Below are 46,328 nucleotides of genomic sequence, written 5' to 3'. Positions count from 1 at the left end.
GGATAGTTGGGAGGCTTAGATACAAGTACGCCAGTATTTGTGGAGCCATTGGTGGGATACCAACCTTGTTTTATTGGAATTCTAACGAGAAGCGTAACGAGCTTGCGGACAGTCTCAGGCGGGCAGTTTGACTGGGGCGGTCGCCTCCGAAAGAGTAACGGAGGCGCCCAAAGGTTCCCTCAGCGCGGACGGAAACCGCGCGAAGAGTGCAAAGGCAGAAGGGAGCTTGACTGCGAGACGGACAGGTCGAGCAGGGACGAAAGTCGGGCTTAGTGATCCGGTGGTAGAGAGTGGAATTGCCATCGCTCAACGGATAAAAGCTACCCTGGGGATAACAGGCTTATCTCTCCCAAGAGTCCATATCGACGGGGAGGTTTGGCACCTCGATGTCGGCTCATCACATCCTGGGGCTGAAGTAGGTCCCAAGGGTTGGGCTGTTCGCCCATTAAAGTGGTACGCGAGCTGGGTTCAGAACGTCGTGAGACAGTTCGGTCCCTATCCATCGCGGGCGTAAGAAACTTGAAAGGGGCTGCTCCTAGTACGAGAGGACCAGAGTGGACCGACCAATGGTGTACCAGTCATGGCGCCAGCCGTGTAGCTGGGTAGCTACGTCGGGGACGGATAAACGCTGAAAGCATCTAAGCGTGAAACCAGCCTAGAGATGAGGTTTCTCATTGTTTTAACAAGTAAGGTCCCACAAAGACGATGTGGTTGATAGGCCGGGAGTGGAAGTACAGCGATGTACGGAGCGGACCGGTACTAATAGACCGAGGACTTGACTTAAGCAGAGAACCAGTTTTGAAGGAGTCGGAGACGACGCGCAAAACTGAGTGAATCGCTTACTCCGAATCTCAGAAAACTGTGAAACTGGAAACAGATACACAGAGAGAACGACGATTCGGAGACGAGCAGAGAGTTTGTTAAGAAAAACATTTTTATGCAGTTGTCAGGATACGAATCCTGAATCACATGACAATTCAGTGGCGATAGCTGCGGGGATCCACCTGTTCCCATGCCGAACACAGCAGTTAAGCCCGCAAACGCCGAAAGTACTTGGGGGGAGGCCCCCTGGGAGGATAGGAAGCCGCTGATTCTTGTAAAAAAGCACTGGAAAATTCCAGTGCTTTTTTGTTGTTCGTTGTTAGTGGTTCGTGGTTCGTGGTTCGTAGGGAATGAGCGGCTTTCTATCCGACCAGGGTTCCCTGGGATAAGCAGGGAACCGGTTTTGAAGGAGCTTTGCGACGCGCAAAACCGTGTGAGTCGCTTATGCCGAATCTCGTGACCTGATGGTGTGAAAGTATACAGCCAGACAGAGATACCCTGGATTCGGCTGGATAGGTGGGACGACGGCTAGTGCTTTTTTGTTGTTAGTTGTTCGTGGTTCGTAGGGGCCGACCCGGCTAGGGCGGCCCACCTGAAATGTGATGTACACGACATACATGACGGGTGATGCTTGAAAAAAAGCCCCATATACCAGAAGGGTCCTACACACGATTCACAGCGGGACGCCTTGATCAGGACGTCTCCTACGTATCGCATACAGGCGATGGAAATGAATGCCTGTCTTTTGCTGTATAGTTTGTCAAAAAGGGGCTGTTGCATGAAGGTTTCTACCATCATGAGAGGCCCCGTTTACTTTATAGTTTGTAGTTTGCAGAGAAAACCTTCAAATTTAAAGCCATCCGCTAACAACTAACTGCTAGCCACTAACAACTTTAAAGGGCTTGTCGTCGTGCGACAAGCCCTTTTATAAATGATGGACTGAATATGTCCAATTATAATAACAGTGATTCTCGTAAAGTATTATGCGAAAGAATACTTATATTGTATAATATAGTTGTAAAGATACTGAACAAATGGTATTCGTCATACCTTATTCATGGATAGAGGAGGTTTTATTATGAAAGATATTCGCATTGAAAAAGTCATCGGCCGGGAAATTCTTGATTCGCGCGGCAATCCTACGGTGCAGGCCGATGTGTTGTTATCCGACGGGACCTTGGGCCGAAGTGCCGCTCCCAGCGGCGCTTCGACGGGGCAGTTTGAAGCCTTGGAACTGCGTGACGGCGATGTCCAGCGCTTTGGCGGCAAAGGTGTCACCCAGGCCGTCAGCCATGTCAATACAGTTTTACAGGACGTCCTGAGAGGTCAGGATCCTTTTGATACGTATGGTGTCGACAGCTTGATGATCCACGCCGATGGCACGCCGGACAAATCCCGGCTCGGTGCCAATGCCATCTTAGCCGTATCGCTGGCCTGCGCCCGTGCGGCTGCTGCGTCCCTGGGGATTCCCCTCTACCGTTTCCTCGGCGGCGTCAATGGCAACTACCTGCCTGTCCCCATGATGAATATCCTGAATGGCGGTGCCCATGCGGCCAATACCGTCGATGTCCAGGAATTCATGATCATGTCGGCAGGCGCTCCTTCTTTCCGGGAAGGTCTACGCTGGTGCTCCGAAGTCTATCATGCGCTGGCAGGTCTCTTGAAGGCCAAAGGATTAGCTACTTCCGTCGGTGATGAAGGCGGTTTTGCTCCCAATTTGGCCAGCGATGAAGAAGCTATCCAGTACATCCTCCAGGCTATCGAAAAAGCCGGTTATGAACCGGGGAAAGATTTTGTCCTGGCCCTCGATGCCGCTGCCAGCGAATGGAAGGGACCGAAACAGGGCGTCTACGTCCTGCCCAAGAGCGGCCAGTCTTTCACGACGGACGAACTCATCGCCCACTGGCAGAAACTGTCCCAAGCTTATCCCATTTACTCCATCGAAGATGGCTTGGATGAAGAAGACTGGGATGGCTGGGCAGCTTTGACTAAGGCTTTGGGACAGCGCGTACAGCTCGTCGGTGACGACTTATTCGTAACCAATACGAAACGCCTGGCCAAGGGGATTGCCCAAGGCTGCGGCAATGCCATCCTCATCAAACTCAATCAGATCGGTTCCGTATCGGAAACGTTGGAAGCTATCAAAATGGCCCATCGCGCCGGTTATCGGGCCATCGTTTCCCACCGTTCCGGCGAAACAGAAGACACATCCATCGCCGATCTGGCGGTCGCCCTGAATACGGCACAAATCAAGAGCGGCGCGCCGAACCGCAGCGAACGCGTAGCAAAATACAACCGCCTCTTGCAGATTGAAGATGAATTGCACGGCCAGGGTATCTATCCCGGTTTCCAGGCCTTCGGGATTAAGAGATAAGAAAAAAGGGGCTGTCGCATTAAGCGACTAGCCCCTTTTGTGGTTCGTTTGGCGTGGTTCGTTTGACGAAGTTTCCCATAAATTTTAAACCTTCACGGCAAACGAATCACGACCCACGGCAAACGACGTGAAAAAGGGATTGTGCATGATGGCAAAAACCTTCGTGCGACAATCCCTTTAATTCACTTTACTGCTCTTTACTGCTCATGCTGTGCTTGCTGCTGTAGGCGAAGTAGATGATGAGGCCCAGGACCATCCAGCCTAAGAAGAGGAGATGGGTCAGGGTGGAGAGGGCGTAAATCAGGTAGCCGCAGACGATGACGCCGACGACGGCGACGACAGGGAGACAGGGGCAGTGGAATTTGCGCGGTGCTTCCGGGTGTTTGCGGCGCATGTGCCAGAGACTGATGAAGTTCAGGAGGAAGACGGCGAGGACACCTGTATTCGACAGTTCGACGATGTGCATCAGCGGTACGAAGCCGGCGATGATGGCAATCGTTACGGAGCCGATGATCGTGACCAGGTATGGCGTATGGTATTTCGGATGGATCTTGCCGATGCTTGCCGGCAGGAGACCGTCGCGGGAGACGGCGAAGAAGATGCGCGCCTGACCGAAGAGATAGACGATGAGCGTCGTGATGATGCCGGCAATGGCGCCGACGGCGACGAGATTGGCCACGCCCGGCCAGTGGAGGATACGCAGGGCATGGGCGACCGGTTCCGGCGTATTCAGGTCCGTATAGTTGATGGCACCGGTCAGGGAGAGGGCCATGGCGACGTAGAGGCACATACAGATGAAGACAGAAAGAATGATGCCAATCGGCAGGTCGCGTTCCGGTTTCTTACATTCTTCAGCCGATGTGGCGACGGCGTCGAAGCCCATGTACGAGAAGAAGACAATGGCCGTACCGCTCAGGATACCCTGGACGCCGAAGGGTGCGAAGGGGTTGAAGTTGGCCATTTCCACATGAGGTGTGGCGATGCAGATGAAGGAGATGATGGCGGCCAGGGTGATGAAGACCAGGGCCGTATTCAGTTTAGCACTCTGTTCTGTCCCGCGGATCAGGACCAAGGCCAGCAGGAGGATAATGATGACTGCCGGAAGATTGATGATGCCTCCTTCAGCCGGGGTCTTTAAGAGAACTTCCGGGATGATATAGCCGTACGATTTGAGGATGCCCGCCAGGTAGCCGGAAAAGCCGACGGCAACGGCACTGCCTGTGACCGTGTAGCCGAGGAGCAGGGACCAGCCGGTGAGAAAGGCCATGCCTTCGCCAAGGGAGGCAAAAGTATAGGAATAGACACTGCCTGATGAAGGAATCATGGAGGCGAATTCACTGTAAGCGAGACCGACGAGGATACAGAGGAGACCTGCCAGGGCAAAAGAAATAGAAATAGCCGGACCGGCGTATTTGGCAGCTGCAATACCTGTCAAGACGAAAATGCCGGCACCGATGATGCCGCCAACGCCAAGAAATGTCAGGTCCATGACGCCTAAATCTTTGTTGAGGTTTGAATTTTCAGAATCGGCATGGAGCTGGGCAACGGATTTGGTGTGGAAAAACGACATATAATCACTTCCTTAATTTTAATAAAATTAACAAAAGAGTTTAATTTAATAAACTTTTCGTCAACTATAGTGTACTATGATGCATACATCATAGTCAATATAATTCATAAATATGGAATCATGTATACAGTATCCCACTTGAAATCCATTTTAAGAGACCTTATAATAATGATGATGAGAATTACTATTTTTATTTTAATGAAATAGAGAGGGGAGATATGACTTATGGGGTTTTTCAGCAATCTTTTCCATCATGATGATGTTTCGGGGACAAAAAAATACGTTTCTATTTCCGGTATGGTTTGTCAGAACTGTGTCAACCATGCGACGCAGGCATTGGAAGCTGTGCCAGGGGTCAAGAAAGCGAAAGTCAATCTGATGAGAGGTGAAGCCGAAGTCATCGTCGACGATTCCGTCAAAGACGAAGACCTTTTGAAAGCGGTCGTCAATGCGGGCTATGCCGCAACGGATATTTCGCTTCATCCGAAAAAATAATTAAAAAATAAAATAAACGATTGATAATAATGAAATATTGTAGTATAATCAGCACATAAATTAAATTTTATATTTCCGACAGGGCTGTCGCAAGAGGGATTTCTTTCTCTCTGCACAGCCTTGTTTTCGTATCAGACAAGGAGTGGTGTCATCGTGTCTTTTCAGATGTTTGTCCCTACGAAAGCGTTATTTGGTGCTGGTCAGCTCAACCATTTACATGAACAGGATTTTCCCGGCAAGAAAGCTTTGCTGGTCATTTCCAATGGGAAATCGACTAAGGTCAACGGCTACCTGGACCGGACAGAAAAAGAACTGCATACAGCCGGCGTCGAAACGGTCCTTTTTGACCAGGTCGAAGCCAATCCCTTAAAGTCGACGGTCATGCGCGGCGGTGCTATGGCTCGGGAACATCAGTGTGACTTCATCGTGGCCTTAGGCGGCGGCAGCTGTATCGATGCGGCCAAAGGGATTGCCGTCGTAGCGACCAATGACGGTGATTTGTGGGATTACATCACGCAGGGCACGGGCAAGGGCAAGCCCATTGCCATAAAACCTCTGCCTATCGTAGCCATTACGACGACGGCCGGGACTGGTTCGGAAACCGATGCCGGCGGCGTCATCACCAATGAAGATACGAATGAAAAGACACCTGTCAAAGGCCCGTCCCTGTTTCCGGTCCTGGCTATCATCGACCCGGAACTGATGGCGACGGTGCCGCCGAAATTCACGGCTTATCAGGGGTTCGACGCCCTGTTCCACAACATCGAGGGCTATCTGGCCAATAAAGCCAATCTGATGAGTGAAATGGTCGCCTTGGAAGCCATCTCCCAGATCAGCGCCTATTTGCCGACGGCTGTCCAGAACGGCATCGACATGAAGGCCCGGGAGCGCGTCGCTTTCGGTAACTATCTCGGCGGTCTGGAAATGTGCCTCAGCTCCAATATGAGTGAGCACTCACTGGAACACGCCCTCAGCGCCTATCACCAGGCCCTGCCCCACGGTGCCGGCCTCATCATGATCAGCCTGGCTTATTTCTCGCACATGATCGACATCCACGTCTGTGACGACCGCTTCATTATCCTGGCCCGCCATATGGGCCGTCCTGATGCGGCAAAACCGGAAGACTTCCTCGATGCCCTGAAGGAATTACAGGAAAAATGCGGCGTCGCCAATCTCAAGATGTCCGATTACGGCATCAGTCCCGACGAATTCCATAAAATGGCCCATAATGCCAAGACGGCTATGGCGGGATTATTCATGGCCGACCGCATGCCTATGAGCGAAGACGACTGTGTCGCTATTTATCAGGCATCTTATCGCTAAAGTGTTGTAAATACAACAGCCATTTGGCCGAAACCGAGGTATACTATAGGCACAGTAAGGAATGACTTACTGGACTAAGTTTTCCGGATAGAAGGTCCGGTCAAAGGAGTGACTCATTATGAAATATAAAGTAAACGATACGTGCATTGCTTGTGGTCTGTGTGTTAATACGTGTCCAGAAGTATTCCGCATGAACGATGATACGGGTATGGCAGAAGCCTACGCTGAATCGACGGAAGCTAACAATGACGCTGCTCAGGAAGCCATGAACTCCTGCCCGGCTGGCGCTATCGAAGAAGCATAAGCCGTAATCAATCTAAATAAAACATAAAGTTACGGAATAAATATTGACAAGTACAGGTACATGCACTATGATATAGGTAAATTCATAGTACGTACGGCAAAGGCGCTGTTGAAGCAATTTCAACAGCGCCTTTTCTGTATGTACCGGCGTGGGGACGCCGGAGGGGTATGAATTTAATTGCAACAGAAACGTTGTAATTATTACTTGAATACTGTATACAAAATATTTAATGCATCAATGGGTTATTGGGGAGGATATTATGAGAACAGAACATGACTTTTTAGGTGAAATGAATGTATCGGATAATGTTTATTATGGCGTACAGACCATGCGAGCTATGGAAAACTTCCATATTACAGGGGAACATCTGGATCCGGACTTCATCCAGGCCATGGCCATTGTCAAAAAAGCAGCTGCTCTCGCCAACATGGAAACGGGACGGCTCGACAAGAAAATCGGCAATGCCCTGGTACAGGCAGCCAGTGAAATCATCGACGGTCAGTGGCTGGACCAGTTCCCTGTTGATCCGATCCAAGGGGGTGCCGGTACTTCGGTAAATATGAACATGAACGAAGTATTGTGCAACCGGGCTTTGGAAATCATGGGCAAAGAAAAAGGCCGTTACGACCTTATCTCGCCGAACAACCACGCCAACATGGCCCAGTCGACGAACGACGTCTTCCCGACGAGCATCAAAGTCTGCCTGAGCATGAAAGGCAAGAAATTGACGGCTGCGCTGAAAGAACTGGAAACAGAACTGGACGTCAAAGCCGACGAATTTAAAGACGTCATCAAGATGGGCCGTACCCACTTGCAGGATGCCGTTCCCATCACGCTTGGCCAGGAAATGGGCGCTTATGCTTCGGCTGTCGCCCGCGGCCGCAAACGTATTTCCCGGTCCCTCGAAGGCGTCCATGTCATCAACATGGGCGGCACGGCTGTCGGCACGGGCCTCAATGCCGAACCGGCCTATATCAAAGCCGTTGCTGCGAAACTTTCCATGCTGACCGGTGATATCTATGTCACAGCCCGCAACCTCATCGACATGACCAATAATACGGACATCTTTGCTGAAGTATCGGGCAACATGAAAGCTACGGCCCTTATGCTCATCAAGATGGCCAACGATTTCCGCCTCATGGCTTCCGGTCCACGCTGCGGCCTCAACGAATTGAAACTGCCGGCTCGTCAGCCTGGTTCTTCCATCATGCCGGGCAAAGTCAATCCGGTCATGGCAGAAGTCCTCGACCAGACGTGTTACCAGATCATCGGCAACGACATGGCTATCAGCCTGGGCGTCGAAAACGGCCAGTTCGAGCTGAATGTCATGGAACCGGTCATGGCTTTCAATCTCTTCCACTCCATGCAGTATTTGACCAATGCTGTCCATGCCTTTGTCAAATACCTGCTTAAAGGCGTTAAGGCCAATAAAGAAGCCTGCCAGTCCTGGGTCGACCACAGCGTCGGCATCGTCACGGCCCTCTTGCCGCACATCGGCTATGAACGGTCGTCTATGCTGGCCAAGGAAGCCTATGCCACAGGCCGTCCCATCCGGGAAATCATCCTCGAACACGGCTATCTGACAAAAGAACAGATAGACATCATCTTGTCGCCGCAGGAAATGACCCAACCGGGCATTGCCGGTAAGGAGGTCCTGGAAGAAACCTATCTGGCACAACAGAAAATCTCTGGCTAAATTCCCAAGCCATTTATCGCGGAAGCGGCCCTGTCTCCTCCTGACAGCAGGGCCGCTTCTTTTTTTGCCGGAAATCCATTATAATAGGTTTGATGTTTGATGTTTGATGTTTGATGTTTGATGTTTGATGTTTGATGTTTGATGTTTGATGTTTGATGTTTGGGAGGTATTTATGGATTGGCAGCGTGATTTTCAGGAACATATACAGCTTTTGCAGCAGGCAGAAGAGGCGGATTTGACGAATCCCTTCATTTGTCACGGCATCGTCCACCTCTTTCAGGAGGCCTTCGATCTGGGCCTGATGGCCTTTCGCGAAGCCTTGAAGCGGGATGGACGCCTGGCCGCCATGGGGTCTGCCAAAGAGCTCATCGCCGCCGCATACGAGCAGTACCTCTTCGTCGATGAAGATATCTGGCTGGCCATGCTCCGTGACCGCCACGGCAGCCAGGACGCCATAGAAGCACAGGTAGGACGCATCTTGGGGCCATACCAGGACGCCCTGGCGGCGTTGTACGATTCAGATGCGGCTGCGCCGCGATAGACGCAGGCCACAAGTCACAAAAAAATACACGGCCAGCGGCCTTGTGCGTAGGGGCCGTCCCGGCGGGCGGCCCGCTATGGAATTATGGAAACTCTCTTGACAGAACAGTCGTCACATGTTAGAATAGCTGAAGTTAGGCGTTTACCAACGCCTGGCTTTTTTAAGTTACAGAAAAAATTCCTTGACTTAGAGGGGACTGTTGTGATACATTATAAAGGCAGTCTTACGTAACACTAGGCTTGTGACTATTTTTAAGAGAGGTGTAAGGAATGCGTACAGCTATCACTTTGGCATGCACAGAATGCAAACAGCGTAACTACCGGACGAACAAAAACAAGAAAAATAACCCGGATCGTTTGGAACTGAAAAAATACTGCCCGTTCTGCAAAAAAGAAACATTACACAAAGAAACGAAATAATTGAGTGAATAAGATTGTGCTAATCTTATTTGGATGTGAGAGGTTATATGGCACTTTCAGCTAAAAAAGCAGCACAAAAGAATAAGAACAAGAAGAAGAACGCGGGCAAATCATTTTTATCTGGCGTAAAGGTAGAAATGAAAAAAGTCATCTGGCCGACGAAGAAGGAATTGATCAACTACACGGTTATGGTCATCGTCGCTACAATCGTCGTAATGGTAATCATTGGCGTAGCTGACGGCGTATTTTCACAGCTGTTCAAGTTACTCCAGCTTGTTGTCGGATAGGGGGCTTGCGCTTAAATGGAAGCAGATATGAAATGGTATGTCATCCATACGTATTCTGGTTATGAAAATAAAGTAATGCAGACGCTGGAACAGAAAGTCAAATCCATGGGTTTGGAAAACGTCATTAACCGTATCCTCATTCCAATGGAAGATGAAATTGACGTCAAGGACGGTAAGAAACGGACAGTCAAACGGAAAGTATTCCCTGGCTACGTTCTCATCGAAATGGAAGTCAATGACCGTTCCTGGTATGTCGTCCGCAATACGCCGGGTGTCACCGGGTTTGTTGGCTCGGCTACTAAACCGATTCCGCTGGAACCGAAAGAAGTCGAAAAGATTCTGAAGACCCAGGGAATTGAAAGCGAACCGAAAACGCATATCTCTGTCGAAGTTGGCGAAGAAGTGCGCATTACCGAAGGTCCTTTTGAAAATTGCATGGCCGTCGTAACGGAAATCAATGAAGAAAAAGGGACTGTCAAAGGCCTTGTTAATATGTTTGGCCGAGAAACTCCAGTAGAAGTCGACTATTCTCAAATCGAGAAGGGTCTGGAATAAATACTTCTAAATGCGGCGACTTGCCGCGAGTGGGAGAATCGCAAGATTCGTTTGACCACATCTTGTAATGTAAGGAGGTGTAACTCACCATGGCAAAAAAAGTAGCAAGAATGGTAAAACTCCAGTGTGAAGCTGGTAAAGCAACTCCGGCGCCTCCGATTGGCCCTGCATTAGGCCAGGCTGGTGTCAACATCATGGCTTTCGTCAAGGAATTTAACGAACGTACAGCTAAACAGGCTGGCTTCATCATCCCTGTCGAAATCACAGTCTATGAAGACCGTTCCTTCACTTTCATTACGAAAACACCGCCGGCTGCCGTTCTCTTGAAGAAAGCAGCAGGTTTGGACAAAGCTTCGGGCGAACCGAACAAGAAAAAAGTAGCTAAATTGGGCCGCGACAAAGTCCGCGAAATCGCAACGACTAAGATGCCGGACCTCAACGCTAACGACGTTGAAGCTGCTATGAAGATGATTGAAGGTACAGCTCGCAGCATGGGTATCGAAATCGTCGACTAATTCGATGGTTCTCTGCCCGTGGAAGGGGTAACCCGCTAAACCACATAAGGAGGAAGAAACATGGCAAAAGTAGGCAAGAAATATGCTGAAGCTGCAAAACTGTTCGATAAACAGAAACAGTATGATGTTGCAGAAGCAATCGACATCTTGAAAAAGATGGATACTGCTAAATTCGACGAAACTGTTGAATTGGCCGTAAACCTTAACGTAGATCCGAAATACGCCGACCAGCAGGTCCGCGGCGCCTTGGTACTGCCCCACGGCACTGGTAAATCCAAGACCGTCCTCGTATTTGCTCAGGGCGATAAAGAAAAAGAAGCTTTAGCTGCTGGCGCTGACTATGTCGGTGCTGATGATCTCGTAGAAAAGATCAAAGGTGGCTGGCTCGAATTCGACGTAGCAATCGCTACTCCGAACATGATGGGTAAAGTTGGTCGTCTCGGTAAAATCCTCGGTCCTAAAGGCCTCATGCCTAACCCGAAGGTTGGTACTGTCACGATGGACGTTACAAAAGCTGTTAGCGAAAGTAAAGCTGGTAAAGTTGAATACCGTACGGATAAAGCCGGCAACATTCATTCTTCTATCGGTAAAAAATCTTTCGAAGCAGATAAATTGATTGATAACCTGACTGCTTTGGTTGATACACTCATCAAAGTTAAACCGTCGGGTGCAAAAGGCCAGTACATTAAATCCATCACGGTTAGCTCCACGATGGGCCCTGGCATCCACATCAATCAGTACAGCATCAAAGGTGCTGCAAAGAAAGAAGAAAATTAATATCTCTCTTAGCTGTAGACTGAAGGTATGTATAATGGACGTATGTCCGCCATCTGAGGCTATGAAACTAGCAGATATCTGACTTTGACTAGTTCGGCCTCGTGGTTTCCATGAGGCCGTTTTTGATTGCTAAGACGATATAAATCCCAGTTCAAGGAGGTGTATCGAACTCATGTCCACATATGCAAATCATCCGGTTTCTCCGGCAAAAGCCGCTGTCGTTGAAGAAATGAAAGAAAAACTGCAGTCCGCTCAGGGCGCTGTTTTCGTTGGTTTCTCCGGCCTCACCGTAGCTGATGTCACGAAACTTCGCCGTAAGTTCCGCGAAGGCGGTGTTGAATACAAAGTCATCAAAAACACGTTGACCCGTATCGCCGCTGACGAACTCGGCTATAACGCATTAGATGCAATTCTCGAAGGCCCGACAGCTCTCGCATTTTCCGCAGAAGACGCTGTAGCTCCGGCTAAGATCCTCAAAGAATTCATCAAAGAAACAAAGACCGAAGCTTTGACTGTAAAAGCAGGCTTAGTTGATGGTCAGGTCATTGATGTTGCAGCTGTTGACGCTCTGGCAAGCTTGCCGAGCCGCGAAGAACTCCTCGCAAAATTGGTTGGCAGCATGCAGGCTCCTATCTCTGGCCTTGTCAACGTACTCCAGGGCAATATCCGCAACATGGTTTATGTGCTTGACGCTGTACGCGCTAAAAAAGCAGAACAGGAAACTGCTTAATTAGCTTACATAACTAAAAAATTAAACTCAAAAATTGATACTATGGAGGTATTTCAAAATGACTAAAGAAGAAATCATGGAAGCCATTGAAAATATGACTGTTCTCGAACTTTCCGAACTCGTAAAAGCTATGGAAGACAAATTCGGCGTTTCCGCTGCTGCTCCGGTTGCTGTTGCTGCTGCTCCGGCTGCTGGCGCTGCTGCTGCTGAAGAAAAATCCGAATTTGACGTCATTCTCCAGTCTGCTGGCGACAAAAAAATCGGCGTTATCAAAGTTGTCCGTGAAGTTACCGGCCTCGGCTTGAAAGACGCTAAAGCTCTCGTTGACGGCGCTCCGAAAGCTGTTAAAGAAGGCGTTGCTAAAGCTGACGCTGAAGCTCTCAAAGCTAAACTCGAAGAAGCTGGCGCTACTGTCGAACTCAAATAATTTCCTTTGTGAAATTACAAAAGCTGCTGCACAATCGTGCGGCAGCTTTTTTTATAAATTTGAATTCAGATGCGACTGTGCCGCGTAAGCCTCCCCTAATAAGGGCGACTATCAAAATAATTCACGGCCGGTGTAGGGGACGCCGATAGTGTCAAGATTCTTTCGCAAATTCATTTCATCCGCCAGTAAATATCGTAATCAGATATATGGATTTTCCTCGTCATTTGGCTGCTCAATTTCCCTCTTGAATAGATGCTCCATGTTCATAATACGGATATTCCCCCGTTAAAGGACGCTGACGCCATTCCTCGATGTGCTTGTATGCCTTCTGGTTGAGATTGCTGATGATGCCAGAGGAGACCTTTATGCCCCAAAGCAATTCGGTGATATCTTCGACACGGCGCACGGATACGCCGGCCAGGTACATCTCAATAAGGGCTTCCTCGACAGAGCATTCACGGCGTTTATAGCGCTCGATGATGGCCGTTTCAAACTGGATGCCCTTGAGCTTCGGTACGCGTAATCTGACTTCGCCGGAAGTCGTGCCAAAATTCCGCTCGTAATGACCGGAACGGTAGCCCTTACGGTCTCCCGTTCGCTCATACTTGCCAGTGCGGACGAGTTCATCCGCCTCGTGGTCGAGCAGGGCGTTCAGTGTTTCCTCTACACTGTTGCGTACAAGATCCTTTAAATTATTCTTTATAAGATCCTCATTAAGTTGTATAATATTACCAAACATGGTCTATTGCCTCCTTACGAATTTTGTGTGGTAACTTAATTGTACTAGCGGCAATAGACTATGTCTATTTTTTATGAAATTGAATTTGCGAAATATATTTTACCTTATTCCGATTAGGGACGCCCCTACGAACGGGCTGCGCCACGTGAATTGTTAAAAATCTCATATAGGTAATATCAAATAATTCACGGCCGAAGGTCTTGTGCTGTAGGGGACGCCGTGTGGGCGTCCCGCGCGAATTCTGTGCATAGCCTGATTTTTGAAATTTTTAGCATAGTTTTTAAAAAGTATTTTGTCTATCAATTCATAGAATGATTTGTCCCTCCACTGTTTTATCGGCTTATGCAAAAGCCTCAGAAAATTCGAATCCTTGGCAAGAGGCTTTCAATCCTTAATGTTTGATTACCCAATTATGTGGGATAAATTGGATTTGTGCAATAACCGATTTAAACAAACTATTTTACCTCCCTAATGAGGCAAATATCAAGTTCTGATGGAACCCCTGTTGGTGATAAGCAATGCCCTGCAAGAGATAGTTGTTATGAATATAGAGTTTGAAAAAATATGCCCAGGGCGAAAAATTTATCGTAGAAGCAGAGGCACACGATTGCATCACACCAGAGAACAAACTTGATTGGACTTGGTGGGACAATGTAACGAATAAAACAGAATACATCGGTGCATCACTTTGTATGGATTGTTTTCAAAAAGTCTTTAAAGACGCCTTGCCGGAAGCAACAAAGGAACGAATTATGAAAGAAGCTTCAAGAACCAGTGAAGATAATCCGGGTACTAGTTATCTTTGGTAAAAATAATATGAGTGTCTATGTGACAAGCCCCCTGCACTAGCGGTACGGGGGCCTTGCTTTATTGTCGGAAATTTTATAATCTGCTACAATGAGTCTGAGAGGAGGCGGCAATAGGGATGGAAAAAGATTCATTGCTTCAAGGGGAGTCTAAAAACATAGAATATAAGGAAATGGTTCCGGAAGACAGCCAGAAATATATGAAATCTGTTGTTGCCTTTGCTAATGGAGATGGCGGGCGGATTGTATTTGGTATTGAAGACGGAACGATGCAGGTTGTTGGTATTCCCCAGAGCGACCTTTTTCGACTGATGGATGCTATTACTAGTGCGGTTACGGATAGCTGTGCGCCGATGATTATTCCGGATCTTTTTATTCAGGAAGTAAAGGGAAAATCGCTTATCATTTTGGAGATTGCGCCAGGAATGCAGCGCCCGTATTATATCAAAAAGAAGGGGCTTGTGAAAGGAACCTATATCCGGACGGCTGGAACAACGCGTCCTGCGGATCAGGCAATGCTGCAGGAATTGCTTTTAGAAGGGAAAAATAAATTTTTCGATCAACAACCGATTCCGAATCTGAAAGTGAAGCAAGCTGATGTGGCAGCATTATGCCATTCGATGAGAGAAACGGCTAAAAAAAATGCAGCATCAGATTTCCAGCGTCAAGAAATCAAAGAGTTGACGGTCAATCAGCTCATTTCGTGGGGCGTTTTGCTTGAACATAAAGGCCAGCTTATACCAACCTATGCATATGCGATGCTGACACATCAGGCTGGGTATCCTCCAGTTGTTCAATGTGCTGTGTTTAAAACGGAAGATAGAGCCGTTTTTATCGATAAACGGGAAATTAATGCACCGATTCAGGAACAAGTGGAAAAAGCATATCAGTACGTGCTTGAAAAAATCAACATGGGTGCTAGATTTCAGGGAGTCTATCGACAGGATATTTATGAACTGCCTCCGGATAGTATCCGTGAATTAATTGCCAATGCACTTGTACATCGTAATTATTTGGAGCCGGGATCCATTCAGATTGCTCTTTTTTCAGATCGATTGGAAGTTACTTCTCCAGGCGGCCTGATGCGCGGTGTAACGCCTGAAAAAATGAAAGAAGGATTTTCAAAGATTCGCAACCGGGCCTTGGCCAATGCTTTTGCTTACATGAATCTGATTGAAAAGTGGGGCAGTGGCTTTCCGCGTATTTTGCGGGATTGCCGTGATTATGGGCTGAGGGAACCGGAAATTCTTGATTTTGATGGCGATTTGCGGGTAAACTTGTATCGAAAAACTGACCAAACACCAAAAACTGACCAAACTACTGACCAAACCGCTAACCAAACTAAAAACACTGACCAAACTGGAACGAATCTGCCTGTAACATTAAATGATAAGGAAGAAGCTATTTTAGCATATATCCAAAAGAAACCAGACAGCACGCAATCGGAAATTGCGATGGCCACGTCGCTGTCCCTTGGTACTATAAAATATCATACGAAGAAGCTGCAGGAAAAAGGCTATCTAAAACGCATGGGAACGCACCGTAAAGGATACTGGTCAGTGATACTCAAATGATACTATTTTTTTTTAAAACTGCGAAAATGAGGCTGATTTTGAAAAAATGATGCTTTAAAAATGGCTTAGTGAAGCCATTCTCATTTTGGGGAAAAGCCGAGGGAGTAGAACTCAAATAATTTCCTTTGTGAAATTAGCAGACCTGTGTACGATTCCGTACACAGGTCTTTTTTTTATGTCAAAAACGGACTAAACAATTCACCTAAGTACTAAAAACTTAAATGGGCTTATGCTATAATTAATTTATAATTTGTAAACGATAATTATAGTATTTGTAATGACGATAGAGGACGTGATTTGTTATGGGAATAGGGGAGATGCGAGCAGAGCTACATCGCTATTACGACCGGTTGACGTCAGGTATCTGCCTGATCGGGATGGAACCGGGAGAGCCTATTTTATTTGTCAATAAAGGGATGCTGAAGATTTACCATTGTACTGATGAAGCGGATTTTTACCGCTTTACCGGGAAGCGGCTGCAGGGCATGGTCGATGCCGAGGACTATTATCCTATCGCCCATATGGCCGGCTCGGACCAGACTGGTTTTGTGACTTTCCGCTTCCGCACGCGGGATGACCACTTTCGCCGGGCCGAAGGTTCGGCCAGTGTTATTTCCTTCGAGGATGGGACGAAGGCCTGGCTGCTGCAGATCATCAGCAGTGAACTAAAAGGCAGCAGCGCCCAGAACGATCCACTGACGGGGCTGCTCGGTATGCGCCTGTTCTTTAGGAAAGCCTTGATGGTGGCTCGGCAGGAAAGTCCTAAAGGCCGTCTGTCATTATATTGCCCGACTTATTTCAACCTTACGAACTTCCGCCTTTATAATTCACTCCATGGCTTGGCTGCTGGCGACCATTGCCTCAAATACATCGCCTCTGTGCTGCAGCAGTCTTTTCCGGATGCCTTGATTTCGCATCTCTCTGCCGACGGGTTCGCGGTATTGGCGATGAAGAAAGATTTATTCCAGACTATAGAAGTCGTTTGCAGCCGCGTCAATGCCTATATCAATAATTCCAACATCGTCTTGAAGGCTGGCGTCTGCCTGTTGGAAAAAGACGACATTTATATCGTGCGCCATACTTTTGATATGGCTAAAATCGCCTGTGATACAATCAAAACCGATGCTACGCGCTGTTGGGCCGTCTATACGCGGGATATGGGCGAAGCCTTGGAAAAGCGGGCTTTCGTCCTGGAAAATTTCAATGCCGCTTTGGAAAAGGGGCATATCAAGGTCTATTATCAGCCCGTCGTCCGGACCATGACTGGGAAAATCTGCGGTGTTGAAGCCCTAGCCCGTTGGGAAGATCCTGTCTACGGCCGGCTCACGCCGAATGTCTTCATTCCCGTCCTGGAACAGGCTCGGCTCATTCATAAATTGGATTGCTATGTTCTCAATCAGGTAGCCAAACAGCTTCATTACCGGCTGGCCAATAAACAGCCTGTCCTGCCGGTGTCAATCAATTTATCGCGCCATGATTTCAACCTTATGGACCCTTTTAGGATGGTTGAAAATGTCATATCCCGCTATGACCTGCAGCGGGACTATATCCGCATCGAAGTGACGGAAACGGCGCTGGTCAAAGAGAAGCATAACTTGATTCAGACCTTGCGGCAGTTTCAGCGGTCTGGCTATCAGGTCTGGCTCGATGACTTCGGCAGTGCCTATTCGTCGCTCAACGTCCTGCATAACTATCATTTCGATGAACTCAAGATCGACATGGCCTTTTTGCGCAATTTCAATGAAAAGAGCCGCCGCATCCTCAAGGCTATCGTCCTCATGGCCAAGGAACTGGGTGTCCATACCCTGGCTGAAGGAGCAGAAACGAAGGCCCAAGTCGACTTTTTGAAGGCCATTGGTTGTGAAAAGATACAGGGCTATTATTGGGGACAGCCCATGTCTTATGAAGACATACAGATCTTTTGTGAGAACTATGAGTACGGCCAGGAAACGCGGCGGGAAGAATCGGTCTATGATAAGGCTGGCCTCATCAATGTCGTGACCGATGTCCCTGTGGCTATCTTTCACTATGATGGGAAACAGGTCGTCGTGCTGTCAGCCAATCAGGCTTTCCGCCAGATTATTCGCCAAGCTTTGCCAGCCTATAATGGGAAAGACCTGCCCTTGCGGATTGAGAACCTTTCTTTCCGCCAGCGGTTGCAGCCTTGCTTGGAGGAACTCATTGTATCCAGTCAGGAACAGGTCGTGACCTATATCGAGGAAGATCACTATTTGCAGCTTCATCTGGGGCTAATCGGCGGGACCCAGGGCCGTTATCTGTGCCGCGCCTGGATTTATAACATTGCTGATGCCAGAGAAGATAAGGAAGCCCATCGCATTGATTATTTACTGCGCAACATCCTCCAACTCTATAAGGGCTTGTATTATCTGAATCCCCAGGACGATACCTTTGAAGTTATCAAGACGGTGATGCCCAACTGGGCCCAAGGGCAGGCCCAGAAGGGTATCCTCCGTCTGCTGACCGATTATGCGACCCGCTTCGTCCATGATGACGACAGGAAACGTTTTTTAGCATTCCTCGATTTCGACAATGTACGCCGCCAGGCCGGCAAGTCGCAGACGAATAGCACGGGCAGTGTCTTCCGCATCAAGCAAGCTGACGGCAGCTATCGCTGGACAGTCTATTTAGCTATGCTCCTGCGCAACGGCGGCCGGCAAGGGGTTCTACTGTGCTGCCGCGATGATATATGGGAAACGGCACGGGACCGCAAGAGCTTACTGCCGATACTGGCTACCTCTTTGGGCCTCCATGAACTGGAACCGGTCCGGCAGCCTTATTTCCGTATCCTGCGGGAACTGTGTCAGGCCATGATTCGTTATTCGGATATCAAATTCTTCTGGAAAGACCGAAAACGGCGTTTTGCTGGCGTTAGTCAGGCTTTCCTCGATTATTACGGCTTAAAAGATGAAAAAAGCCTCATCGGGAAAACCGATGAGGATATTGGCTGGCATATCCAGGGGAAAAAGTATGAAGAGGCCGAATGGGCTGTCCTTGAAAAAGGCGAGGTCACGCACTGTGTTGTCGGAGAATGTCTCGTCCAAGGCCGACCGCATCGAATTGCCGCTACCAAATTTCCTATCTATCGCGGGAGACGTATTATCGGATTGCTGGGGTATTTTGAAGATTTAGAGTATGCCGATGCCCGTCAGGCGCGGCTCCGGCAGAGAAGTTTTGTCGACGACGTGACGGGACTGCTCAATTTCCGGGGACTCTTGCAGGCGGCAGATGAGTACGGCGAGAAATATCGGCGCTATGGTCGGGATTATACGTGTGTACTCCTCGAAGTGCCTGCATATGAAGCGCTTTTTCAGGAGTATGGCGATGAAGTGGGACAGAAGTTGCTGCAGGCCATTACACAGCAGCTGATGGCCTTCCATACTTTAAATGAAACGTTGGCCCATTTGAGCGGTAGCCGTTTTTGTTGCATTATCCCGAAGACCATAGATGACGATTTCCGGAATAAAATGCTGAGTCTCGTCGATGCCATCCATGGCATTACGAATATTGGCGACTACAGCTGTACTCTTTATTTACAATACGCCGTGGCTCAAGGGTCGGAGGGCCAGGATTTCGATGAGGTCATGATGCTTTTGCGGAAACGCTTGAATGAAGTGAATGAACAGCAGTATGGACAAGCTATCTATATCGGCGACCGCCTGGTCTTCGATAAGGAAAAATTTGATAAGCTCGATGAAGAAGTATCCATTATCGCTCCGGATACGTATGAACTGGTCTATGTTAATGAATACATGCAGAAGAGCTATGGCCTTTCCAATACCTATAGCTGGGTCGGTGAAAAGTGCTATAAGATCCTGGCCGGCCTCGATGCGCCTTGTCAGGACTGCATCAATGGCCAGCTGCGCCGCGACTGTTTTTATACGACGACGCGCCGTAATCGCAAGACCAGGCAGAACTTGCTCATGCGGGCGACGCTCATTCCCTGGCAAGGGAAGAATTACCGCTTTTCTATGGCCGTAAATATCGATCCGTATATCAGCCATGATTTGGCTGAAAATAATGTCATTTTCCGCGAAGTCATGGCCAATGAGGTCATTGCTATCGGCATGCGCGAAGCCAATCCGGATGTAGGTTTGCAGAAGATGTTGGAAAAAATAGGTCACAGCTTGCAGGCCGAACGGGTTTTGATTTTTGAAGAACAGGGAAGCCAGGTCAGTGCAACCTATGAATGGCATCAGGAAAACTTGCAGCCCGTCGCTCGTACGGTTCAGCACATTCCCATTAATTCCCTGCGGCCCCTCTATGATACGTTCGATACGAAACAGATGGCTATTATTGAAGATGCACCGGAATTCATACGGACGCATCCTGGTTTCCATCCCTATATCCCCGACTGCCGCCGTCTCGTATCGGGCCATCTGACCCAGTCGGGCAAGTCCTTGGGATTTACGGAAGTCATTAATCCGTCGGCGCTGGCCTTCAAATCAGCAGGTCTCCTGTTGTCGACGCTGACCTTGTTCTTGGCCATCATGTTGCGCAACCGCGATATTTTCCGTTCCCTCGAGAGCATCAGCACGACAGACCAGCTGACCGGCGTCGGTAATCGCCGGGGCTTTGCGGAATATCGCCAGACGTTACCTGACGGGATTTCCCTGGCCTTCATCTTCGGCGATCTCAATGGCCTCAAGCAGATCAATGATACTCAAGGCCATGAAGTCGGCGACCAGCTCATCCGCCAAGCTGCTCAAATCATGAAGAACCTGACTGGTGACATCGCCGTATTTCGCATGGGTGGCGACGAATTCATTATCGTCGCTAAGGATGCCGATGAAGCGCAGGCCCAGCGGCTCGTCAACGACCTGCGTGCCCGCTACCGTTCCAGTGGTATCAGCATGGCTTTAGGCTATATCGTGTGCCAGACGCCTATCGCCAACATTGACGACGTATTATCTCAGGTAGACAAGAAAATGTATGCCGATAAAGAACGGATTTACGGCCGGCGTCATCCCTGAGTGCCTTTGAGGCCCAAGGCCAGCAGCGGTCGTGCCAAAGCGGCAGCACAGAGGCTCTTGACGATATCCAAGGGAATAAACGGGACGACGCCGCTCATGATGGCGGCTTCCCACGGCATGCCTGTAACGCCTTTGAGCTGCAGGACACCGCCTAGATAGATGACCGGGATGCCGATGACGACGGCTACCAGGGCGTAGCGCCGGAAACTATAGTCCTTCCCTTTGAACCAGGACATGAGGAAGACCGCAGCGACGTAGGCCCAGATGTAGCCACCTGTCGGGCCGAACATCTTGCCAGGTCCGGCCGTACCGCCTGTGAAGACGGGGACGCCGATGAGGCCGATGCCGATATAGGCTAGCATGGTGATGGCTGCGTCTTTCGGCGGCAGCAGGAAGGCGACCAGGTTGACGACGAGCGTCTGCAAGGCTATCGGCGACTGGGAAAAAGGCAGGGGGATGATTAAATACGCGGAGATACAGTTCATAGCAATCAGTAAGGCGATACGCGTCAAGCGCATCGTCTTTTCTCTGGAATCGGACATGATAAAAGCGCTCCTTTGCTTACGGATTTCCTACGTATTATAGCAAAAAAGCGCTTGTGAGGTCAACTTTATGTATAGTTATATTGGTTAACAATAGGGACTAGAACAACTTCTTTAAGCAAGGTTCGACCTGGACGCCTTCGCGGGGATCGCTGCCGGACTGATAGGTATAGCTGATGGCGTAGTTCAGGAACTGCGTGGCCTTTTTGACACTGTCGTGCAGGGACTGGCCTTGGAGCAGGGAGCCTGTGAGAACGCTGGTGAACAGGTCGCCCGTGCCGCAGGTGCTAAAGGGGATGCGGTCGACCGTACATTCGTCAAAAGAGGATGTCTGGGCATCATAGCTGACGACGGTGATTGTTTCGCTGCCGGACGGGACGCTGGTGATGATGATTTGATGCGGCCCCATGGCGGCCAGCTGCTGGCAGAGTTCGAGCATGGTTTTCATGGATGGGATATCTTGGTCATAAGGACGGCCCGTCAACAAGGTCGCTTCGGTGTAATTCGGCGTAATGATAGTCGCTTTGGCAATGAGTTTGCGCATTTCCGTGACAATATCCGGCTTGAAGACTGGGTAAAGTTTGCCGTCATCGGCCATGGCCGGGTCGACAATGACGAGCGTATCGTCTTTGGCGAAACGGGAAATGGCATCGAGAACGATGGCTATCTGGCCGGCGTCGGCGAGGAAACCGCTGTAAATAGCATCATAGGAATAGCCCAGTTTCTGCCATTTATCCATAAATTCCGTCATGTGCGGCGTGAAATCAGAGAAGGTGTAGTCGCCATAGGTCAGGTTATTGCTGAAAATAGCTGTCGGGAACGGGCAGACCTGGAAGCCCATGGCCGAAATGACCGGGATGGCAGCTGTCAGGGAGCAGCGGCCGAAGGAACACATATCGTGAATTGCAAGGACGCGTTTTGTAGCCATAGAGAAAACCTCCTAAAAATAAACTGTACCATCATTTTACCCGATAACATGGGCCATGTAAATAAGACAGATTGCAGCGATTCTGTCCTGCCAGTTCGATTCTCCCGGGGCCGTAAATATGGTATAATTAAATTTATATTATTTGTTGCAATGAATTTGTTGAGATAGGAGACTGGGGTTATGGCGCAAGAAGCGAATGTATTGATGGGGTTGAGTGTCAAAGCGATGATTTTCCACGAAGGGAAGCTGCTGTTGTTGCAGAAGAACGATGCCGAAGGGCTGCATCATTGGGAATTTCCCGGCGGCGGCCTGCGTTTCACGGAAGACTTTGAAGCCGGCCTTCGCCGGGAAGTACGGGAGGAAACGGGCCTTTCTATCACCTTGGAGGCTCCGGCCGGTATCTGGAGCTATCAGAAGAAAGACGGCCAGTTCCTGAACGGCGTCATCTTCACGGCTATGGCCGATACGGATAAAGTGTCCCTGTCCGAAGAACACCTGGCCTATCGCTGGGTCACGCCGGAAGAACTGCCGTCGTACCGCCTGCACGGGTCGCTGCAGCGCTCGCTGAAACAGATGAAACAGTTCTCGTATGAAAAGAGCCACGCCTTGCTGCGCGGTTTCCTTTCGGCTATATGAGGTGCCCTATGGACAGGAAGAAACAGGAACGGGCGCCTTTTGTCGAAGCCCTGGAAGGGTACTGCCAGCAGCACCTGAAGGCCTATCATACGCCGGGACACAAATTGGGACAGGGCATTTCCGCCTATCAGGCCAGCCTCTTTGGCGATGCCCTGCGGCGGGATTTGGGCGTCATGTATGCCCTGGATGACTTATTCCAGCCGGGAGGAGCCCTGAAGGAAGCCATGGACCTGGCAGCTGACCTCTATGGTGCCGGGCGGACTTTCTTTTCCATCAACGGCACGACGGCCTGTATCGAAGCCATGATCCTGGCTGTCTGCGGCGATGGCGATGAAATCCTCATTCCCCGCGAGGCCCATAAGAGCGTCATCAATGGCCTGGTCTTGAGCGGCGCCGTCCCGGTCTACCTGGAAAGCCGCTTCGATGCGGTCCGGCAAGTGTCGCTGGGACCGGACCTGGACAGCTTGAAGAAAGCCGTTGCAGCCCATCCCCGGGCGAAAGCCGCCGTCTTCACCTATCCGACCTACGATGGCATCGCCGGCAACCTGAAGGCACTGGCAGCCTATGCTCATGAACAAGGCCTGTATGTCCTCGTCGACGAAGCTCATGGCGCCCATCTGGGCTTCCACGGGGATTTGCCGGCAGAAGCCCTGGCCTGCGGTGCCGACTGCGTCGCCCAGAGCACCCATAAGATGGCCGGTTCCCTGACCCAGACGTCGATGCTGCACTGCCGCAAGGACTTTCCCCTGACGGACCGCGTCGCCGCGTCGATGGCTGTCGTCCAGTCGACGAGCCCCCATTACTGGTTCCTGGCTTCCCTGGACAGCGCCCGCCAGCAGCTGGCTCTGGAAGGCCCCAGTCTCATTGGCCGGGCCCTCGAACTGGCCCGGTCGGTGCGGGATGCCATCCGTGCGATTCCCGGACTGACCGTTTTTGGACGGGAAATCATCGACGGAAAAGTCGTCAGCGGCTTCGATGAAACGAAGATTACCATCGACTTTTCCGGCATCGGCCTCGACGGCGTGACGGCTGAACGGGCCTTGCGTCAGCAGGGCCTCGAAGTGGAACTCATCGCTGGCAATCACGTCCTGGCCCTGATTACTCTGGGCGATACGGAAGAAACGGCCCAGGCCCTGGTCGAGGCCTGCCGGACGATTGCCCAAGGCCGCCGTCTCTGCCCGGCCGGAACGGTCCGGGAACAGGCCCTGCCGGCGCCGCAGGTCGTCATGGCGCCGCGCCAGGCCTGGAACTGCCCCGTAGAAGCCGTGCCTTTCACTGAGGCACGCGGCCGCATCGCCGTGGAAAATGTGACCTTTTATCCGCCAGGCATCCCGGTCCTGACTTTAGGCGAAGAAATTACGGCAGCCTGCCAGGACTATATCCGCCAAAAGATGGCCCATGGCTATAAGCCGAACGGCCCGGCCGATGGAACCTTGGCGACGATCCGCGTCTTGAAGGAGGAGTTCCATGAAAGGTAAATTATTCATCATCGAAGGCGGCGACGGCAGCGGCAAGGCGACGCAGACCCGGCTGCTGACGGAACACTTGCAGTGCGACGGCTATGACGTGAAATCCGTCAGCTATCCCGACTATGACAGCGATTCCAGCGCCCTGGTCAAGATGTACCTGCGCGGCGATTTCGGCAGCGATGCCGACGCCGTCAATCCCTATGCGGCGTCGGCCTTTTTTGCCGTCGACCGCTTCGCATCGTATCAGATGAAATGGAAGGCTTTTTATGAACAAGGCGGTATCGTCATTGCCGACCGCTATACGACGAGTAACATGCTCTATCAGATGATTAAGATCGACGACCCGGACCAGCGCCGGGCCTATCTGTCCTGGCTGGAAGACTTTGAGTTCCATAAAATGGGCCTGCCTGCCCCGGATAAGGTCTTCCTGCTCGACGTTCCCCTGGCCGTCACGGAACGGCTCATGGCGGACCGGACAGGCAAGACCGGCGGACAGACCGGCGATATCCACGAAAAGAACGAGGGCTTCCTGGCCAAATGCCATGCCGCCTATGACGAACTGGCTGAACGCTATCACTGGCAGCGCATCGCCTGCACAAAAGACGGGGCCATGCGCACGCCCGAGGCCATCCATCAAGACTTATACCGATTCCTATTTACTTTATAAGGGATTTTTTTTATAATTAATTGTTAAGGTATTTTATTGGCGTAAGGGGGACGACTCATGGACAGGACGCTGTTTGATCCGATTATCGGCCACGGCCGTTTGAAAGAACAGTTCGCCCGCCTCATCGACGAAGACCGCGTCCCGCACGCCATGATTTTCGCCGGTCCCGCCGGTGTCGGCAAGACGATGATGGCCATAGCCGTTGCGTCGGCCCTGGTCGGCCGCCGGGTCTTTCCCGACCTGGCCAGCCGTGAAGGCGAAGCCGTTGCCGGTGATAAGGACGATGCCTTCTATCTGGCTCCCCTGGGGGCCATGCTGAAAGTAGACCAGTTCCGCCAGCTCCAGGGTGAACTGGCCTTGCAGGGCGAAGCCGGCCATCGCCGGGTCTGTATCATCGACCATGTGGAAACGATGAATACGGAATTTGCCAACCGCATGCTGAAAATCTTGGAAGAGCCGCCGTCGGGAGTCTGCTTTATCTTGATTACAGACCAGCCCGATTTACTGCTGCCGACGATCATTTCCCGCTGTGCCCGCTTCACTTTCGATCCGGTCAGCGACGAGGAGATGCGCCAGGGCCTGCGGCGCCTGAAAGGCGACGGCGGGAATTGGGAAGAAGCCATCCTCTGGGGTGGCGGCATCGTCCGGACCGTCTTGTCCTATCTTGAGGGACAGGGGACGGATAAGGCCCATTTTGCCCTGGACTTCTTGACGATTACGGCGAAACACGCCTGCCCCTATGCCAAATGGCTGGCCGTATCGGCGGTGCTGACGGATACGGAAACGACGGAGATCCTCGGCTGGATCAGCCTTTTTCTCCGCGATATGGCAGTCCTGCGCAGCGGAGCCGGCCGGGACTATATACGTTTAAAAGGATATATCCATGAAATGACAGAATTACTGCCGTATTGGACGGATGACGCCGTCTTTGGCCTGTCCCAGGTCCTCGATGAAGGCCTGGAAGCGGTGTCGCGCCACGTCAACGTCCGCCTCGTCTGGGATTATGTATGCATCCGGGCGATACGGCTCAGAGGAGGATTTTAATGATCGTTGTAGGTGTACGTTTTAAACCTGCCGGAAAGATATACTATTTCGACCCCGCCACTATCGAACTCAAACTGGATGACGGCGTCATCGTCGAAACGGCACGGGGCATGGAATTTGGCCATGTCGTCATTGCGCCGCGCAGTGTCGATTCGTCGGAGGTGGTCCAGCCGCTGAAGCCGATTATCCGCAAGGCGACGGCTAAGGATTTCCGCCAGGTAGAAAAGAATAAGGAACGGGAAAAGAAGGCCTTCGGCATCTGCCTGGCGAAGATTGCCAAGCATAAGCTGCCCATGAAGCTCATCGATGTCGACTATACCTTCGATATGGGCAAGATCATCTTTTTCTTCACGGCTGACGGCCGCATCGACTTCCGCGAACTCGTCCGCGACTTGGCCTCGGTCTTCCGCACGCGCATCGAACTGCGCCAGATCGGCCTGCGCGATGAAGCCAAGATGATCGGCGGCATCGGCTGCTGCGGCCGGCCCCTGTGCTGTGCCACCTTCCTGGGCGACTTCAAGCCCGTTTCCATCCGCATGGCCAAGGGCCAGGGCATGTCCCTCAATCCGACCAAGATTTCCGGGATCTGCGGCCGCCTCATGTGCTGCCTGCGCTATGAAAACCAGCTCTATACGTCAGGGGAACTGAAGTGCTGCAACTGCCAGCAGAAGTGCAGCGAACAGCAGAAGCCGCCGGCTGTGGGCAAACGGGTCATGACCGATGAAGGCGTCGGTACGGTCCTGCGGGTCCACATGAAAGACCATACAGTCAAGGTCCAGCTCGAATCGGGGCACAATATCAATGTCCCCTGGTCGGACGTCGGGGAAACAGAACATGAACATTGAGTTAGGCCCGCACGAACGGTTGGACGACCTGGTCCTGGACGGCATGAAGGTCATCCAGCGCGATGACCAATTCTGCTTTTCCCTGGATACGGTCCTCTTGGCCCATTTCGGTACCGTACCCCACGGTCCGGCTCTGGACTTGGGAACGGGGACGGCGGCTATCCCCCTCATCTTGACGGCTCGCGGCGCAAAGAAGCTGACGGCAGTGGAATTTAATCCTGTCATGGCCGATATTGCCCGCCGCAATGTGGCCCTCAATGGCCGGGACGACCGTATTGCCATCGTTGAAGGCGATTACCGCCGTATTCGCGAATGGGCGGAAAGCGGTGCTTTTGCCGCTGTTTACGCTAATCCGCCGTACCGCGAAAAGAGCCGCGGCGCCTATAGCGACGTCGACGGCATCCGCCGGGCCTGCCATGAAGAGACGGCGACCCTCGGCGACGTCCTCGATGCCGTGAAGTATGCCCTGAAATATCACGGCCGTTTCCGTATGGTCCATATCACGGAACGCCTGGCCGATATCCTGGAAGCCATGCGCGCCCACGATATCGAACCGAAAGTCCTGCAGATGGTCCATGGCCGGCCTGATAAGAAGGCAAAGCTCTTCCTCATCGAGGGCATCCGCGGCGGCAGTAAGGGGCTGGATGTCCTGCCGCCGCTCATCGTCCACAACCCGGACGGAAGCTACAGCGACGCCGTGAATAAGCTGTACGGGAAGCTGTAGGGGCGCCCATGTGGGGCGCCCGCTTGTGGGAATCCCATGTTCATGATTTTGGAGGAGAAACAATGCCAGAAATTTTTCAAAAAGGGACGCTCTATCTTTGCCCGACGCCGATTGGCAATCTCGAGGACATTACGTACCGCACGGTCCGCTGTCTCCGTGAAGCCGACCTCATTGCGGCAGAAGATACGCGTCACACGAAGCAGCTGCTCATGGCGTATGATATCGACACGCCCTTGACCAGCTATCATGAACATAATAAGGCAGAAAAAGGGCCGCAACTCATTGAAAAATTGAAAGACGGCTTGATGATCGCGCTGGTCAGCGATGCCGGTATGCCGGCTATCTGTGACCCTGGCAGCGATATGGTCCGCCTGGCTCTGGAAGCCGATCTGCCTATCGTACCCCTTCCCGGAGCCAATGCCGGTCTGACCGGCCTCATTGCGTCCGGTATGGATACGACGCGCTTTACCTTCGTCGGCTTCCTGCCGAAGACCCAGAAACACCGCCTGCCCGTCCTGGAATCGGTGAAATCGTACGAGGGTACGCTCATCTTTTATGAAGCGCCTCACCGCATCCAGCAGGTCCTCGGCGAAATGATCGAAGTCCTGGGCGACCGCCGGGCCGTCCTCTGCCGGGAACTGACCAAGCGGTACGAGCAGTACCTGCGCGGCAGTCTCAGCCAGCTGCGGGCCGACCTGGCCGCACAAGGGACCCGCGGTGAATTTGTCATCCTCGTCGAAGGGGCAGCGGCTGTGGAAAGGGCTGCTTCCGGCGACGTCGATTACGCGTCCCTGGTCCGGGAACTGATGGAACAGGGCGTCGATAAAAAAGAGGCTATCCGGACTGTCGCCAGACGGTGCGGCGTGCCCAAACGTAGTGTATACCAGGCTGCGCTTAGTTTATAACACCCGGCTCATTTGCCGGTATAGGAGGAAAATCCCATGTCTGAAAAAAGAAAGTATTACATTACAACACCTATTTACTATCCAAGTGCCAAACTTCACATCGGGCACACGTACTGCACGACCATTGCCGACTCGCTGGCACGGTTCCACCGCCTGCGCGGCGACGACGTCTTTTTCCTGACCGGCTCTGATGAACACGGCCAGAAAATCCAGCGTGCAGCCGAAGCAAAAGGCGTAAAACCGATTGAATACGTCGACGAAATCGTCGCCCTCTTCCAGCAGCTCTGGAAAAAACTTAATATCTCCAATGATGACTTCATCCGCACGACGGAAAAACGCCATGAAAAAGTCGTCCAGGCTTTGATGCAGAAATCCTACGACAACGGCGATATCTACAAAGGCGAATACAAGGGCTGGTACTGTACGCCGTGCGAAACGTTCTGGCCGGAGAACAAGCTGCCTGAAGGCAAACACGTCTGCCCGGACTGCGGCCGTCCTCTGGAACTCGTTTCCGAAGAAGCCTATTTCCTGAAAATGAATAAATACGCCGACCGCTGGCTGAAATTCATCGACGAAAACCCGGACTTCATCCAGCCGGAATCGCGGCGCAATGAAATGATTTCCTTCGTCAAGAGCGGCCTGGAAGACCTCTGTGTATCCCGTACGTCCTTCGATTGGGGCATCAAGGTTCCCTGGGACCCGAAACACGTCGTCTACGTCTGGTTCGACGCCCTGGTCAACTACGTCACGGCCGCCGGCTATCTCGATGACCCGGAAAAATTCAAGAAATTCTGGCCGGCTGACCTGCACCTGGTCGGCAAGGAAATCGTCCGCTTCCACAGCATCATCTGGCCGATCATGCTCATGAGCTGCGGCCTGCCTTTGCCGAAGAAAGTCTTCGGTCACGGCTGGCTCATCGTCGACGGTACCAAGATGAGTAAGTCCCTGGGCAACGTCGTCGACCCGATTCCCCTCATCGACCGCTATGGTGCCGATGCCCTCCGTTACTACCTGCTGAAGGAAATCCGTCTCGGCCAGGATGGCAACTTCTCGTTGCCGTCGTTCATCAATCGCATCAATTCTGACCTGGCCAACGACTTGGGCAACCTCTTGCAGCGCACCCTGGCCATGGTCGAAAAATACGAAGGCGGCGTCGCTGCCGGTCCGACCGTGAAAGAACCCGTCGATGACGACTTGGCAGCGTGTGCTGTGGAAACGGCCAAACGCTTTGAAACGTACATGGACGACATGAAGATCAACGACGCCATCAACGACGTCTGGGCCCTCATCCGCCGCAGCAACAAATACATCGACGAAACGACGCCGTGGGTCCTGGCCAAAGACGAAGCCAAAGCCCAGCGCCTGCAGACGGTCCTGTACAATCTCCTGGAAGCACAGCGCATCATCGCCACTTTAGTCAGCCCCTTCATCCCGGCCAGCGCCGAAGAAATGTGGCAGCAGCTCGGCCTCGGCGACTTCAAGGACGCTGATTTGGCGTCTGCTCAGGAATGGGGCCGCTATCCGGCAGATACGAAAGTCTGCAAAGGCCGCGCTCTCTTCCCGCGCTATGACTTGAAGGAAGAAGTGGCTGAAGCGGAAGAAGAAAAGAAAGCCGCTCAGGCCTGCCCGGCTGCCAAAGAACCGACGAAGCCGGAAATCACGATTGACGATTTCGCCAAGAGTGACCTCCGCGTCGGCAAAATCGTAGCCTGTGAAAAAGTAAAGAAGGCGAAGAAACTCCTGAAACTGCAGATCGACCTCGGTACGGAAACGCGCCAGATCGTCAGCGGCATTTCCCTGTACTACAAGCCGGAAGACCTCATCGGCCACTGCGTCATCGTCGTCACCAACTTGAAACCGGTCAAACTCTGCGGCGTCGAATCGAAAGGCATGCTCCTGGCCGCTTCTGACGGCAATGATAACCTCCAGGTCGCTTTCGTCGACGGCATGGCACCGGGAAGCCGGGTCCGCTGATGCTCTTCGATACCCATTGCCACGTCAATGACGGTGCCTACGCAGAAGACCGTCCGGCCGTATTCGACCGGGCGGCCGCTGCCGGCGTGGGCCTCATGCTCTGCCCGGCGACGGATATGGAAACTTCAGCTCAGTGCATCGCCATGGCCAGGGAACACGATGGCCTCTATGCGGCCGTCGGTATCCATCCCGAAGAAGCGGCCAAGGCCCAGGACGGCGATGTCGAAAAGCTGCGTCAATGGATACGGGCGGAAGAAAAAGTCGTTGCCGTCGGCGAAGTCGGTCTGGATTATCACTGGCCCGAACCGGCCCGGGATATCCAGCAGGCCGTCTTCATCGACATGGTCAAGCTGGCTGTCGAACTCGACGTGCCCATCATCATCCATGACCGCGAAGCCCATGGCGATACGCTGGATATCCTGCGCCAGTACGGCAAGGGCCTTCGCGGCGTCTTCCACTGCTATTCGGGCAGCTTGGAAATGACGGACGAACTGCTGCGCATGGGCTTCTATTTCGGCTTCGACGGGCCCTTGACCTATCCGAACTCCAAGCGGGCCAAGCGCGTCGCCGCCCACCTGCCCTTGGAGCGCATGCTCATCGAAACGGACTGTCCGTACTTGACGCCCCAGGCCCATCGCGGCCAGCGAAACGAACCGGCCTACGTTCATTACGTCGCCGAAGAAATCGCCGCCCTGCGGGGCCTCGACGCCGCCGAAGTAGCGCGTGTAACCACGGAAAATGCCAAGCGGCTCTTTGGGATTCCATAACCTGCCATACTCGTAGGAATCGAAGCTACGTTTGTAGGGGCTTACACGTGGTAAGCCCTACCATGTGAAATAGAGTTGCCGCACGAAGGTCAATGGCTTAATGCGACAACTTCCGCTTACTTGTCCATAAAGGAGAACACCATGTCACGAGGGAAACGACCAGCTATCCAGCTCACGATTATTGGAAAACTGGGGACTATGGGCTGCCATCGCGGCCATCACATCGGGGAGACGTTTGATTATGATACGGACCGGGGAAAAATCTGCCCCATGGCTCTGCACTGTGCCTTTCCTTATGTCGATATCTTGCGCTATGGCGGCCAGCTTCCGGGCCAGCCCGAAGGCGAAGCCGAATTCTGCTGCTCCGATGCCGACGTAGCCCTGGTTTTCAAGGCAAAAATCATAGAATGATTGATGTTTTAAGTTTGAAGTTTGATGTGGTAGGCATATATTTAAACCCATCTACATCAAACATCAAACTTCTCACATCAAACTTAAAAAAATGTAAAAAATCTCTTGACAAAATACTGTGGATTTGGTATTATAATCAAGTCTTCTGAAACAGACAGCATACATGCGGAAGTAGCTCAGTGGTAGAGCATCACCTTGCCAAGGTGGGGGTCGCGAGTTCGAGTCTCGTTTTCCGCTCCATTTATTCCTCAATAGCTCAGTTGGTAGAGCAATCGGCTGTTAACCGATTTGTCGTAGGTTCGAGTCCTACTTGAGGAGCCATACAGGGGTGTCGCCAAGCGGTAAGGCAACGGACTCTGACTCCGTCATCCGTAGGTTCGAATCCTACTACCCCTGCCATTATGATCCACTAGCTCAGTTGGCAGAGCACCTGACTTTTAATCAGGGTGTCCCGAGTTCGAATCTCGGGTGGATCACCACATTCCACATTACGTGGCCCCTTGGTCAAGCGGTCTAAGACATCGCCCTTTCACGGCGAGAACATGGGTTCAAATCCCGTAGGGGTCACCACTTGGGCGATTAGCTCAGCTGGGAGAGCGCCTGCCTTACAAGCAGGATGTCAGCAGTTCGATCCTGTTATCGCCCACCAAACTCTATTCAAGGAACTGGAGCATGAAGGTTTTTACCATCGTGCACGGTTCCTTTTTATTTATATTAGTTTGAGGTTTGATGTATGAGGTTTGATGCGATAGCTTTAAATTTAAAACCATCCACATCAAACATCAAACTTTCAACTTCAAACTCAAAAAAGAGGATGTCGCATTATGCGGTTTTTCGGTTTTTGCTTAATGCGATATCCTCTTTTTGCGCGCAGCGCCTGTACCAATATCCATATTTTGTACTACCATCCATTGTCGTGTCGCGGAACCGAAAGTCTGTAAAGGCATTGTCTTTACGGGCTTTTTTCATTATCATGGGAGTATAGATGTTTTTGCGTACAGACAGGAGGCCGATAATTATGGCAGACACGATAAAAAATTGGGAATCAATGAGACAGGCTTTGCAGCTATCCGGCGCGGAACTGCGGGAACTAGCACAGCACTTCCGGAAGGACGCTGAAGACGCCTTGGCCGGGAAGTCGAGTTCCCTTTCTGCCCTGCGCACCTATCTGGGCTTGCCGACGGGACGGGAAATGGGGACGTTCTTAGCCCTGGATTTCGGCGGTACCAATGTCCGGGCTTCGCGCATCCGCCTTATGGGAGAACAGGGCTTTGTCGTAGAACGTAAGGTGGCCAAACCCTTGAAATGTGCCGACTATGACTATACCTGTTCATCGACGACGGCAGAAGAACTCTTCGATTTCATCGCCGCCATCGTCAAAGAAGCGGCTGATGGCAATCAGGACTATAAATTGGGCTTTACCTTTTCTTTTGCTGTTGACCAGACGTCAGCTAAGGATGCCCGTCTCATCGCCTGGTCTAAGGAAATCGCCGTTCCCGGCGTCGCTGGCAAGCCCATCAACGGCCTGCTGAAAGAAGCCCTGGTCCGGGCCGGCCTGGACCGCATCGAACCGGTGGCCCTGCTCAACGATACGACGGCGACCCTGTTATCTTCTGTTTATCAGCATAACCCGTCGCATATCGGCATCGTCTGCGGCACGGGTTTCAACATGTGTTATTATGAACCGGCCCTGCAGATGATCGTCAACCTGGAAGCGGCCGGCTTCGATGGCGCCCCGGCGACAGTCTGGGACCGCCTCGTCGATGAAGCGTCCCAGCAGCCTGGAGACCATCCCTTTGAAAAGATGATTGGCGGCCGGTATTTGAGCGAAGTCTGCCGTGCCGTCTTTGGTGAATACCTTAAAAAGGCGATTCCTGAGTTCACGACGCGCGATATGAACGAACTCATTTCCGGTCAGAAGACGGCCGAAGCTATCCTGGGATTTGCCGTCAGTGAGGAAGAACAAGAATGGCTCTGTGCCCTGGTTCGGGCTGTCTTTGCCCGGGCAGCCCGGCTCATCGGGGCGGCCAGCTTCGGGATCCTCAGCCACCTGGCTCAGGGGAAGGGGGTTACGGAACAGTCCATCGCCATCGAAGGCAGCCTGGTCGAAAAGATCAAAGGGGTGCCGTCCCTCATCGAAGATGCTATCTGCATCTTCTGCATGGCACCGACTGAAAATACCCGCATCCATGTAGCCCCCAACAGCAACGGTGCGTCCGTAGGAGCCGCCATCGCTGCGGCGCTTTCGTGCTACAAACTTTGAAAAAGGCCCTGCATGATGGGCCGCCTTTTTCTGTACACAGCCCCCTACCGGCTTGACGTTCCTCCCGGGATTCCTTATAATGAAACTATAGCCCGGCCCCTGCGGAGTTTTCCGCCGGGGCCTGTTTCGTGAAGGGGGAACCAGCCATGCAACTTGCCGAACTCATCAACGCCCATCGCCAGAAACTCAACAATACGGATATGGGAATCTGGAAGTACATTTTGCAGCACCGCGCTGCCGTCCGCCACAGCTCGATTCATGAGCTGGCCAAGGCCTGTCACGTTTCGACGACGACGATCGTCCGCTTTGCCCAGAAACTGGACCTCGACGGCTTTGGCGAATTTAAGATGCTCCTCAAGCGGGAAGAACCGGAAGGGTCCTGCTATGATGCGAATGTCATGGATGAACTCCATCGCTTCTATGAGCAGACCGTGGACAAGCTCTGCAGCCGCAACTTCGATAATGCCAGTGCCCTCGTCCATGAGGCCAACCGGATTTTTACCTATGCGTCAGGCTACGTCCAGAATAATGTCGTCCAGGAATTGAAACGCCTGTTTTTCTACGACAATGTCATGCTCTACGACGTGCCGGCGCGGGAAGAATTTCGCAATCTCATCCGGACCATGACCAAAGACGACTTATTCATCATCGTTTCCTTTTCCGGCGAATCGCCGGCTGTCAAGGAATTGGCCCAGGCTTTGAAATTACGGGATATTCCCTTTATTTCCATTACCCGCTTGCATGACAATACCCTGGCGTCGTTGTCGACGGTCAATTTTTACGTTTCACCGGCCCGGTTCCAGCTCTATGATAAGGAGGATGACCACGTCGCTTTCCAGTCCATGATGCCCTACTTCATCCTGGCTGAAATCTGGTATGTGAAATATTGTATGTATCTGCACCACTTAAAACAAGGAAAAGAGGCTTCCCGATAGGCTGTACTAAAGTACAGGAAATGTACCAGGTTACAGGCCGGGGGCCACGTGCCAGAACGCCGCGAATCTATTGTATTCGCGGCGTTTTTTGTATATCCTGTTACTAACGATAATCTTATGTACTTTGTTTCACAAACGGGAGGAATTGCATATGTCATTCAACAAAGACCGTGTGATGCAGGAATTGCAGCGTTTTGGCGGCGCTATGTACACACCGGTCATCTTATTCGCCTTCTTCGGGCTGACCGTCGCCTTGTCGATCATCTTCAGCAACACGGGTCTCTTCGGCAGCCTGGCAGAAAAAGGGACTCTCTGGTACGATTTCTGGTACGTCGTCCAGCAGGGGGCCTGGACGGTCTTCAATCAGATGCCGATCCTCTTTGCCATCGCCGTTCCCATTGGCTTTGCCAAGAAGGAACAGGCCCGCTGCGCCATGGAAGGCTTCGTCATCTACATGGTCTTCAACTATTTCATCGCCGGTATCCTGACCCTGCACGGCAGTTACTTCGGCGTCGATTACAGTCAGGACGCCGGTGCCGGTACGGGACTGGCCATGATTGCCAACATCAAGACCCTGGACATGGGCATGCTCGGCGCTATCTTCATCGCCTGCATCTCGGCGTACTTGCATAACCGTTTTTATGATACAGAAATCCCGGACTGGCTCGGCATCTTCAAGGGCCCGGCCTTCGTCGTCGCTGTCGGTTTCCTGGTCATGCTGCCCATGGCGCTCCTCTTCTGCTACATCTGGCCGCCCATCCAGCACGGCATCGAACAGTTCCAGTTCTTCCTCAAGACCAGCGGCATCTTCGGCGTCTGGGCGTACACCTTCTCGGAACGCATCCTCTTGCCGGCCGGTCTGCACCACTTCATCTATCTGCCCTTCATCTACGGCCCGGCTGTCTGCGACGGTGGCATCCAGGCGTACTGGCTGCAGCACCTCAATGACTTCGCCACCAGTGCTCATTCCCTGCGGGACCTGTTCCCCCAAGGCGGCTTTGCCCTTCACGGCAGTGCCAAAGTCTTCGGCCTGCCTGGCGCAGCCCTGGCCATGTACTATTGTGCCAAACCGGAAAAGCGCAAGAAAGTCGCTACCCTGCTCATTCCGGCTACGATTACAGCCGTCCTCTGCGGCATTACCGAACCGATTGAATTTACCTTCTTGTTCGTCGCCCCGATCCTCTATGTCGTCCATGCCGTCTTAGCGGCTACCTTGTCGGCGACGCTCTATTTCATCGGCCTGTCGGGCAACTTCGGCGGCGGCCTCATCGACTGCTTCGTCCAGAACTGGATTCCCTTGTTCCGCTATCATGCCTGGACGTACATTTTACAGATTGCCATCGGCCTCGGATTCACGGCTATTTACTTCGTCGTCTTCCGCTTCCTCATCCTTCACTTCGATTTGCCTACGCCGGGCCGTACCGACGATGGCGGCGAAGATAAATTGTTCACCAAAGCGGAATATAAAGCCAAGAAAGAAATGGAAAAGAAAGGCATTGCCGGCGGCGCCGATGCCCTGAAAGCGCAGGTCTTCCTCGACTGCCTCGGCGGCCCGGACAACATCCGCGAAGTCACTAACTGTGCGACCCGCCTGCGCGTCACGGTCAACGACCCGGATAAAGTCGCTGCGACCAGCAAGTTCACCAATGCCGGTGCCTTCGGTCTGGTCAAGAACGGTCATGCCATCCAGGTCATCGTCGGCTTGTCCGTCCCCAATGTCCGCGGCCACTTCGATGCCCTCATGAAAGGGGAAATGCCGGCAGTCGCAGAAAGTACAGTTCCGGAAACGAAAGAAGCCCCGGCAGAAAAAACGGCCGCTCCGGCTGCTGAAGCCGTCGTTTCCGTCGATGAAGACGACCGTTCCATGAAGCTGAAAGCCTTCGTTTCCGGCGACCTCGTCGATATCAGCGAAGTGCCGGACGATGCCTTCTCCCAGAAGATGATGGGTGACGGCGTGGCTATCAAACCGTCGAGCGACACCGTCGTTGCACCGGCTGATGCGACCGTTTCTATGATCATGGAAAGCTCGCTCCACGCTATTGGTCTGGAACTGAGCAACGGCGCCGAAGTCCTCATCCATATCGGCCTGGATACGGTCAACATGAATGGTGAAGGTTTCACCCTGCTGACTCAGCAGGACGCCCAGGTCAAAGCTGGCGACCCCTTGATCCGCTTCGACCGCGATGCCATTGCCAAAGCCGGTTATGACGATATCGTCATCATGGCCGTCACCAACTCGACAGAATATCCGCAGATGAAGAAAGAAGCGGACCAGCCTGTCGTCGCCGGCGAAACACCGATTGTCATTTTCTAGGAGGTTTTTATGGATACCTTGAAATGGTGGCAGCAGACGGCTGTCTATCAGATTTACCCCCGCAGCTTCCAGGACACGACGGGCAGCGGCGAAGGCGATATTCCCGGCGTGACGCGTCACCTGGATTATCTCCGGAAACTCGGCGTCGGCGCCATCTGGCTGACGCCGGTCTACCCGTCGCCTATGGTCGACAACGGCTATGACATCAGCGACTATACGGCCATCGACCCGCGCTATGGCACGATGGCTGATATGGATACCCTCATTGCCGAAGGGAAGAAGCGGGATATCCGCATCGTCATGGACCTGGTCTATAACCATACGTCGGACCGGCACGCCTGGTTCCAGGAATCGAAACGCAGCCGCACTAACGACAAGGCCGACTGGTACATCTGGCGCGATGCCAAAGAGGACGGTTCGGCGCCGACGAACTGGCGCTCTATCTTCGGCGGCCCGGCCTGGACGTGGTGCGAAGAACGGCAGCAGTATTACCTGCACACCTTCGCCGTCGAACAGCCCGATTTGAATTGGGAGAATCCGGCCGTCCGCCAGGCCCTCTATGATGCGGCCAATTTCTGGATCGATAAAGGCGTCGGCGGCTTCCGCATCGATGCCATCGTCTACATCAAGAAACCGGCCGTCTTGGCCGACGGCCCGGTCGACGGCGCCGATGGCCTGTCGTCTATCCACAAGATGATTGCCAATACGCCGGGCATCCTCGATTTTCTCCACGAATTTCGCCGCAACGTCTTCGACGGCCACGATATCTTCACCGTCGCCGAAGCCAATGGCGTCACGCCGGCCGACCTGCCCCGCTGGGTCGGCAAGGACGGGGCCTTCAGTATGCTCTTCGAGTTCAGCCATACGAATCTGGAATTTCCCGATGATGAAGTCTGGTACCGGGCCGAAACGTGGCCCCTGACCAAGCTCAAGAAGGCCCTGTCCGACAGCCAGCAGGCGACGGCAGCCAACGGCTGGTATCCCATTTTCTTCGAGAACCACGACCAGATACGTTGTGTCAACCGCTATTTCCCCGAAGGGACGGATAAGCAGAAGGCGGCCAAGGCCATGGCGACCATCTTGTTTACCCTGCGCGGTACGCCTTTCATCTATGAAGGGCAGGAACTGGGCATGGCCAATACGGCCTTTGCCCGCATCGAAGACTACAATGATATTTCGACGCACGGCCAGTATCAGCTGGCTTTGGACGAAGGCTTTGCGCCGGCAGAGGCCCTGCGTCTCGTCCAGGCCCACAGCCGCGACAATGCCCGGACGCCTATGCAGTGGACGACGGCTCCCCAGGCCGGTTTTACGACGGGGACACCGTGGCTCCCGGTCCATGACGATTACCCGCAGTGCTGTGCCGAAGGGGAAGAAGCCGATGCCGATTCGGTTCTCCAGTACTATCGCCGCATACAGGCAGAACGCTTCAACGGGGAAGCGGCGGCCATATTGCAGCAAGGGCGCTACGAAGAATTGCTGGCTGATGACGAACGCATTTACGCTTTTAAGCGCATTTTAGACGACCAGGCGACATTGACGCTGGTCAATTTTACCAACGAAACCATCGAGTATGACGCGTCCCTTACGGACGGCGCAACGGTCCTTCTGGGCAGCTATGGCGCCCCGGAAGCCGGCAGACTGCGCCCGGCGGAAGCCGTCGTCTATCGGTTATGAGGAGGAGTACTATGTTAAAAGTTGCTGCCAGCGATTATGACGGGACCTTGTTCCGCGACGATATCATTACGGCCCGTGATGCCGAAGCCATCCGCAAATGGCGGGCTGCAGGCCATAAATTCGGCGTCGTATCCGGCCGGGACCACGGCATGCTCATGCCCCAGCTCAAGCATTATGGCGTCGAATACGACTACCTGGCCTGCAATAATGGCGGTCTCATCAGCGATGACCAGGAACGCGTCCTCTGGGAAGCCCGCATCGAGCCGGCTGTCCTCAAGGCCGTCAGCAAACTGGAACGGGTCCGTAAGTCCTTCCATTTTTCCTTTTCCTCGCAGGACCGGACCTACCTCTGCCATGATCTGCCGGGTACCTGGGTCTGGCGGGAAGCGAAAGAATGGGATTATCCCATCGTACCGGTGACGGAAGACGACATTGAACACCTGCCTCAGACAATCCACCAGTATTCCCTGGGCTTCACTAATCCTGACGATGCCCTGGCGGCCAGCGAACAGGTCAATGCCCATTTCGGCGACGTTGTCCACGCTTATCCCAACCGCTGCGCCGTCGACATCATTCCCTCCGATATCAGTAAACAACAGGCCATTGCCCACACGCTCTCCCTCTTTGGCTGGGACGGTGCGGACATCCTGGCCATTGGCGACGAAATCAACGACCTGCCCATGATTCTGGGCTATAACGGCTACACCGTCGCCACGGCCCGTCCGGCCATCCAGGAACAGGCACGCAAAGTCTATGACAGCGTAGGGGCCATGCTGGAAGATAATTTATAGAAAAGAGGTCCTTATGATGGAATTCAACAAGAAAGGCTTTGCCGTCCTGCTGGCCCTGAGCCTGGGCATGTCGGGCGCGGCTCTGGCGGCATCGGCCGACAGTTTCTCCGATGTCCCCAAAGACCACTGGTCTTATGAAGCCTTGGACTACCTGGCTAAAGAAGGTGTCATCGAAGGCATGGGCAACAGCACCTTTGAAGGTGGCCGTACCATGACCCGTTACGAAGTCGCCAGTATCGTCGCCAAAGCCATGCAAAAAGGCGGCGGCAACTTCGGCGATAAGACGGTCCTGGAAAAACTGCACGCAGAATACGCCGACGAAATCAACGTCCTGCAGCAGCAAGTCGCCAAGAACACCAAGCAGATCGAGCAGAATACCAAGGATATCGATTCGCTGAAAAACGGTATCGCTGGCAAGATGGAATTGAGCGGCTTTATCCGCGTCCAGTATGACCACGATAAATATAGCAACAATGTACAGAACAACAGTGATTTATATAAGGACAATGACCGCTTCTATATGAGCTTGAACGGTTCCTATAAAGTCAACGATAATTGGAAGGCCAAATTCCAGTTAGAAAAGAACTCCTTTTACAACGGCGGTCATGACCATGAAAACGAGTCGGGGTCATGGGCGACTGACGGCAAAGATAAGGGCCGGGCCAAACGCTGGTCTGGTCATGATGGCGATATCCAGCGTATCTGGGTCGAAGGGACGGATCCGAAGACCGGCGCCTGGATCAACATCGGCCGTGCCTGGCGCGGCTTAGGTCAGCAGAACGTCCTCTTCGGCACGGAATCCGATGGCTTCCAGCTCGGCGTCCCCATCAAAGGGACCAGTCTGACTGCCAGCGGCTTCTGGTTTGCTTCGACAGGGGCCGGCAACCATGAAAGCTGGTATGGCCTTGGTACGTGGGGGAATATCGGACCGCGGGCCGGCATCAACGTAGCCTATGCCTTGAATTCCAAGCATAAAGGCGATGTTTACGAAAAGAATACGAGTCATCTGGAATCATGGGGTGAAGAAACGGTCGATTACGATAAAGCTTACGTTCTCAGTGGCTGGTTCGACCTTTCCAAGAAAGTACGCTTCCTGGCTGACTATGTCCAGACCAACGCTGACTACCAGGACAACAGTACGTTCTTGCGCCTGAACTATGGCAATACGGATCTCCAGAAACCGGGAACATGGCAGGCCTATGCCCGCTGGTATCGTTACGGAACCAATGGCACCATCGCCGGTGACGACGAATGGAGTTCCTTGTTTTACAATGGCAGTGCCGGCAGTAAAGGCTGGATTTTGGGGTATAAATACGTGCCTTGGAAGAACATCGAATGGGAAACGCTCTACTCGAAACAGGAACAGATTTCCAATTCAGATAATAAACGGACCCTCGTCCGCACCCAGATGGACTTCCATTTCTAAAGTTTACGGCTTTTTTTTTCGGACTCAGATGCGGCTGCACCGCGACAGACTCAAAGTGACAACGACACTTCGGGAACCCCTCAGCGCGTAGCGGGCCGCCCGCTGCAACTGTCCGTCCGGGGACTATCCTGTACTGGACAGACCAGAAAAAATCTGGGCGGCCCCTACGGATGCGGCGTTTCGCCGCAACAGACTCATTGATTGTATTACGACCATGTGACATCTGTCATAAATTCCGTTCATTCACAGGATTCACGCGGCCTTTTTGGCCCGGCAGGTGCCGACCAGCGGAAGGCGCAAGACGGTTGCCAAAACGGACAGCAGAGGCTGGACGCCTTAACAGGCGTCCCCTACGGAATCGCATACAGGCGATGAAAAAATAAACGCAGGCGGCCGGTCGCCGGTCGCAAAAAATACACGGCCAGCGGCCGTATACGTAGGGGCCGTCCTGGAAGGCGGCCCGCTGTGAGATTTTACCACGGCCCATTCGGGTATAATGGCAGGCCTTTACGAGCCACGAACCACGAGCTACTAACCACTAACCACTCAAAAAAGACGCTGTCTTCCTGTGACAGCGCCTTTTTATCTTTTATTCACGGCATACTGATGTCTTCCTGGTGATTCATGGAGAAGCCGCCTTTTTCTACGTCGTCGAAGTCGAGGGACGGGTCGTATTCCGGGAGCTTGGTCAGTCGTTTGACCAGGCCGAAGGGCTTCTTCAGAGAGAGTTTGTCTCCCTTACCCGAGAGAACCCAGAGGACTTTGTAGCCTTTGGGCGGTGTCTGGAGTTTTTCTTCGCCTTTGCCGTCGGTGAAGTAAACGACGAGGTCGACGCGCTGGGTATTGGCGTAGGTGAAGACCGGGGAATAGGCCGTGCCGCCGCGGATGTCCAGGCGGCCGCGGACGTCGTCCATGGTGCGGATGCGGTAGGTGCGGCGTATTTCGTCGTCACATTCGGCGACGATGATTTCATGGTTATAGCAGCGGACCAGGTGCAGGACTTCGCCGATGGCCTGACGAAATTCGGCATCGGTGATACTGCCGCTGATGTCCAGGCCGATGAGGATTTTGGCCGTATGGGAGCGCAGGCAGCCCGGCAGGTCCAGCCGTTCCGGCTGGCGGCGGTTGCGGCGCATGGTCGTCCGCTTCCAGGTGCTGGTGACGGAGCCGACGAGCTTTTTCAAGTACCAATGCCAGGGCAGGTCTTCCTGACTGTCTTTCAAGGCTTTGATCATGCTTTCCAGATAATTCGACAGCTCGCCCTTGCACGAAGCGTCGATGTATTTTTCCGTGAATTTGCGCAGCGTCTCTTCGTCGATATCATCGCCTTCGTCCCATAAGTCGTGGGTCTTAGCCGGGTCGTAGGATACGGCAATGGATTCGTCGGAGTCGCTGTCCGATTCGGGCAGGTCTTTTTTGTCGGTCCGCAAGTCCAGGGCGCCTTGAATCTTATCGACGTAATATTCCAGGCTTTCAAAGGGATTCAGGAGCAGGGAATAGTTCATGTTCACCCATTCCAGGGTCGTCGAGAAGGGCGGCAGGTGGTCGAGATAGGTGTTGACGACGACGTCCATGGCCAGGTTGACGGCCATTTTGCTGTATTGCTGCCGGAGTTCTTTGGACCGGATGAGGTGGAGGGAGACGACGTGGAGGATTTCATGCTTAATCGTGCTCTCCATCTGTTCCGGCGACAGGGGCAGGAACAGCATGGGATTGAAATAGAGGTGGTACCGCGTCCCCTTGAAGTTGGTCCCTGTCGGCGAGGCCATGTCAAAGCGGATTTCCTTGACCATTTGGAAGAGAAAATAGCCGAAGAAATTGTCTTTGTCTTCCATGAGGTGGCCGTTGATGCGGTCCAGGAAGGTGTAGAATTTCTTTTGGAAATCGGCCGGCACATCCGGGACGCTGCCAGTCCGGCGCTGCTCGGCGAGGACGGCGTCGGCGACGATAGATGCCTGCTGATAGAGGAGGTTAGCCGCAATGGGCAGTGATTGTTCCATAGGCGTTTACCGAAGGGACCGGAAAGCTGCGAAGTAGCTGTCGATGAAGTCGTCGTTATCCAGAGCGCAGGCATAGACTTTGGGGTTGGCGGCTTTCATGTCCTTCATGACGCCGAGGCGCAGATCGACGGGATAGAGCGCCAGGAAGGCGACCAGGCGGGAAAGGAGCGGCTGAGCTTCGCTGTCATCGAGGCGGATGGCATGTTCCAGCTGCTTGAGGATGTTCTTGGCAGCCAGGTAGAGCCGGGTGTGGCTTTCACTGTTGACCCGGCTGGACAGGGTCGGATCCAGGGATGGACTGCCGAAGACATCGTCATAAGCGATGAGGGGCTGGGCGTCGGACGTGACGAAATGGACGAATTCCTGAGCGATGAGCTTGCCGACGTTGCCGCGGATGACGTTGTAGAAGACGCCCTGCGGGATGGCCGACGGGTCCTGTTTATAGATGTGGTACAGTTTGGAAATGCGTTCGTAACTGCGCGGCGTGGCATTGATGTCGTCTTCGTTGGTCTTGTCCAGGTATTCCGGGAAGGTGGAAATAAATTCCATGACCTTTTCTTCAATGCCTGCCGTCGAGGCCCAATCGAGCCACTGCAGGTAATCGGCTTCCATGTACAGCCAGACGAAGCGGTTCTGCTGGGCTGCATCCATTTCAACGACTTCGTAGTCATAGGAATCGGCCGGGTTCATGGCGGCGATGATATGGACCGACGGCGACAAGACGTAGCCGTTGATTTCACGGTTGAGGATGAGGTTCATCAGTTCCTGCTGGACGGCGTGGTCGCAGCGGTTGATTTCGTCGATGAACAAGAGGACTGTCCGGCCCTTGGCGATTTCTTCGTCGATTTTGCGGAGCTTGTGGTGGACGGCATAAATCGTCGTGCCCGCTTCGACCGTAGGCAGGCCGCCGATTTCCCCTTCTTTGAGGAGGTTGCCGTCGATGCCGACCAGGCTCCAGTCATTCTTGGCAGCCAGTTCCCGGGCCAGGGAGGTCTTGCCGATGCCCGTTTCGCCGACGAGAAGTGGGACTTCACCGGCTTTGAGGACTAATTCTACGCTTTTGAAAGTATCTGTAAAGTTCATGGTTTCTCTCCTATTTCAACGTCAATTTTTCATCTACTGTAATACGGCGGGCCTTCTTGCTGCCGCAATCGTCGACGAGGAGGACTTTATCGGCCGGTGTCAGATCGACGGCGTTGCAGGTGATGAAGTTGCGGACATAGTCTTCCGGTACATCGTCCCGGGACAAGACGGCCTTGAAGGTATTGCGCCAATCGTCAGGGGTCAGGGAAATGCCCTTGGGCATGTATTTGCTGACCAGGACGTTGCGGCTGAGATAGTGGAGAAATTCCTCTTTGCTGATATTCGGGATGAGGCGGATGGCCTGTTCGTTTTCGCTGATGGCCAGTTCTTTTGCTTCTTCCGTCGGCTTTTCGATGTAGCGCAGGGCTTCGTAGTTGCCGCGGATGGCGGCCAGCTGGACGGCCGGTGTCGGATGCTTGATGTATTTGATGGCGTCGTAATTCTTTTCTACAGCCCGCAGCTGCAGGGCTTCGTCCGGGTCTTTGACGTATTTGATGGCCCAGCCCGACTGGTCCAGGGCGGCGTCGATGAGTTCCGGTGACGGATTTTCGATATAACTCAGGTTGTTCCAGCCAGCGCGGACCGCTTGCAGGAGCATGTCTTCCGACGGATGGTCGATGAATTGGATGGCCCGGGCCGTATTGGCGACGGCGGCTTTCTGGACCGCTTCTGACGGATGTTTGATGTATTGCAGGGCCAGGCCGTTCATCTGGACAGCCAGGAGCTGCATTTCTTCCGTCGGGTTTTCGATGCGGTCGATTACATAGGGATTGTTGCGGATCATATTCATATATTTTTCGTTCGTCATGTCAGGTCCCTTTCGTTTTATATAATAAAGATTCACTTGCCTCTATTATACAATAGCTGCGGGCCGGAGGAAACTCAAAAAGGACTTGTCGCGTGCAACAAGTCCTTTTAAGTGGTTAGCCTTTTCTACAAACTACGTTGATAGAGCAACCTCTCAGTCAGCTTCGCTGACAGCTCTCCTATAAGGAGAGCCACTACGAGCCACTAGCCACGAACCACTAATTCTTCTGCGGCATGAGGGCGGCGAAGTGGTGCAGGGCCGTGTACATGTCGCGGATGTTCTGGAACTGGACCGTGTCGATTTTGACAGAGTACGCCGTTCCGTCGGTATGATAGACATTTGTCAGGTCAGCGTTCAAGTCATATGTCCCCTCGCGCTTGTTGGCGTGCAGGGCCGCTTTGTATTCGTTGATTTGGTGGATTTCCTGGCCAAGCTGGAAGATTAGGTCATCGCGGATGCCGGCATATTTTTCGACATACAACGTAAAGCTCATGTTTTCGATGCTGTTGGGATAGTCCATGGTCTGCATGGCCCGGAGGGAATCCATATCGGCATAGGCGATGCCGTCCGGACTGGTGCTGATGACGCGGTAACGGCCGGGGTTGCTGACCAGGGTCTGGGAATCCATGGCGTTGGCTGTCAGGCAGCCCAGGGCCAGGAGCAGGGACGCACAGAGCGTCGTCATTTTTTTCATGAGAATCCATCCTTCCTTATCGTAAAATAGGTTAATCGTTTGTCCTATTATATCATGAAGGCAGGGGTAAAACTATACTGGGAGCAAAGACGTCCCATACGTATACGAAAAATGCCCACTTTTTTCTTGATAAAAATTTTGAAATATCATAAAATTATCTTATGGAAAACGCAAAGAAAGGGAAGGGTGCTATGTTAGATTTTCGTATCCATACATTTTTGTGCGTTTGCCGTCACATGAATTATACCCGGGCTGCTGCGGAACTTCACATCACACAGCCTGCCGTTTCTCAGCATATTCGCTACTTGGAACGCGAATACGGGACCAAGCTTTTCAGTTATAAGGGAAAACATCTGCAATTGACCCAGGCTGGGCACATCCTTTGGAATGCCGTGACTGCCATCAGTCATGACGATGCCATCTTAAAAGAGCATCTTCGCGACCTGCAGCACAATCGCTCCCTGACCTTTGGGGCGACGC

General features: G+C 52.5%; 40 protein-coding genes, 6 tRNA genes, 2 rRNA genes and 1 pseudogene (2 of these 49 cut by a window edge). 41 read left to right on the top strand and 8 right to left on the bottom strand.

The features are described 5' to 3' along the window. The 3 genes from C6362_RS03525 to eno all read left to right on the top strand — a co-directional run. Nucleotides 1-783 (top strand): 23S ribosomal RNA (locus C6362_RS03525) (it extends 2,130 nt beyond the left edge of the window). 193 nt (nucleotides 784-976) lie between these two features. Then, nucleotides 977-1,093: ribosomal RNA gene (gene rrf, locus C6362_RS03520) — 5S ribosomal RNA — on the top strand. An 807-nt stretch (nucleotides 1,094-1,900) separates the two neighbouring features. Beyond that, complete coding sequence (eno, locus tag C6362_RS03515; protein WP_014015381.1) at nucleotides 1,901-3,196, top strand: phosphopyruvate hydratase; 1,296 nt, start codon at nucleotides 1,901-1,903, stop codon at nucleotides 3,194-3,196. A 187-nt stretch (nucleotides 3,197-3,383) separates the two neighbouring features. Here eno and C6362_RS03510 read toward each other — a convergent pair whose 3' ends face one another. Beyond that, nucleotides 3,384-4,766, bottom strand: a complete 1,383-nt coding sequence (locus C6362_RS03510) for an amino acid permease (protein WP_014015380.1) — start codon at nucleotides 4,764-4,766, stop codon at nucleotides 3,384-3,386. A gap of 225 nt (nucleotides 4,767-4,991) precedes the next feature. On the opposite strand from C6362_RS03510, the gene C6362_RS03505 reads away from it, so the two are divergent. The 12 genes from C6362_RS03505 to rplL all read left to right on the top strand — a co-directional run bounded on the left by C6362_RS03505 (nucleotide 4,992) and on the right by rplL (nucleotide 12,835). After that, nucleotides 4,992-5,261: a heavy-metal-associated domain-containing protein gene (locus C6362_RS03505; protein ID WP_014015379.1), complete on the top strand. Its 270-nt coding sequence runs from the start codon at nucleotides 4,992-4,994 to the stop codon at nucleotides 5,259-5,261. Between the two features lie 153 nt (nucleotides 5,262-5,414). Continuing rightward, complete coding sequence (locus tag C6362_RS03500) at nucleotides 5,415-6,584, top strand: iron-containing alcohol dehydrogenase (RefSeq protein WP_014015378.1); 1,170 nt, start codon at nucleotides 5,415-5,417, stop codon at nucleotides 6,582-6,584. Nucleotides 6,585-6,702: 118 nt separating this feature from the next. Continuing rightward, nucleotides 6,703-6,888 carry a ferredoxin gene (locus C6362_RS03495; protein ID WP_014015377.1) on the top strand — a complete coding sequence of 62 codons (186 nt, stop codon included), beginning with the start codon at nucleotides 6,703-6,705 and terminating at the stop codon, nucleotides 6,886-6,888. Between the two features lie 259 nt (nucleotides 6,889-7,147). Then, nucleotides 7,148-8,584, top strand: coding sequence for an aspartate ammonia-lyase (locus tag C6362_RS03490; protein WP_014015376.1), 1,437 nt, complete (start codon nucleotides 7,148-7,150; stop codon nucleotides 8,582-8,584). A gap of 172 nt (nucleotides 8,585-8,756) precedes the next feature. Then, on the top strand, nucleotides 8,757-9,125 hold the full coding sequence (locus tag C6362_RS03485; protein ID WP_014015375.1) for a nucleotidyltransferase substrate binding protein: 369 nt from the start codon (nucleotides 8,757-8,759) through the stop codon (nucleotides 9,123-9,125). Between the two features lie 269 nt (nucleotides 9,126-9,394). Then, nucleotides 9,395-9,544 carry a 50S ribosomal protein L33 gene (gene rpmG / locus C6362_RS03480; protein ID WP_014015374.1) on the top strand — a complete coding sequence of 50 codons (150 nt, stop codon included), beginning with the start codon at nucleotides 9,395-9,397 and terminating at the stop codon, nucleotides 9,542-9,544. Nucleotides 9,545-9,591: 47 nt separating this feature from the next. Next, nucleotides 9,592-9,831, top strand: coding sequence for a preprotein translocase subunit SecE (gene secE, locus C6362_RS03475; RefSeq protein ID WP_014015373.1), 240 nt, complete (start codon nucleotides 9,592-9,594; stop codon nucleotides 9,829-9,831). Nucleotides 9,832-9,846: 15 nt separating this feature from the next. Continuing rightward, nucleotides 9,847-10,386 carry a transcription termination/antitermination protein NusG gene (nusG, locus tag C6362_RS03470; RefSeq protein WP_014015372.1) on the top strand — a complete coding sequence of 180 codons (540 nt, stop codon included), beginning with the start codon at nucleotides 9,847-9,849 and terminating at the stop codon, nucleotides 10,384-10,386. Between the two features lie 89 nt (nucleotides 10,387-10,475). Next, complete coding sequence (rplK, locus tag C6362_RS03465; RefSeq protein WP_014015371.1) at nucleotides 10,476-10,901, top strand: 50S ribosomal protein L11; 426 nt, start codon at nucleotides 10,476-10,478, stop codon at nucleotides 10,899-10,901. Nucleotides 10,902-10,961: 60 nt separating this feature from the next. After that, on the top strand, nucleotides 10,962-11,678 hold the full coding sequence (gene rplA / locus C6362_RS03460) for a 50S ribosomal protein L1 (RefSeq protein WP_014015370.1): 717 nt from the start codon (nucleotides 10,962-10,964) through the stop codon (nucleotides 11,676-11,678). A 172-nt stretch (nucleotides 11,679-11,850) separates the two neighbouring features. Beyond that, nucleotides 11,851-12,408 carry a 50S ribosomal protein L10 gene (gene rplJ / locus C6362_RS03455; RefSeq protein WP_014015369.1) on the top strand — a complete coding sequence of 186 codons (558 nt, stop codon included), beginning with the start codon at nucleotides 11,851-11,853 and terminating at the stop codon, nucleotides 12,406-12,408. A gap of 58 nt (nucleotides 12,409-12,466) precedes the next feature. Then, a complete protein-coding gene (gene rplL / locus C6362_RS03450; RefSeq protein WP_014015368.1) occupies nucleotides 12,467-12,835 on the top strand; it encodes a 50S ribosomal protein L7/L12 in 369 nt (122 codons plus the stop codon). Nucleotides 12,836-13,103: 268 nt separating this feature from the next. Here the strand turns inward: rplL and C6362_RS03445 are convergent. After that, nucleotides 13,104-13,574, bottom strand: a pseudogene (locus C6362_RS03445) (transposase); the annotation flags it as partial. Nucleotides 13,575-14,128: 554 nt separating this feature from the next. Here C6362_RS03445 and C6362_RS03440 point away from each other — a divergent pair. The 3 genes from C6362_RS03440 (at nucleotide 14,129) to C6362_RS03430 (ending at nucleotide 20,945) form a co-directional block, all read left to right on the top strand. Beyond that, the gene (locus C6362_RS03440) at nucleotides 14,129-14,383 is read left to right on the top strand and encodes a hypothetical protein (protein ID WP_041647075.1); all 255 of its coding nucleotides are present in this window, start codon (nucleotides 14,129-14,131) and stop codon (nucleotides 14,381-14,383) included. Nucleotides 14,384-14,499: 116 nt separating this feature from the next. Continuing rightward, on the top strand, nucleotides 14,500-15,954 hold the full coding sequence (locus C6362_RS03435; protein WP_014015366.1) for an ATP-binding protein: 1,455 nt from the start codon (nucleotides 14,500-14,502) through the stop codon (nucleotides 15,952-15,954). 317 nt (nucleotides 15,955-16,271) lie between these two features. Further along, a complete protein-coding gene (locus C6362_RS03430; protein ID WP_158698588.1) occupies nucleotides 16,272-20,945 on the top strand; it encodes an EAL domain-containing protein in 4,674 nt (1,557 codons plus the stop codon). Here C6362_RS03430 and C6362_RS03425 read toward each other — a convergent pair. Together C6362_RS03425 and C6362_RS03420 are read right to left on the bottom strand one after the other, a co-directional pair. Next, the gene (locus tag C6362_RS03425) at nucleotides 20,936-21,487 is read right to left on the bottom strand and encodes a biotin transporter BioY (RefSeq protein WP_014015364.1); all 552 of its coding nucleotides are present in this window, start codon (nucleotides 21,485-21,487) and stop codon (nucleotides 20,936-20,938) included. The genes C6362_RS03430 and C6362_RS03425 overlap by 10 nt on opposite strands. A 100-nt stretch (nucleotides 21,488-21,587) precedes the next feature. After that, nucleotides 21,588-22,415, bottom strand: a complete 828-nt coding sequence (locus C6362_RS03420) for a pyridoxamine kinase (RefSeq protein WP_014015363.1) — start codon at nucleotides 22,413-22,415, stop codon at nucleotides 21,588-21,590. 180 nt (nucleotides 22,416-22,595) lie between these two features. Between C6362_RS03420 and C6362_RS03415 the strand changes: the two genes are divergently transcribed. The 22 genes from C6362_RS03415 (at nucleotide 22,596) to C6362_RS03310 (ending at nucleotide 41,263) form a co-directional block, all read left to right on the top strand. Continuing rightward, the gene (locus C6362_RS03415; RefSeq protein ID WP_014015362.1) at nucleotides 22,596-23,051 is read left to right on the top strand and encodes an NUDIX hydrolase; all 456 of its coding nucleotides are present in this window, start codon (nucleotides 22,596-22,598) and stop codon (nucleotides 23,049-23,051) included. A gap of 8 nt (nucleotides 23,052-23,059) precedes the next feature. Beyond that, on the top strand, nucleotides 23,060-24,529 hold the full coding sequence (locus C6362_RS03410; RefSeq protein ID WP_014015361.1) for an aminotransferase class I/II-fold pyridoxal phosphate-dependent enzyme: 1,470 nt from the start codon (nucleotides 23,060-23,062) through the stop codon (nucleotides 24,527-24,529). Continuing rightward, nucleotides 24,519-25,187: a dTMP kinase gene (locus C6362_RS03405; RefSeq protein WP_014015360.1), complete on the top strand. Its 669-nt coding sequence runs from the start codon at nucleotides 24,519-24,521 to the stop codon at nucleotides 25,185-25,187. Before C6362_RS03410 ends, C6362_RS03405 begins: the two co-directional genes overlap by 11 nt. A gap of 57 nt (nucleotides 25,188-25,244) precedes the next feature. Further along, the gene (locus C6362_RS03400) at nucleotides 25,245-26,231 is read left to right on the top strand and encodes a DNA polymerase III subunit (protein WP_014015359.1); all 987 of its coding nucleotides are present in this window, start codon (nucleotides 25,245-25,247) and stop codon (nucleotides 26,229-26,231) included. Then, the gene (locus C6362_RS03395; protein ID WP_014015358.1) at nucleotides 26,231-27,076 is read left to right on the top strand and encodes a PSP1 domain-containing protein; all 846 of its coding nucleotides are present in this window, start codon (nucleotides 26,231-26,233) and stop codon (nucleotides 27,074-27,076) included. The genes C6362_RS03400 and C6362_RS03395 overlap by 1 nt, the downstream gene beginning before the upstream one ends. Further along, nucleotides 27,066-27,800 (top strand): tRNA1(Val) (adenine(37)-N6)-methyltransferase, encoded by a 735-nt coding sequence (locus C6362_RS03390; protein WP_014015357.1) that lies wholly within the window; start codon nucleotides 27,066-27,068, stop codon nucleotides 27,798-27,800. Before C6362_RS03395 ends, C6362_RS03390 begins: the two co-directional genes overlap by 11 nt. Before the next feature lie 62 nt (nucleotides 27,801-27,862). Then, on the top strand, nucleotides 27,863-28,705 hold the full coding sequence (gene rsmI / locus C6362_RS03385) for a 16S rRNA (cytidine(1402)-2'-O)-methyltransferase (protein WP_014015356.1): 843 nt from the start codon (nucleotides 27,863-27,865) through the stop codon (nucleotides 28,703-28,705). A gap of 36 nt (nucleotides 28,706-28,741) precedes the next feature. Continuing rightward, nucleotides 28,742-30,679 (top strand): methionine--tRNA ligase, encoded by a 1,938-nt coding sequence (gene metG / locus C6362_RS03380; RefSeq protein WP_014015355.1) that lies wholly within the window; start codon nucleotides 28,742-28,744, stop codon nucleotides 30,677-30,679. Beyond that, the gene (locus tag C6362_RS03375; protein ID WP_014015354.1) at nucleotides 30,679-31,446 is read left to right on the top strand and encodes a TatD family hydrolase; all 768 of its coding nucleotides are present in this window, start codon (nucleotides 30,679-30,681) and stop codon (nucleotides 31,444-31,446) included. Before metG ends, C6362_RS03375 begins: the two co-directional genes overlap by 1 nt. 141 nt (nucleotides 31,447-31,587) lie before the next feature. After that, nucleotides 31,588-31,857, top strand: a complete 270-nt coding sequence (locus tag C6362_RS03370; protein WP_014015353.1) for a TIGR04076 family protein — start codon at nucleotides 31,588-31,590, stop codon at nucleotides 31,855-31,857. 165 nt (nucleotides 31,858-32,022) lie between these two features. Continuing rightward, nucleotides 32,023-32,097: transfer RNA gene (locus tag C6362_RS03365), tRNA-Gly, on the top strand. A gap of 5 nt (nucleotides 32,098-32,102) precedes the next feature. Then, nucleotides 32,103-32,178, top strand: a tRNA-Asn gene (locus C6362_RS03360). A gap of 3 nt (nucleotides 32,179-32,181) precedes the next feature. Beyond that, nucleotides 32,182-32,256: transfer RNA gene (locus C6362_RS03355), tRNA-Gln, on the top strand. Nucleotides 32,257-32,260: 4 nt separating this feature from the next. After that, nucleotides 32,261-32,336, top strand: a tRNA-Lys gene (locus tag C6362_RS03350). A 15-nt stretch (nucleotides 32,337-32,351) separates the two neighbouring features. Then, nucleotides 32,352-32,427, top strand: a tRNA-Glu gene (locus C6362_RS03345). Nucleotides 32,428-32,430: 3 nt separating this feature from the next. Further along, nucleotides 32,431-32,506, top strand: a tRNA-Val gene (locus C6362_RS03340). A 369-nt stretch (nucleotides 32,507-32,875) separates the two neighbouring features. Beyond that, a complete protein-coding gene (locus C6362_RS03335) occupies nucleotides 32,876-34,120 on the top strand; it encodes a hexokinase family protein (RefSeq protein ID WP_014015352.1) in 1,245 nt (414 codons plus the stop codon). 146 nt (nucleotides 34,121-34,266) lie between these two features. Next, nucleotides 34,267-35,055, top strand: coding sequence for a MurR/RpiR family transcriptional regulator (locus C6362_RS03330; protein WP_014015351.1), 789 nt, complete (start codon nucleotides 34,267-34,269; stop codon nucleotides 35,053-35,055). A gap of 151 nt (nucleotides 35,056-35,206) precedes the next feature. Then, nucleotides 35,207-37,369 carry an alpha-glucoside-specific PTS transporter subunit IIBC gene (locus C6362_RS03325; protein ID WP_014015350.1) on the top strand — a complete coding sequence of 721 codons (2,163 nt, stop codon included), beginning with the start codon at nucleotides 35,207-35,209 and terminating at the stop codon, nucleotides 37,367-37,369. Nucleotides 37,370-37,378: 9 nt separating this feature from the next. Continuing rightward, nucleotides 37,379-39,046 (top strand): glycoside hydrolase family 13 protein, encoded by a 1,668-nt coding sequence (locus C6362_RS03320; RefSeq protein ID WP_014015349.1) that lies wholly within the window; start codon nucleotides 37,379-37,381, stop codon nucleotides 39,044-39,046. A gap of 11 nt (nucleotides 39,047-39,057) precedes the next feature. Then, on the top strand, nucleotides 39,058-39,837 hold the full coding sequence (locus tag C6362_RS03315) for an HAD-IIB family hydrolase (RefSeq protein WP_014015348.1): 780 nt from the start codon (nucleotides 39,058-39,060) through the stop codon (nucleotides 39,835-39,837). Nucleotides 39,838-39,850: 13 nt separating this feature from the next. Beyond that, a complete protein-coding gene (locus C6362_RS03310) occupies nucleotides 39,851-41,263 on the top strand; it encodes an S-layer homology domain-containing protein (RefSeq protein WP_014015347.1) in 1,413 nt (470 codons plus the stop codon). A 593-nt stretch (nucleotides 41,264-41,856) separates the two neighbouring features. Here the strand turns inward: C6362_RS03310 and C6362_RS03305 are convergent. The 4 genes from C6362_RS03305 to C6362_RS03290 all read right to left on the bottom strand — a co-directional run bounded on the left by C6362_RS03305 (nucleotide 41,857) and on the right by C6362_RS03290 (nucleotide 45,848). Then, complete coding sequence (locus C6362_RS03305) at nucleotides 41,857-43,263, bottom strand: vWA domain-containing protein (protein WP_014015346.1); 1,407 nt, start codon at nucleotides 43,261-43,263, stop codon at nucleotides 41,857-41,859. 6 nt (nucleotides 43,264-43,269) lie between these two features. After that, complete coding sequence (locus C6362_RS03300) at nucleotides 43,270-44,346, bottom strand: ATP-binding protein (protein WP_014015345.1); 1,077 nt, start codon at nucleotides 44,344-44,346, stop codon at nucleotides 43,270-43,272. A 10-nt stretch (nucleotides 44,347-44,356) separates the two neighbouring features. Next, complete coding sequence (locus C6362_RS03295) at nucleotides 44,357-45,154, bottom strand: hypothetical protein (protein WP_014015344.1); 798 nt, start codon at nucleotides 45,152-45,154, stop codon at nucleotides 44,357-44,359. A 217-nt stretch (nucleotides 45,155-45,371) separates the two neighbouring features. After that, nucleotides 45,372-45,848, bottom strand: coding sequence for a hypothetical protein (locus C6362_RS03290; RefSeq protein ID WP_014015343.1), 477 nt, complete (start codon nucleotides 45,846-45,848; stop codon nucleotides 45,372-45,374). A 191-nt stretch (nucleotides 45,849-46,039) separates the two neighbouring features. On the opposite strand from C6362_RS03290, the gene C6362_RS03285 reads away from it, so the two are divergent. Beyond that, nucleotides 46,040-46,328, top strand: partial view of a LysR family transcriptional regulator gene (locus C6362_RS03285; RefSeq protein WP_014015342.1) — the beginning only. 581 nt of this gene lie beyond the right edge of the window; 289 of the gene's 870 nt are visible here — the first part of the coding sequence; it begins with the start codon at nucleotides 46,040-46,042; its stop codon lies beyond the right edge, outside the window.

The sequence above is a fragment of the Megasphaera elsdenii DSM 20460 genome (genome assembly GCF_003010495.1).
Taxonomy (GTDB): domain Bacteria; phylum Bacillota; class Negativicutes; order Veillonellales; family Megasphaeraceae; genus Megasphaera; species Megasphaera elsdenii.
The sequence above is the reverse complement of the archived record's forward strand: the minus strand, read 5'-3'. Positions and strand labels throughout refer to the sequence as shown.

Coding starts and splice junctions, on each gene's coding strand:
- eno (WP_014015381.1), top strand. CDS start 1,901: ATGAAAGATATTCGCATTGAAAAAGTCATCGGCCGGGAAATTCTTGAT.
- C6362_RS03510 (WP_014015380.1), bottom strand. CDS start 4,766: ATGTCGTTTTTCCACACCAAATCCGTTGCCCAGCTCCATGCCGATTCT.
- C6362_RS03505 (WP_014015379.1), top strand. CDS start 4,992: ATGGGGTTTTTCAGCAATCTTTTCCATCATGATGATGTTTCGGGGACA.
- C6362_RS03495 (WP_014015377.1), top strand. CDS start 6,703: ATGAAATATAAAGTAAACGATACGTGCATTGCTTGTGGTCTGTGTGTT.
- C6362_RS03490 (WP_014015376.1), top strand. CDS start 7,148: ATGAGAACAGAACATGACTTTTTAGGTGAAATGAATGTATCGGATAAT.
- C6362_RS03485 (WP_014015375.1), top strand. CDS start 8,757: ATGGATTGGCAGCGTGATTTTCAGGAACATATACAGCTTTTGCAGCAG.
- rpmG (WP_014015374.1), top strand. CDS start 9,395: ATGCGTACAGCTATCACTTTGGCATGCACAGAATGCAAACAGCGTAAC.
- secE (WP_014015373.1), top strand. CDS start 9,592: ATGGCACTTTCAGCTAAAAAAGCAGCACAAAAGAATAAGAACAAGAAG.
- nusG (WP_014015372.1), top strand. CDS start 9,847: ATGGAAGCAGATATGAAATGGTATGTCATCCATACGTATTCTGGTTAT.
- rplK (WP_014015371.1), top strand. CDS start 10,476: ATGGCAAAAAAAGTAGCAAGAATGGTAAAACTCCAGTGTGAAGCTGGT.
- rplA (WP_014015370.1), top strand. CDS start 10,962: ATGGCAAAAGTAGGCAAGAAATATGCTGAAGCTGCAAAACTGTTCGAT.
- rplJ (WP_014015369.1), top strand. CDS start 11,851: ATGTCCACATATGCAAATCATCCGGTTTCTCCGGCAAAAGCCGCTGTC.
- rplL (WP_014015368.1), top strand. CDS start 12,467: ATGACTAAAGAAGAAATCATGGAAGCCATTGAAAATATGACTGTTCTC.
- C6362_RS03435 (WP_014015366.1), top strand. CDS start 14,500: ATGGAAAAAGATTCATTGCTTCAAGGGGAGTCTAAAAACATAGAATAT.
- C6362_RS03430 (WP_158698588.1), top strand. CDS start 16,272: ATGCGAGCAGAGCTACATCGCTATTACGACCGGTTGACGTCAGGTATC.
- C6362_RS03425 (WP_014015364.1), bottom strand. CDS start 21,487: ATGTCCGATTCCAGAGAAAAGACGATGCGCTTGACGCGTATCGCCTTA.
- C6362_RS03420 (WP_014015363.1), bottom strand. CDS start 22,415: ATGGCTACAAAACGCGTCCTTGCAATTCACGATATGTGTTCCTTCGGC.
- C6362_RS03415 (WP_014015362.1), top strand. CDS start 22,596: ATGGCGCAAGAAGCGAATGTATTGATGGGGTTGAGTGTCAAAGCGATG.
- C6362_RS03410 (WP_014015361.1), top strand. CDS start 23,060: ATGGACAGGAAGAAACAGGAACGGGCGCCTTTTGTCGAAGCCCTGGAA.
- C6362_RS03405 (WP_014015360.1), top strand. CDS start 24,519: ATGAAAGGTAAATTATTCATCATCGAAGGCGGCGACGGCAGCGGCAAG.
- C6362_RS03400 (WP_014015359.1), top strand. CDS start 25,245: ATGGACAGGACGCTGTTTGATCCGATTATCGGCCACGGCCGTTTGAAA.
- C6362_RS03395 (WP_014015358.1), top strand. CDS start 26,231: ATGATCGTTGTAGGTGTACGTTTTAAACCTGCCGGAAAGATATACTAT.
- C6362_RS03390 (WP_014015357.1), top strand. CDS start 27,066: ATGAACATTGAGTTAGGCCCGCACGAACGGTTGGACGACCTGGTCCTG.
- rsmI (WP_014015356.1), top strand. CDS start 27,863: ATGCCAGAAATTTTTCAAAAAGGGACGCTCTATCTTTGCCCGACGCCG.
- metG (WP_014015355.1), top strand. CDS start 28,742: ATGTCTGAAAAAAGAAAGTATTACATTACAACACCTATTTACTATCCA.
- C6362_RS03375 (WP_014015354.1), top strand. CDS start 30,679: ATGCTCTTCGATACCCATTGCCACGTCAATGACGGTGCCTACGCAGAA.
- C6362_RS03370 (WP_014015353.1), top strand. CDS start 31,588: ATGTCACGAGGGAAACGACCAGCTATCCAGCTCACGATTATTGGAAAA.
- C6362_RS03335 (WP_014015352.1), top strand. CDS start 32,876: ATGGCAGACACGATAAAAAATTGGGAATCAATGAGACAGGCTTTGCAG.
- C6362_RS03330 (WP_014015351.1), top strand. CDS start 34,267: ATGCAACTTGCCGAACTCATCAACGCCCATCGCCAGAAACTCAACAAT.
- C6362_RS03325 (WP_014015350.1), top strand. CDS start 35,207: ATGTCATTCAACAAAGACCGTGTGATGCAGGAATTGCAGCGTTTTGGC.
- C6362_RS03320 (WP_014015349.1), top strand. CDS start 37,379: ATGGATACCTTGAAATGGTGGCAGCAGACGGCTGTCTATCAGATTTAC.
- C6362_RS03315 (WP_014015348.1), top strand. CDS start 39,058: ATGTTAAAAGTTGCTGCCAGCGATTATGACGGGACCTTGTTCCGCGAC.
- C6362_RS03310 (WP_014015347.1), top strand. CDS start 39,851: ATGATGGAATTCAACAAGAAAGGCTTTGCCGTCCTGCTGGCCCTGAGC.
- C6362_RS03305 (WP_014015346.1), bottom strand. CDS start 43,263: ATGGAACAATCACTGCCCATTGCGGCTAACCTCCTCTATCAGCAGGCA.
- C6362_RS03300 (WP_014015345.1), bottom strand. CDS start 44,346: ATGAACTTTACAGATACTTTCAAAAGCGTAGAATTAGTCCTCAAAGCC.
- C6362_RS03295 (WP_014015344.1), bottom strand. CDS start 45,154: ATGACGAACGAAAAATATATGAATATGATCCGCAACAATCCCTATGTA.
- C6362_RS03290 (WP_014015343.1), bottom strand. CDS start 45,848: ATGAAAAAAATGACGACGCTCTGTGCGTCCCTGCTCCTGGCCCTGGGC.